General features: G+C 71.1%; 48 protein-coding genes and 1 riboswitch (2 of these 49 cut by a window edge). Of the genes, 22 read left to right on the top strand and 26 right to left on the bottom strand.

Annotated features, from left to right (window positions below):
* Together ACIQV3_RS10960 and ACIQV3_RS10965 are read left to right on the top strand one after the other, a co-directional pair.
* On the top strand, nt 1–484 hold the 3' portion of the coding sequence (locus ACIQV3_RS10960) for an IclR family transcriptional regulator (protein WP_403712301.1). The gene continues 254 nt to the left of window position 1, outside the view; 484 of the gene's 738 nt are visible here — the last part of the coding sequence; the start codon falls outside the window, past its left edge; the stop codon is at nt 482–484.
* Nucleotides 485–581: 97 nt separating this feature from the next.
* Nucleotides 582–1,031 (top strand): SsgA family sporulation/cell division regulator, encoded by a 450-nt coding sequence (locus tag ACIQV3_RS10965; protein ID WP_243331178.1) that lies wholly within the window; start codon nt 582–584, stop codon nt 1,029–1,031.
* Between the two features lie 226 nt (nt 1,032–1,257).
* On the opposite strand, the gene ACIQV3_RS10970 is transcribed toward ACIQV3_RS10965, so the two are convergent.
* The gene (locus ACIQV3_RS10970; protein WP_403711908.1) at nt 1,258–2,673 is read right to left on the bottom strand and encodes a YibE/F family protein; all 1,416 of its coding nucleotides are present in this window, start codon (nt 2,671–2,673) and stop codon (nt 1,258–1,260) included.
* Between the two features lie 72 nt (nt 2,674–2,745).
* Nucleotides 2,746–2,890: riboswitch (TPP riboswitch) on the top strand.
* Between ACIQV3_RS10970 and thiC the strand changes: the two genes are divergently transcribed.
* Nucleotides 2,885–4,672: a phosphomethylpyrimidine synthase ThiC gene (gene thiC, locus ACIQV3_RS10975; RefSeq protein WP_403711910.1), complete on the top strand. Its 1,788-nt coding sequence runs from the start codon at nt 2,885–2,887 to the stop codon at nt 4,670–4,672. It overlaps the preceding riboswitch by 6 nt.
* Before the next feature lie 112 nt (nt 4,673–4,784).
* Here thiC and ACIQV3_RS10980 read toward each other — a convergent pair whose 3' ends face one another.
* Nucleotides 4,785–5,897: a glycosyltransferase gene (locus tag ACIQV3_RS10980; protein WP_403711912.1), complete on the bottom strand. Its 1,113-nt coding sequence runs from the start codon at nt 5,895–5,897 to the stop codon at nt 4,785–4,787.
* Nucleotides 5,898–7,057: 1,160 nt separating this feature from the next.
* Here ACIQV3_RS10980 and ACIQV3_RS10985 point away from each other — a divergent pair.
* The 3 genes from ACIQV3_RS10985 (at nt 7,058) to ACIQV3_RS10995 (ending at nt 9,648) form a co-directional block, all read left to right on the top strand.
* Nucleotides 7,058–7,384 carry a hypothetical protein gene (locus tag ACIQV3_RS10985; protein WP_403711914.1) on the top strand — a complete coding sequence of 109 codons (327 nt, stop codon included), beginning with the start codon at nt 7,058–7,060 and terminating at the stop codon, nt 7,382–7,384.
* Nucleotides 7,385–7,539: 155 nt separating this feature from the next.
* Nucleotides 7,540–8,589, top strand: coding sequence for an aldo/keto reductase (locus ACIQV3_RS10990; protein ID WP_403712303.1), 1,050 nt, complete (start codon nt 7,540–7,542; stop codon nt 8,587–8,589).
* Between the two features lie 246 nt (nt 8,590–8,835).
* Nucleotides 8,836–9,648, top strand: coding sequence for a hypothetical protein (locus ACIQV3_RS10995; RefSeq protein WP_403711916.1), 813 nt, complete (start codon nt 8,836–8,838; stop codon nt 9,646–9,648).
* A 3-nt stretch (nt 9,649–9,651) separates the two neighbouring features.
* On the opposite strand, the gene ACIQV3_RS11000 is transcribed toward ACIQV3_RS10995, so the two are convergent.
* The 3 genes from ACIQV3_RS11000 to ACIQV3_RS11010 all read right to left on the bottom strand — a co-directional run bounded on the left by ACIQV3_RS11000 (nt 9,652) and on the right by ACIQV3_RS11010 (nt 13,200).
* Nucleotides 9,652–10,461: a hypothetical protein gene (locus ACIQV3_RS11000; RefSeq protein ID WP_403711918.1), complete on the bottom strand. Its 810-nt coding sequence runs from the start codon at nt 10,459–10,461 to the stop codon at nt 9,652–9,654.
* Nucleotides 10,462–10,609: 148 nt separating this feature from the next.
* Complete coding sequence (locus ACIQV3_RS11005; protein ID WP_403712305.1) at nt 10,610–11,869, bottom strand: metallophosphoesterase; 1,260 nt, start codon at nt 11,867–11,869, stop codon at nt 10,610–10,612.
* Between the two features lie 215 nt (nt 11,870–12,084).
* The gene (locus ACIQV3_RS11010) at nt 12,085–13,200 is read right to left on the bottom strand and encodes a LacI family DNA-binding transcriptional regulator (RefSeq protein ID WP_403711920.1); all 1,116 of its coding nucleotides are present in this window, start codon (nt 13,198–13,200) and stop codon (nt 12,085–12,087) included.
* A 362-nt stretch (nt 13,201–13,562) separates the two neighbouring features.
* Between ACIQV3_RS11010 and hisC the strand changes: the two genes are divergently transcribed.
* Nucleotides 13,563–14,645 carry a histidinol-phosphate transaminase gene (gene hisC, locus ACIQV3_RS11015; protein ID WP_403711922.1) on the top strand — a complete coding sequence of 361 codons (1,083 nt, stop codon included), beginning with the start codon at nt 13,563–13,565 and terminating at the stop codon, nt 14,643–14,645.
* A 31-nt stretch (nt 14,646–14,676) separates the two neighbouring features.
* Here the strand turns inward: hisC and ACIQV3_RS11020 are convergent, their stop codons facing one another.
* Nucleotides 14,677–15,045 (bottom strand): cyclophilin-like fold protein, encoded by a 369-nt coding sequence (locus ACIQV3_RS11020; RefSeq protein WP_403711924.1) that lies wholly within the window; start codon nt 15,043–15,045, stop codon nt 14,677–14,679.
* 188 nt (nt 15,046–15,233) lie between these two features.
* Here ACIQV3_RS11020 and ACIQV3_RS11025 point away from each other — a divergent pair, with 188 nt between their 5' ends.
* The 4 genes from ACIQV3_RS11025 to ACIQV3_RS11040 all read left to right on the top strand — a co-directional run bounded on the left by ACIQV3_RS11025 (nt 15,234) and on the right by ACIQV3_RS11040 (nt 23,154).
* Nucleotides 15,234–16,739, top strand: coding sequence for a cytochrome ubiquinol oxidase subunit I (locus ACIQV3_RS11025; RefSeq protein ID WP_403711926.1), 1,506 nt, complete (start codon nt 15,234–15,236; stop codon nt 16,737–16,739).
* 18 nt (nt 16,740–16,757) lie between these two features.
* A complete protein-coding gene (gene cydB / locus ACIQV3_RS11030; protein WP_403711928.1) occupies nt 16,758–17,759 on the top strand; it encodes a cytochrome d ubiquinol oxidase subunit II in 1,002 nt (333 codons plus the stop codon).
* A gap of 69 nt (nt 17,760–17,828) precedes the next feature.
* A complete protein-coding gene (gene cydD, locus ACIQV3_RS11035) occupies nt 17,829–21,395 on the top strand; it encodes a thiol reductant ABC exporter subunit CydD (RefSeq protein WP_403711930.1) in 3,567 nt (1,188 codons plus the stop codon).
* A 10-nt stretch (nt 21,396–21,405) separates the two neighbouring features.
* On the top strand, nt 21,406–23,154 hold the full coding sequence (locus tag ACIQV3_RS11040; RefSeq protein WP_403711932.1) for a GAF domain-containing sensor histidine kinase: 1,749 nt from the start codon (nt 21,406–21,408) through the stop codon (nt 23,152–23,154).
* 13 nt (nt 23,155–23,167) lie between these two features.
* Here ACIQV3_RS11040 and ACIQV3_RS11045 read toward each other — a convergent pair whose 3' ends face one another.
* The gene (locus ACIQV3_RS11045) at nt 23,168–24,118 is read right to left on the bottom strand and encodes an HAD hydrolase family protein (protein ID WP_403711934.1); all 951 of its coding nucleotides are present in this window, start codon (nt 24,116–24,118) and stop codon (nt 23,168–23,170) included.
* Between the two features lie 137 nt (nt 24,119–24,255).
* On the opposite strand from ACIQV3_RS11045, the gene ACIQV3_RS11050 reads away from it, so the two are divergent.
* Together ACIQV3_RS11050 and lepB are read left to right on the top strand one after the other, a co-directional pair.
* Nucleotides 24,256–24,435, top strand: a complete 180-nt coding sequence (locus ACIQV3_RS11050; RefSeq protein WP_403711936.1) for a hypothetical protein — start codon at nt 24,256–24,258, stop codon at nt 24,433–24,435.
* Nucleotides 24,436–24,496: 61 nt separating this feature from the next.
* Nucleotides 24,497–25,264 (top strand): signal peptidase I, encoded by a 768-nt coding sequence (gene lepB / locus ACIQV3_RS11055; protein WP_403711938.1) that lies wholly within the window; start codon nt 24,497–24,499, stop codon nt 25,262–25,264.
* A gap of 54 nt (nt 25,265–25,318) precedes the next feature.
* On the opposite strand, the gene ACIQV3_RS11060 is transcribed toward lepB, so the two are convergent.
* The 4 genes from ACIQV3_RS11060 to ACIQV3_RS11075 all read right to left on the bottom strand — a co-directional run bounded on the left by ACIQV3_RS11060 (nt 25,319) and on the right by ACIQV3_RS11075 (nt 31,997).
* A complete protein-coding gene (locus tag ACIQV3_RS11060; RefSeq protein ID WP_403711940.1) occupies nt 25,319–26,221 on the bottom strand; it encodes an LLM class flavin-dependent oxidoreductase in 903 nt (300 codons plus the stop codon).
* Nucleotides 26,222–26,327: 106 nt separating this feature from the next.
* On the bottom strand, nt 26,328–29,420 hold the full coding sequence (locus ACIQV3_RS11065; RefSeq protein ID WP_403711942.1) for a tetratricopeptide repeat protein: 3,093 nt from the start codon (nt 29,418–29,420) through the stop codon (nt 26,328–26,330).
* Complete coding sequence (locus ACIQV3_RS11070) at nt 29,417–31,285, bottom strand: HSP90 family protein (protein ID WP_403711944.1); 1,869 nt, start codon at nt 31,283–31,285, stop codon at nt 29,417–29,419. The genes ACIQV3_RS11065 and ACIQV3_RS11070 overlap by 4 nt, the downstream gene beginning before the upstream one ends.
* A gap of 172 nt (nt 31,286–31,457) precedes the next feature.
* Nucleotides 31,458–31,997: an RNA 2'-phosphotransferase gene (locus ACIQV3_RS11075; RefSeq protein ID WP_403711946.1), complete on the bottom strand. Its 540-nt coding sequence runs from the start codon at nt 31,995–31,997 to the stop codon at nt 31,458–31,460.
* 135 nt (nt 31,998–32,132) lie between these two features.
* Here ACIQV3_RS11075 and ACIQV3_RS11080 point away from each other — a divergent pair, with 135 nt between their 5' ends.
* The gene (locus ACIQV3_RS11080; protein WP_403711948.1) at nt 32,133–32,978 is read left to right on the top strand and encodes an aquaporin; all 846 of its coding nucleotides are present in this window, start codon (nt 32,133–32,135) and stop codon (nt 32,976–32,978) included.
* A gap of 105 nt (nt 32,979–33,083) precedes the next feature.
* Here the strand turns inward: ACIQV3_RS11080 and ACIQV3_RS11085 are convergent, their stop codons facing one another.
* From ACIQV3_RS11085 to ACIQV3_RS11100, 4 genes are read right to left on the bottom strand one after another with little or no spacing between them, the layout of a single operon-like run.
* Complete coding sequence (locus ACIQV3_RS11085) at nt 33,084–33,998, bottom strand: MerR family transcriptional regulator (protein WP_243331221.1); 915 nt, start codon at nt 33,996–33,998, stop codon at nt 33,084–33,086.
* Between the two features lie 10 nt (nt 33,999–34,008).
* Nucleotides 34,009–34,932: a metal-dependent hydrolase gene (locus ACIQV3_RS11090; protein WP_403711951.1), complete on the bottom strand. Its 924-nt coding sequence runs from the start codon at nt 34,930–34,932 to the stop codon at nt 34,009–34,011.
* Nucleotides 34,929–36,701, bottom strand: coding sequence for an SDR family oxidoreductase (locus ACIQV3_RS11095; protein WP_403712307.1), 1,773 nt, complete (start codon nt 36,699–36,701; stop codon nt 34,929–34,931). The genes ACIQV3_RS11090 and ACIQV3_RS11095 overlap by 4 nt, the downstream gene beginning before the upstream one ends.
* A gap of 5 nt (nt 36,702–36,706) precedes the next feature.
* Nucleotides 36,707–37,576, bottom strand: a complete 870-nt coding sequence (locus ACIQV3_RS11100) for a M24 family metallopeptidase (protein WP_327305797.1) — start codon at nt 37,574–37,576, stop codon at nt 36,707–36,709.
* A gap of 227 nt (nt 37,577–37,803) precedes the next feature.
* On the opposite strand from ACIQV3_RS11100, the gene ACIQV3_RS11105 reads away from it, so the two are divergent.
* From ACIQV3_RS11105 to ACIQV3_RS11125, 5 genes are all read left to right on the top strand, one after another.
* Nucleotides 37,804–38,841 carry an ABC transporter ATP-binding protein gene (locus ACIQV3_RS11105; RefSeq protein ID WP_403711953.1) on the top strand — a complete coding sequence of 346 codons (1,038 nt, stop codon included), beginning with the start codon at nt 37,804–37,806 and terminating at the stop codon, nt 38,839–38,841.
* Nucleotides 38,831–39,718, top strand: coding sequence for an ABC transporter permease subunit (locus ACIQV3_RS11110; protein ID WP_403711955.1), 888 nt, complete (start codon nt 38,831–38,833; stop codon nt 39,716–39,718). The genes ACIQV3_RS11105 and ACIQV3_RS11110 overlap by 11 nt, the downstream gene beginning before the upstream one ends.
* Nucleotides 39,715–40,626, top strand: coding sequence for an ABC transporter ATP-binding protein (locus tag ACIQV3_RS11115; RefSeq protein WP_403711957.1), 912 nt, complete (start codon nt 39,715–39,717; stop codon nt 40,624–40,626). The genes ACIQV3_RS11110 and ACIQV3_RS11115 overlap by 4 nt, the downstream gene beginning before the upstream one ends.
* Nucleotides 40,627–40,639: 13 nt before the next feature.
* A complete protein-coding gene (locus tag ACIQV3_RS11120) occupies nt 40,640–41,359 on the top strand; it encodes an ABC transporter permease (RefSeq protein ID WP_403711959.1) in 720 nt (239 codons plus the stop codon).
* A 112-nt stretch (nt 41,360–41,471) separates the two neighbouring features.
* Complete coding sequence (locus ACIQV3_RS11125) at nt 41,472–42,113, top strand: rhomboid-like protein (protein ID WP_403711961.1); 642 nt, start codon at nt 41,472–41,474, stop codon at nt 42,111–42,113.
* 141 nt (nt 42,114–42,254) lie between these two features.
* Here the strand turns inward: ACIQV3_RS11125 and ACIQV3_RS11130 are convergent, their stop codons facing one another.
* The 9 genes from ACIQV3_RS11130 to ACIQV3_RS11170 form a co-directional block, all read right to left on the bottom strand.
* On the bottom strand, nt 42,255–43,067 hold the full coding sequence (locus ACIQV3_RS11130) for an HAD family hydrolase (RefSeq protein ID WP_403711963.1): 813 nt from the start codon (nt 43,065–43,067) through the stop codon (nt 42,255–42,257).
* Entirely contained in the window at nt 43,064–44,341 is a 1,278-nt protein-coding gene (gene serS / locus ACIQV3_RS11135; RefSeq protein WP_243331242.1) for a serine--tRNA ligase, read from the bottom strand. Before serS ends, ACIQV3_RS11130 begins: the two co-directional genes overlap by 4 nt.
* Before the next feature lie 526 nt (nt 44,342–44,867).
* The gene (gene pheA, locus ACIQV3_RS11140) at nt 44,868–45,803 is read right to left on the bottom strand and encodes a prephenate dehydratase (RefSeq protein WP_403711965.1); all 936 of its coding nucleotides are present in this window, start codon (nt 45,801–45,803) and stop codon (nt 44,868–44,870) included.
* A 42-nt stretch (nt 45,804–45,845) separates the two neighbouring features.
* A complete protein-coding gene (efeB, locus tag ACIQV3_RS11145; RefSeq protein WP_403711967.1) occupies nt 45,846–47,162 on the bottom strand; it encodes an iron uptake transporter deferrochelatase/peroxidase subunit in 1,317 nt (438 codons plus the stop codon).
* 5 nt (nt 47,163–47,167) lie between these two features.
* Nucleotides 47,168–49,228: a copper resistance CopC/CopD family protein gene (locus tag ACIQV3_RS11150; RefSeq protein ID WP_403711969.1), complete on the bottom strand. Its 2,061-nt coding sequence runs from the start codon at nt 49,226–49,228 to the stop codon at nt 47,168–47,170.
* A 22-nt stretch (nt 49,229–49,250) separates the two neighbouring features.
* Entirely contained in the window at nt 49,251–49,742 is a 492-nt protein-coding gene (locus tag ACIQV3_RS11155) for a copper chaperone PCu(A)C (RefSeq protein ID WP_403711971.1), read from the bottom strand.
* Nucleotides 49,739–50,392, bottom strand: coding sequence for an SCO family protein (locus ACIQV3_RS11160; protein ID WP_403711973.1), 654 nt, complete (start codon nt 50,390–50,392; stop codon nt 49,739–49,741). Before ACIQV3_RS11160 ends, ACIQV3_RS11155 begins: the two co-directional genes overlap by 4 nt.
* Before the next feature lie 122 nt (nt 50,393–50,514).
* The gene (locus ACIQV3_RS11165) at nt 50,515–51,240 is read right to left on the bottom strand and encodes a YcnI family protein (protein WP_403711975.1); all 726 of its coding nucleotides are present in this window, start codon (nt 51,238–51,240) and stop codon (nt 50,515–50,517) included.
* A 109-nt stretch (nt 51,241–51,349) separates the two neighbouring features.
* Complete coding sequence (locus ACIQV3_RS11170; RefSeq protein ID WP_403711977.1) at nt 51,350–52,165, bottom strand: hypothetical protein; 816 nt, start codon at nt 52,163–52,165, stop codon at nt 51,350–51,352.
* A 190-nt stretch (nt 52,166–52,355) separates the two neighbouring features.
* Here ACIQV3_RS11170 and ACIQV3_RS11175 point away from each other — a divergent pair, with 190 nt between their 5' ends.
* Nucleotides 52,356–52,844 carry an ATP-binding protein gene (locus tag ACIQV3_RS11175; RefSeq protein WP_403711979.1) on the top strand — a complete coding sequence of 163 codons (489 nt, stop codon included), beginning with the start codon at nt 52,356–52,358 and terminating at the stop codon, nt 52,842–52,844.
* A 112-nt stretch (nt 52,845–52,956) separates the two neighbouring features.
* Here the strand turns inward: ACIQV3_RS11175 and ACIQV3_RS11180 are convergent, their stop codons facing one another.
* Both ACIQV3_RS11180 and ACIQV3_RS11185 read right to left on the bottom strand, forming a co-directional pair.
* Entirely contained in the window at nt 52,957–54,423 is a 1,467-nt protein-coding gene (locus tag ACIQV3_RS11180) for an aminopeptidase P family protein (RefSeq protein WP_403711981.1), read from the bottom strand.
* A 178-nt stretch (nt 54,424–54,601) separates the two neighbouring features.
* Nucleotides 54,602–56,209 (bottom strand): PP2C family protein-serine/threonine phosphatase, encoded by a 1,608-nt coding sequence (locus ACIQV3_RS11185; protein ID WP_403711983.1) that lies wholly within the window; start codon nt 56,207–56,209, stop codon nt 54,602–54,604.
* Between the two features lie 407 nt (nt 56,210–56,616).
* Here ACIQV3_RS11185 and ACIQV3_RS11190 point away from each other — a divergent pair, with 407 nt between their 5' ends.
* Nucleotides 56,617–57,315 carry a bifunctional DNA primase/polymerase gene (locus tag ACIQV3_RS11190; RefSeq protein ID WP_403711985.1) on the top strand — a complete coding sequence of 233 codons (699 nt, stop codon included), beginning with the start codon at nt 56,617–56,619 and terminating at the stop codon, nt 57,313–57,315.
* 107 nt (nt 57,316–57,422) lie between these two features.
* On the top strand, nt 57,423–57,671 hold the 5' end (the start) of the coding sequence (locus ACIQV3_RS11195) for a hypothetical protein (protein WP_403711987.1). 384 nt of this gene lie beyond the right edge of the window; only the first 249 of its 633 coding nucleotides appear in the window; the start codon lies at nt 57,423–57,425; its stop codon lies off the right edge, out of view.

Raw genomic sequence — 57,671 nt, forward strand, 5'->3', positions numbered from 1 at the left:
GCACTTCCGCGACGCGGTCGGGGCCCCCGTCTACTTCGCGGTCTACCGCGAGGGTGAAGTCGAGGTCGTGGGTGTCTCGGACACCCCGGCGCACCCTGCCTGCGAGGAATGGGCCGATTTCCGCGAGACCGGCCACGCGCACGCCATCGGGCAGTGCCTGCTGGGCCAGCTCGACGAGAAGACGCGCAAGGACTACTACGACCGGCATCCGGTCGAGGCCATCACCCAGTACACCGTGCGGGATCTACAGGCTCTGGAGCAGCGGATCGGCTCCATGGAGCGGATGCAGCCGGTGACCGAGCGGCAGGAGTACGCCCTGGGTACGGTGTGCGCGGCCATCCCGATCACGGCCGGCGACACCGCCGCGACCATGGCGATTTCTCTCCCTCTCCACCAGGAAAACCGATTGCTGTATGCGGTCGATCGGCTACGGAGTGAAGTAGGCGCGCTGTTGAGCACCCTCTCGTTCTCTATCAGTATCTGAAAACTCACTCCTTGTGATCTGCAAGCGCTTCCACCACTCTTGTCAAGAGGGCCTTGGGGGATCATTCCTGGCCACTTCCACTACAGCGGGGTAGGCAATGCGCGAGTCGGTACAGGCAGAGGTCATGATGAGCTTCCTCGTTTCCGAGGAGCTCTCGTTCCGGATTCCGGTGGAACTCCGGTACGACGCTCGTGACCCCTACGCGGTCCGCCTGACCTTCCACCTTCCCGGAGATGCGCCCGTCACCTGGGCGTTCGGCCGGGAGCTCCTTCTGGACGGCATCAACAAGCCGTGCGGTGACGGCGATGTCCACATCGCCCCGACCGATCCGGAGGAACTGTCCGATGTCCACATCCGGCTGCAGGTAGGCGCAGACCGGGCTCTCTTCCGTGCGAGCGCGGCGCCACTCGTGGCGTTCCTCGACCGCACCGACCGGATCGTCCCGCTCGGCCAGGAGCGCAACCTCGGGGACTTCGAGGAGAACCTCGACGAGGCGCTCGACAAGATCCTGGCGGAGTCGCAGCAGAACGAGCAGAACGCGGGCTGACCGCAGCCCGGCCGGACGCCTGCTGACCAGGGCGCGTCGGCACGCAGCGCGGCACGATCCGCATCAGCGAACCGCCTGCACCACCTGCACCACCTGTATCACCTGCATCACTACTCACCCATACGCACCACGGCTCAGCGTGCCGACGCGCTGAGCGCTCCACCCTGCCGTTCCTCACGACCGGCCGTGTGCGCGAACTGACCAGCCGCGCCCGCCGGTCCGCCATTCAGCGCTTGCGTCGCCGGCCCCGGCCGCCGCGGAGCGGCCCCGAGGCTGCTGCGGCCGCCGGGGATTCCGCGCGGTCGGCGGACACCACCAGCGCGGCCAGCGCCGTGGTCACGGGTACCGAGGCGACCAGTCCGATCGAGCCCACGAGGGTGCGTACGATCTCCTCCGCCACCAGCTCGCTGTTGGCCACCGCACCCATGCTGCTGTTCGCGATCGAGAACAGTAGGAGCAGGGGCAACGCCGCGCCCGCGTAAGCCAGTACCAGGGTGTTCACCACCGAGGCGATGTGGTCGCGTCCGATGCGGATGCCCGCCCGGTAGAGCCCGCGCGGGCCCATCGACGGGTCTGCCTGGTGGAGTTCCCAGACCGCCGAGGTCTGAGTGACGGTCACGTCGTCGAGTACGCCGAGCGATCCGATGATGACACCCGCAAGCAGCAAACCGCTCATGTCGATGTTCGGGTAGAGCCCGTGGATCAGCCCGGTGTTGTCGTCCGTGTTGCCGCTGAGGAACGCCCAGTCGATGAACAGGGAACCCAACAGGCCGATCAGCAGCAGCGAGATGATGGTGCCGAGGACCGCGACCGAGGTGCGGGCCGTCAACCCGTGGCACATGTAGAGGGCGATCAGCATGATCGCGCTGGCTCCGACCACGGCCACGACCAGCGGATTCGATCCCTGCAGGATCGCCGGGAGGATGAACAGGGTCAGCACCGCGAAGCTGACGACGAGGGCGATGAGCGCGAACAGCCCGCGCATCCGCCCGACGAGGACGACCGCGAGGGCGAAGATGCCGGCGAGCAGGGCCATCGGCAGCTTGCGGTTCACGTCGATCACGGAGTACTGGAGATCCCGGGGCGCGTCCGGGGCGTAGGCGACCACCACGTCCTGGCCGTCCGTCAACTGTCGTGGCGCGCCGGGCTGGAGGATCTCGAAGAACTCGCGGCCCTTGTCGGGGCCGCTGCCGACCCTGATGGTGGCCTTCTTGCAGTCGCCGGTCTGCGAGGCGAGGGCCTCGCGCCCCTCGGGGGTGGAGGTGTCGCCGGTGGCGGGCACCTGGGCGGCGTTCACGGATTTGCAGTCGACCTGCTGGAGCGCGACGACCGTTCCCTGCTGGGTCTGCCGGTCGAAGCCCACTCCGGTGCGCGCGTGGTCCGGCGCGCCACCGGGCCAGAGCACCACCATGCCGATCACGACGGCGGCGGCGAAGGGGATAAGGACGGCCGCGATCACCTTGCGCAGGTGCTTCGAGACGGGGGCCGCCGGGCCGTGGCTGTGCGTGTGGCCGTGGGAGTGTCCGGGAGCGCGGTCGGGCGAGTGGCCGGGGTCGGCGTGCGCGTGGCCCGCGTGGCCGGTGTGGTCGGCGTGACCGGCGGGATCCGTGGGGTCAGTGGGGGGCTGCGGCGAGGACGTCACTGGCTGATCATCGCAACAGATGAGGGGGCCCACTGTTCAGCACGCCACACATGACGCTAGCGTGGGGGCTACTTTGCACAACGCGGGAGCTCGGAGCACCGGGCTGAGAGGGCGCTGATCACCGTTCGCATTCGAATATGCGTACGGGAGGAGGCTGCGTCGACCGCCGAACCTGTTACCGGGTAATGCCGGCGTAGGGAGATTAGGTCTCATGACCATTCAGGACGCACGCACGCCTGCCGTCAGCCAGGACGCCGACGGCCAGACCGAGCGCCAGCCCGGCTGGCACAAGGGGTACGTGGCGGGCTCCCGCCCCGACCTCCGGGTGCCGGTTCGTCAGGTCCACCTCACCAACGGCAAGGACGTGACGCTCTACGACACGTCCGGTCCGTACACCGACCCGCAGATCGAGACCGACGTGCGCCGGGGCCTGCCGCCGCTGCGCGAGAACTGGATCATCAGTCGCGGTGACACCGAGGAGTACGCGGGCCGCCCCGTGCGCCCCGAGGACGACGGCATCAAGCACACCTCTCCGCGCGGTGGCCTCAAGAACCTCGACGCGGTCTTCCCTGGCCGTCCGCGCCAGCCCCGCCGCGGCCGTGGCGGCGCCGCGGTCACGCAGCTCGCGTACGCCCGCCGGGGCGAGATCACCCCGGAGATGGAGTACGTCGCGATCCGCGAGAACGTCTCCCCCGAGGTCGTCCGCGAGGAGATCGCCGCAGGTCGCGCGGTCATGCCGGTCAACGTGAACCACCCCGAGATCGAGCCGATGATCATCGGCAAGCGGTTCCTGGTGAAGGTCAACGCCAACATCGGCAACTCCGCGGTCACCTCCTCGATCGAGGAGGAGGTGGACAAGATGACCTGGGCGACCAAGTGGGGCGCCGACACGGTCATGGACCTCTCCACCGGCCGCAACATCCACACCACCCGCGAATGGGTGCTGCGCAACTCCCCCGTGCCGATCGGCACCGTGCCGCTGTACCAGGCGCTGGAGAAGGTCGACGGCCGCGCCGAGGACCTGACCTGGGAGATCTACAAGGACACGATCATCGAGCAGGCCGAGCAGGGCGTCGACTACATGACGGTCCACGCCGGCGTGCTGCTGTCGTACGTGCCGCTGACCGCCCGCCGCAAGACCGGCATCGTCTCGCGCGGTGGCTCGATCATGGCCGCCTGGTGCCTGGCGCACCACAAGGAGAACTTCCTCTACACGAACTTCGAGGAGCTCTGCGAGATCCTCGCCGCGTACGACGTGACGTACTCGCTGGGTGACGGCCTGCGCCCCGGTTCGATCGCGGACGCGAACGACGCCGCGCAGTTCGCGGAGCTGAAGACGCTGGGCGAGCTGAACACGATCGCCAAGCGCCACAACGTGCAGACGATGATCGAGGGCCCCGGGCACGTCCCGATGCACAAGATCAAGGAGAACATCGACCTCCAGCAGGAGATCTGTGAGGAGGCGCCGTTCTACACGCTCGGCCCGCTGACCACCGACGTCGCGCCCGCGTACGACCACATCACCTCGGGCATCGGTGCCGCGATGATCGCCTGGTGGGGCACCGCGATGCTCTGCTACGTCACCCCCAAGGAGCACCTGGGCCTGCCGAACCGCGACGACGTGAAGACCGGTGTCATCACGTACAAGATCGCGGCCCACGCGGCGGACCTGGCCAAGGGCCACCCGGGTGCCCAGGAGTGGGACGACGCCCTGTCGGACGCGCGCTTCGAGTTCCGCTGGGAGGACCAGTTCAACCTGGCCCTCGACCCGGACACGGCCCGTGAGTTCCACGACGAGACCCTCCCGGCCGAGCCGGCCAAGACCGCGCACTTCTGCTCCATGTGCGGTCCGAAGTTCTGCTCGATGAAGATCTCCCAGGACATCCGCCGCCAGCACGGTGGCGACCTGGGTGCCGAGGAGATCGAGGCGGGCATGGCGGAGAAGTCCGCCGAGTTCGCCGCCGCGGGCAACCGCGTGTACCTGCCGCTGGCGGACTGACCCCCCGCCCAGGCACACGACGGCGGCCCGCGACACCGAGGGGGGAGTCGCGGGCCGCCGTCGCCTACGTCGTTTCAGCCCGGGGCGGGCAGGTACCGGTCCGGGCGGACGGTCAGGCGAAGGTCCGGGAGCCCACGCCCAGCTTGCGCCGCGCGAATTCGAGGTTCGCGAGGACCCGGTCCTGCTGGTCGTCGGGCAGCCTGCCGTCCTGGAGCAGCAGTTCGCAGCAGTCCAGGGACTCCCGGTACTCGCCGGCCCAGTAGGCGGCCACCGCGAGTTCGTCGAGTGCGCGCCAGTCGTGCCACGCGAACTCGACGAAGAGGATGTCGTCCGGGCGCGGCACCCTCACGGCCTGCCGGGCGAACAGGTAGGCGAGGGGCCAGCGGCTTTCGAGGCGGCAGAGCCGGGCGAGGTCCCCGAGCGCCTCGACGCGTGAGGGGCGGCTCTCGTGCGCGCGGAGGTAGCGGTCCAGCACCTCGGCCGACGGCCTGTCCAGGGCGACCGCGAGCCGTGCGGCGTAGAGCCGGGCGCAGTAGGTCTCCTCGGCCCAGCCGCCCATGGCGACCCGGCGGTCGTAGGCGTCGAGGGCCTTCTCGGGCTCGCCCGCGTCGCGCCAGCTCTGGGCCAGGTAGAACGCGTAACGGGTGTTGTCGGGTTCCTTCGCGAGGCCTTCGGTGAGGACTCCCGCATCGCGCAGGTACTTCGCCCGCTGCCCTTCTTCGCGGAGGCGGGCCCCACCGCCGATGGAGAGGATGTTGAAGCCCTCGATCACGTCGCGGCTGTACTCGGTGTCGCATTCGATGTACTCGTGGAGCACGCCCACGTACCGCCAGGGCAGTCGGGTGGAGACCAGGGCCGGCCGCCAGTGGACGATCGGACCGTCGTGCAGCGCCACCTGGTACGCGTCGAGCGTGAGGTCCGGCATGCGGAACCCGGGCTGGATCTGCATCTCGTCGTCGCCGTCGATGAACAGCAGGTAGTCCGCGCTGGAGCGCGCGAGTTCGACGGCCTCGCTGCGGCTGCCGTCGAAACCCTTCCACGGCCGCTCGTGGAGCGTGCCGGGCAGGTCGGCGAAGCAGTCCCGGATGACGTCCTGGGTGCCGTCGGTGGAGCCCGTGTCCACGATCACCCAGGTGTCGATCAGGGGGCGCACCGTCTCCAAGCACTTCCGGATCGTCGGCGCCTCGTTCTTGACGATCATGTTCAGACAGATGGTCGGCCTCACCGCAGCACCCTCTCGTCGGACGGATCGCGGGCGACGTTAGGGAGTGCGGCCGCCGATGGGTCGGCGGCACGCCGGTGGCGCTACCACCCGGTGGGCTGTGGCGCAGCCGTTCGGGGGCGTCCGATAAGCCGTTCTGCTGATAAAAATCCCGGCTGACTCAAGATTCGGGCGGCTCCGTCCGTAAGTCCCAAGGACGTTCTAACTCGGAGCCGGGGCGGCACCCGTTCCGGCTCGCGTTCCGTTCCGAAGGAGCCCCGCAGATGAGTCGTGAGCACCAGACCAAGCTCCAGCTTGGTCCTGTCCCCCGCAACCGTGCCTGGATCGCGGGAGGTGCCCTGGCCTCGCTGTCCCTCGTACTCGTGGGCATGGCCACCCCCGTCGTCGCGATGGTTCAGCCGACGGTCACGGCGGTGAGAGCCGCGACTCCGTCGGGCGGCGGCGGAGGCGAGGACTGCGAGCCGCACGGCGGTCCGCCGGAGGACAGGTACCGGGGCGGCGGCGGGGACGACGGCAGGGACGAGCAGTGGGGAGACGACGAGGGGCGTGACCACCACGACGGGCACGACCACGGGTGCCCGCCCGTAGGCCCGACGGGGCCGACGGGTCCCACCGGCGCGACGGGTGCGACGGGAGCTACGGGCGCCACCGGTGCTGATGGTGTGACGGGTGCCACAGGCCCGACGGGTCCGACGGGGCCGGCCGGCGCTGACGGGGCAACGGGCGCCACCGGTGCTGATGGTGCCACGGGTCCGACGGGTCCGACGGGTGCTGACGGTGCGACGGGTCCGACGGGTCCGACGGGTGCTGACGGTGCGACCGGCCCGACGGGTGCTGACGGTGCGACGGGCGCTACTGGTTTGCCTGGTGCTGATGGTGCGACGGGTGCGACGGGTGCGACGGGTGCGACGGGTGCCACGGGTGCCACGGGTCCGACGGGTCCCACGGGTGCTGATGGTGCGACCGGTGCCACAGGTGCTGATGGTGCGACGGGTGCGACTGGTCCGACCGGCCCCACAGGTGCCCTCGGTCCCACCGGCCTCACGGGTGCCACGGGTGCGACCGGTGCCACGGGAGCCACCGGCCCGTGTACTGACATCGACGCCTACGCGCCTTCGGGCACCGAGGACTTCCAAGCCGTCCTCACGGGTGGAAAGACCTACGTGGGCAAGGCCGCCACCGTGGGCGGGACGATCGTCTGGCAAGACCTCACCAACACGGTCGCGACCATGACTGACCCCGCGAACCCCAACTACCCGGCCAACGTCTGCGGCGTCGCGATCTTGGCCCAGGGAAACAACGCGTACGTCAAGGTGGTGACCTCGACCGGGACCGTGTGGCAGACGCATGGTGACATCAACAACAACACCTTCGTCTGGGACGAAGGATGGGTCCAGCGAGCGACGCCTACACCGGCCGTGCTCGTCAGAGGCGCGTTCAAGGGTGACCTCATGGCCGAGCCTGCTCACCGGGCCAAGCCGCGCAAGTGATCAGGTGCGCCTGACCTGACGGAGGACTCACGCAGTACCGACGCGGCCCGGGCCGCCCCCGGACACCGGTCCGGGAGGCGGTCCGGGCCGTCGAAGTCTGGCCTGGGGGCTTGTGCTGGAGCGCGCTCCAACTCCTACAGTGCGGCCCCATGAGCATGCGATACCGAATTCTGGGTGGGACCGGCATCGAGGTCAGCACGCACTGCCTGGGCACGATGATGTTCGGCGCGGTCGGCAATCCGGATCACGAGGAGTGCGCGCGGATCGTCCATGCCGCGCTCGATCACGGGATCAACTTCGTGGACACCGCCGACATGTACTCGGCAGGGGAGTCCGAGAGGATCGTGGGCAAGGCCCTCAAGGGCCGGCGGGACGACGTCGTGCTCGCGACCAAGGTGCACTTCCAGATGGGCGAGGGCCGCAACCGCAGCGGAAACTCCCGGCGCTGGATCGTGCGTGCCGTCGAGGACAGCCTGCGCAGGCTGGACACGGAATGGATCGACCTCTACCAGGTGCACCGCCCCGACCACGGCACGGACGTCGAGGAGACCCTGTCCGTCCTCGGTGATCTGGTCCGGGCCGGCAAGATCCGGGCCTTCGGCTGCTCCACCTTCCCGGCCGAGGAGATCGTCGAGGCGCACCACGTCGCCGAACGGCGGGCTCTGCCGAGGTTCCGGACCGAGCAGCCGCCGTACTCGATCCTCGCGCGCGGGATCGAGACCAGTGTGTTGCCGGTGGCCCGGAGGTACGGGATGGGCGTCCTGACCTGGAGCCCGCTCGCGTCGGGATTCCTGAGCGGGAAATACCGGCTCGGCGGCGCCATCGACATGACCTCGGGGCGTGCGGCGCTGACTCCGGCCCGCTTCGACCCCGCGCTTCCGGGCAACGCCGCGAAGCTGGAGGCCGTGGAGCAGCTGGTGGAGCTCGCCGACTCCATCGGCTGCACGCTCCCCGAGCTGGCGGTGGCCTTCCCGCTGGCGCATTCCGCCGTCACCTCCGTCATCACCGGGCCGCGGACCATGGAGCAGCTGGAAGCCCTGGTGAGGGGCGCCGGACTGGTCCTCGACGACGCGACCCTTGACCGGATCGACGAGATCGTGGAGCCGGGCCGGAATCTGTACCACCCGGACGGCGCTTGGCGCTCCCCCGCGCTGGCGGACGTCACACAGCGAAGGCGGCTGCTGGGAGACCGGTCCGCCGGTTGATCGGGGAACCCTCCGATGTTTCACGTGAAACAGCGACGGGTGTTTCACGTGAAACATGGTGCAGGCGCAGACCCATGTGGCCGTGTGGCAGGCCGCCAAGTGGCCGTGTGCGCTGCGCCGTTCCGCTGACGGATGGGCGCGCCGGTCGGACTCGCGGCGTCGGGGTCCTCAGGATGGCCCGCGGAGACCGGTCCTATGTCCGGGCTTCGTAGGTCGATTCGATCCGGTGTGTGCGAGGAGCGGTACATGAGTTCTGAGAACAAGGCCCGTGTCTACCTGGGGCCGCTGCCCCGACGAGCCGGCTGGCTGACGGGAGGCACGCTCGCCACGGTGGCGCTGGTGCTGGCGGGCCTCGCGACCCCGGCGGTCGCGCTGGCCGAGGCGCCGGCGGGAGGGGACCACTGCAAGGCCCAGCGCCACAGAGCGGGCGTGCCGGCCCAGGCGCCGATGGCCGGGGGCGGTCACGGCGACGACTGCAAGGTGGGCCCGCGCGGCCCGCGCGGACCCAAGGGTGCGACGGGTCCCACCGGCCCCCGAGGTGCGACCGGAGCGACGGGCCCGACCGGGCCGCGCGGCTACCCGGGAGCGACGGGCGCGACGGGTGCCACCGGTCCGACGGGAGCCACCGGCCCCACCGGTCCGACGGGAGCCACGGGCGCCACCGGTCCCTGCAGTGACATCGACAGCTACTCGCCCTCGAACACCGAGGACTTCCACGCCGCCCTCACGGGCGGCATCGCGTACGCCGGACGGGCGACCGTGCCGGGCGGCGTGCCGGTCTGGCAGAACATCAGCGACGCCGACGACAACCCGGGCTTCCCGGTCGGCATTGCCTGCGGCATCTCCATCGCGGCCCAGGGCATGGACGCGTACATCAAGGTGCTGACCACGACCGGCCAGGTGTTCCAGACACACGGCGACGTGAACGGCGCGGACTTCATCTGGGACGAGGCCTGGACCCAGCTCCTGCCGGCTCCGAATCCGGCGCTCGGACTCCGCAGCAAGGGCATCGAGTGGAAGGGCGACCTGGCCTACTCCGGCTCGCCGAACGCCCAGTAGCGCTCACTTCGGGTCGGACTCCGGGCCGCCGAAGTCAGGACTGGTGAAGTCCGGAGACGAATAGCCGGGACGGGGCCCCTCCGCCGGGGCTCCGGGACTGGTGAAATCGGGCCGGGTGTATCCCAGGTTGGGGATGCGCCCGGCTCCTGGCTTTCGGGGGGCCGGGAAGCCGGCCCCGGCGCTGGGATCGGCCAGCGCGTCCCGGAGGAACGGCACGATGCCCCGCTCCAGCAGGGCGTTGCGCCAGGCTTCCCGGGCTCGTGCCACTTCGTCGGGGACCGCCTCGGTCTCGTCCGCCACCACCTCGGTGGAACTGTTGCGGACGGCCGTGAGGAGCAGTCCGATCACGGCGAAGAGCAGTGCGGCCGCGGTGAGCCCGCCGAACAGCCAGCCCGCCGTCAGCATCGTGTCGGCGAAGGCCGGCTCGGGTTCGATCATCTTCAGGATGTAGCCCACCAGCAGGAAGATCAGCATGGCGGTGCCGGCCAGGACCGGCGCGAGGACCGCGACCACGGCGCTGACGCCCGCGCCGCCCTGCTCATCGTCCTCCTCCCCCGTGGTTCCGGGGGTGGAGAGGATCTCGTCCTGCCGTTCTTTGCGGACCTTCACGTAATGGTCGTACTCGGCCGCGGCCGCGGCTGTCAGCAGCCCGGTGGCCCCCATGGCCATGGTGCGCAGCTGTTCGGCGTTCAGCCGTTCGCCGAGGGCGGCGAGCTCGGGCCTGGCGTTCGCCGTGCGCAGCGCCTCTTCGAGGAGCCGATCGAACTCCGGTCGGTCTTCGGTGAGCAGGTGCGGAGCGCTGGTCATGTGCATCCCCCGATGCTCCGTGGGAGCCGGTATGTCCGTGTTGAACGGGGCGCCGGCACAAACGGAGGAGAGCCTGCTACGGATAGAGCGATGGTAGAGCGCCCACGCCGTACGTCGACAGGGGCTTTCCGGAAATACCCAGCTCGGGGAAGCCTCAGTCGTTCAGCGGGAGTTGCACGACGAGCAGTTTGCCCGCCATCGTCACGCCACCGTCCATCGCGATGGCCAGGCCTTCCGCGTAGACGTGCGGGCCGACGACGGCCTCGGGGCCGTGCGCGCCGTCACCGTCCTCGGTGCCGACCTCGCCCAGCAGGTACGGGATGGGGCTGTGGCCGTGCACGACGCGGCTGCCGCCGTAGGTGCCGATGAGCTCGCGTACGGCCTGGGGACCGGTCTCCTCGTCGCGGAAGGCGAAGCGCTTGGTGAACTTGCGGAACAGGTCCCAGGTGATGTCGGCGTCGTTGCGGTTGAGCAGCTCGTGGATGGTGTCGTTGACGTCCTCGACCGAGTCGCCGTAGTCGAGGTAGGCGGTGGTGTCGGAGTGGAGGAGCAGGTGGTCCTCCACCAGGACCGCCGCGTCCAGCCGGGACATCCACTGGATGTGGACGTCCTGCAGCCGGTCCATGTCGGTGCGCTGGCCGCCGTTGAGGAGCCAGGCGGCCTGGAAGGTGGCGGTGCCGGCGCCGGAGACGACGGGGGTGTCCCCGAACCGCTTGGCGCCGATGAGCAGCAGCTCGTGGTTGCCCATGAGGGCCTTGCAGTAGCCGCCCGCGGCGGCGGCTTCGGCGGAGAGCCGCATGACGAGGTCGATGACCCCGATGCCGTCGGGGCCGCGGTCGGTGAAGTCGCCGAGGAACCAGAGCCGGGCGTTGCCGGCGGACCAGTTGCGTTCGGCGTCGATGAGCCCCTGGAACTGCAGTTCGGCGACGAGTTCGTCGATGTAGCCGTGCACGTCGCCGACGACGTAGAGCGGGCCGGGGCCTTCGCCGGGCGTCTCCTGGGGGACGTACTGGATCTGGACGGTGTCGCCGGGGCCGCCGAGGGCGCCGCGCCCGATGACGGGGAGGTCGCGCTGGGTCGGCGTGTACCCCTCGGGGTCGCTCTCCTCGGGGAGGTGGCCCATCGGGCGGCCGACGGGCTCGCCGTGGGCGCCGGCGGCGCCGTACGGGGCTTCGTGGCCGTACCCGTGCTGCGCGGGGACGGGAACCGGGACCGCGTCGTAGTACGCGGGGTACTCACCGTAGACGGGGGCGTCCGCCCCGAGCCCCGCGGAGCCCGCCGCTGCGGCTGCTGCGGATCCCGGGAGAGCGGTATGCGAGGCGGGTTCGGCGACCGGCAACCGGAAGTCCCGCTCGGTGTCCGTCCGCACCGCGGGTCCCTGACCGGCCCCCTGAGTCATCGACCCCTCCACCACCGTCGCGCTGCCGTACACCTGCGGACCCTCCCGCCTCTTGGGCGGAGGATCCGTGATGTCGTGCGCCCATCATAGGAATGCAGCTCGCGCTCTGTGACGCACCAGGGGTGGTGAATCCTGGCGGGCGCCGGCCCTTCCTGCTGGTTTCTCCCGATATGGGTGTTGCTGAAATCCTCGGCGGGGCCGGTGGCCCCGCCGTCGGGCCGGCGCGGGGGTCAGTCCTGAGCCGGGGATCGGGGCGGGCTGACGGTCGTACGGGGCTGCCTGCGCTGGGACGAGGTACGGATGATCAGCTCGGTCGGGATGACCTGTTCGACGGGTCCGCCCGTGTCGACGCCCTCGATGGCGTCGATGAGCAGCTGGACGACGGCGGTGCCGATGCGGCGCGGTTTGAGGGACAGGGTGGTGATGGGCGGCTCGGTGTTGGCGTACACGGTGGATTCGCTGCAGCACACGATCAGCAGATCCTCGGGAACGCGCAGGCCGTAGCGCCGGGCGGCGGCGAGCAGGTCGGTGCCGTTGGGGTCGAACAGGCCGTAGACGGCGTCGGGCCGGTCGGGCCGGGCGAGCAGCCGGTCGGCGGCGACGGCACCGGCGCACGGATCGTGGGCGGGGTAGGACTCGTAGACGGGGTCCTGGCCCACGCGCTCGCACCAGCGCAGGTAGGCCGTCGTGGAGAGGCGGGTGTACGTGTCGGTGGTGGTGCCTGTCAGGAGCCCGATGCGGCGGGCTCCGGCGGCGGCGAGGTGGTCGAGGAGCCCGAGGACGGCGGCCTCGTGGTCGTTGTCGACCCAGGCGGTGACGGGGAGTGAGCCGGCGGGGCGTCCGTCGGAGACGACGGGCAGGCCCTGGCGGACCAGTTCGGTGACGACGGGATCATGGTCGGAAGGGTCGATGACGACGGTGCCGTCGAGGGCCACGTTGGACCAGACGTCGTGTCGGGAGGTGGCGGGGAGGATGACGAGGGCGTAGCCGCGAGCGAGCGCGGCGGAGGTGGCGGCCCTGGCCATCTCGGCGAAGTACGCGAATTCGGTGAAGGTGAAAGGTTCATCCCCGTACGTCGTCACGGTCAGGCCGATGAGGCCCGACTTGCCGGTACGGAGGGTGCGGGCCGCCGCGGAGGGGCGGTAGCCCAGTCGGTCCGCGACCTCGCGGACGTGGCGGCGGGTGGCGTCCGGCAGCCGTCCCTTCCCGTTGAGGGCGTCGGAGACGGTCGTGATCGAGACGCCCGCCGCGGCGGCCACGTCCCTGATGCCCGCCCGGCCTCGTCGGCCGGCGGCCCGCCGGGTGGTCTCGGTCCGGCTCACCTGATGCTTCCCTGCTGCTGTCATGGCGAGCCGATAGTAGGGCTCGGTGGGCAGGGCGGTCCGGATGCATATGCACGCGTTGACAGGCACGATTCTGCACGGTTCGCCACCCCCAATGACCTTGGAAATGAAGGTGTTTGGTCGTGAAGGGTGTCTGGTGCCCTTGCCGACGGGACCGTGCATGCCAAAACGGAGCGCTCTCGTGCTCGGCTCAACTCACCTGTACGAGGGACGCGCGCCACGGCGCAGGCCACCGGCGCACGCATATATGCGTGCGCTCTCCCGCATTCCAGGCGCCCGCCGTTCTCGGATGGGCGGAATCCTCATAAGGTGAGGAGCATTGAGTCGACGGCGACGTCGTACGGGACGGTCGAGGAGGACCTGCGGTGAGCGAGAAGAGCCCGAAGCTGCGCGCCGAGCTGGACGGCATCCCCACCTACAAGCCCGGGAAGCCCGCGGCAGCGGGCGGCCCGGTCGCGTTCAAGCTGTCCTCGAACGAGAACCCGTACCCGCCCCTGCCCGGGGTGCTGGAGAGCGCGGTCGCCGCGGCCGGCCACTTCAACCGGTACCCGGACATGGCGTGCACCGGTCTGGTGAACGAGCTCGCCGAGCGGTTCGGGGTCCCGGTCGAGCACATCGCCACCGGCACCGGCTCGGTCGGGGTGGCCCAGTCGCTGATCCAGTCGACGGCGGGTCCGGGCGACGAGGTCATCTACGCCTGGCGGTCTTTCGAGGCTTATCCGATCATCGTTCAGATCTCGGGTGCGACGTCGGTCCAGGTCCCGCTGGCCGAGGGGGACGTGCACGACCTGGACGCGATGTTCGAGGCGATCACGGAGCGGACCCGCCTGATCTTCGTCTGCAACCCCAACAACCCCACCGGCACCGCGGTGCGCCGTGCCGAGCTGGAGCGTTTCCTGGACCGGGTGCCCTCCGACATCCTCGTCGTCCTCGACGAGGCCTACAGGGAGTTCGTCCGCGACGTCGAGGTCCCGGACGGCATCGAGCTCTACCGCGGCCGCCCCAACGTCGCCGTGCTGCGTACGTTCTCCAAGGCGTACGGCCTGGCCGGCCTGCGCGTCGGCTTCGCGGTGGCGCACAAGCCGGTGGCCGCGGCGCTGCGCAAGACCGCGGTGCCCTTCGGCGTCAGCCAGCTCGCCCAGGACGCGGCGGTCGCCTCGCTGCGGGCCGAGGACGAGCTGATGGGCCGGGTCGGGTCGCTGGTGAGCGAGCGCGCCCGGGTGTACGGGACGCTGCTGGCCCAGGGCTGGACCGTGGTGCCCGAGACGCAGGCCAACTTCGTGTGGATGCGGCTCGCGGAGCGCACCGCCGACTTCGCGGCCGCCTGCGAGAAGGCCGGCGTGGTGGTCCGGCCCTTCGCGGGCGAGGGCCTGCGGGTCACGATCGGCGAGCCCGAGGCGAACGACCTCTTCCTGCACACGGCGGAGGCGTTCTTCAAGGAGCTCTAGGGCTCCCGGGAACCGCTCGGGCCGCGTGCGGTCAGGCCAGTTCCACGCGGATGGGGTCGCCGTCGCGGACGGTGGCCAGCAGGCGGGGGTCGCCGTCGAACGAGCCGAGGACGTTGCACGGGCTCGCCAGGCGGCTCTCGCCCCCGCGGGAGATCGGGGTGGGGCCGTAGGGCAGCGCGAGCGCGTCGCCCTCGGTCCAGAACGCGACCGTGCCGGGCTCGACGACCTGCTGGGCGTCGTGCTCCAGGGCCACGGAGACGCGGGTGTCGAAGTACACCTCCTCGCCCCAGGTGTTGGCGGAGGCGGAAATGGGGAGCGCGTCGGCGAGGGCCTTGGCAGTCGGGGTCTCGTCGAGCGTTGCGGTGAGCTGGCCGGCGGGCCAGAGGAATCGAATCTTCATGCGTCGCATTCAACAATCTGTTGAATTTATTCGCTAGGGGGACCCCCCTGAAAGATGTCGACAGCGGTACGACATAATGCTTGTGAATGTGAACGCGTTCACAAGCGTGTCCTGCTTGCTCCCGGATTGAGTGGGATACGAGGGGCAAACTGCGGCTGTGACCACGGCGAAACGAAGGAGACGACGACGTGGACCTAGCTTTGGCGCCAGAGACCCTGGCGCGATGGCAGTTCGGTATTACCACCGTCTATCACTTCCTCTTCGTTCCCTTGACGATCTCGCTGGCCGCGCTCGTCGCGATCTTGCAGACCGCCTGGGTGCGTTCGGAAAAGGAGAAGTACCTCAAGGCCACCAAGTTCTGGGGCAAGCTCTTCCTGATCAACATCGCGATGGGTGTCGTCACGGGCATCGTCCAGGAGTTCCAGTTCGGCATGAACTGGTCCGACTACTCGCGGTTCGTCGGTGACATCTTCGGAGCCCCGCTGGCCTTCGAGGCGCTCATCGCCTTCTTCTTCGAGTCGACCTTCATCGGCCTGTGGATCTTCGGCTGGGACAAGCTGCCGAAGAAGATCCACCTGGCCTGCATCTGGATGGTCTCGATCGGCACCATCCTGTCCGCGTACTTCATCCTCGCGGCGAACTCCTGGATGCAGCACCCGGTCGGCTACCGGATGAACCCCGAGCGCGGCCGGGCCGAGCTCACGGACTTCTGGCTGGTGCTCACGCAGAACACCGCGCTGACCCAGTTCTTCCACACCATGACGGCGGCCTTCCTGGTCGGCGGCGCGTTCATGGTCGGCATCGCGGCCTTCCACCTCGCCCGCAAGAGGCACATCCCCGTCATGCGGACCTCGCTGCGACTCGGCCTGGTCGTCATGATCATCGCCGGTCTGGGCACCGCCATCAGCGGAGACCTGCTCGGCAAGGTCATGTTCAAGCAGCAGCCGATGAAGATGGCCGCCGCCGAGGCGCTCTGGGACGGCGAGGCGCCGGCGCCCTTCTCCCTCTTCGCCTACGGCGACGTGGAAAAGGGCCACAACACGGTCGCCATAGAGATCCCGGGCCTGCTGTCCTTCCTGGCCAACGACGACTTCAGCTCGTTCGTCCCGGGCATCAACGACGTCAACAAGGCCGAGCAGGAGAAGTTCGGGCCCGGCGACTACCGGCCCAACATCCCCGTCGCCTACTGGGGCTTCCGCTGGATGATCGGCTTCGGGATGGCCTCGCTCGGCGTCGGCATGCTGGGGCTCTGGCTGACCCGCAAGAAGTTCATGCTGCCGCCGGGGCTGCGCACCGGTGAGGAAGAGGTCCCCCACCTGGTCCTCTTCAAGAAGGCGCTGAGCCCGAAGTTCACGAACTGGTACTGGATCATCGCGCTCTGGACCATGGGCTTCCCGCTGATCGCCAACTCCTGGGGCTGGATCTTCACCGAGATGGGCCGTCAGCCCTGGGTGGTCTACGGGGTCCTGCGCACCCGGGACGCGGTCTCGCCGAACGTCTCCCAGGGCGAGGTGCTCACCTCGATGATCGGCTTCACGCTGCTCTACGCCGTGCTCGCCGTGATCGAGGTCAAGCTCCTCGTGAAGTACGTCAAGGCCGGCCCGCCCGAGCTCACCGAGGCCGACCTCAACCCGCCGACCAAGATCGGCGGGGACGACAAGAACCCCGACCGGCCGATGGCCTTCTCGTACTGAGGCTGAGGAGACCACACCATGCAACTCCACGACGTCTGGTTCGTGCTCATCGCCGTTCTGTGGATCGGCTACTTCTTCCTGGAGGGCTTCGACTTCGGAGTCGGCGTCCTGACCAAGCTGCTGGCCCGCGACCGCACGGAGAAGCGGGTCCTGATCAACACGATCGGGCCCGTGTGGGACGGCAACGAGGTCTGGCTGCTCACGGCCGGCGGTGCGACGTTCGCCGCCTTCCCCGAGTGGTACGCCACCCTCTTCTCCGGCTTCTACCTGCCGCTCCTGCTCATCCTGATCTGCCTCATCATCCGCGGTGTCGCCTTCGAGTACCGGCACAAGCGGCCCGAGGACAAGTGGCAGACCAACTGGGAACACGCGATCTTCTGGACCTCGCTGATCCCCGCGTTCCTGTGGGGCGTGGCCTTCGCCAACATCGTGCGCGGAGTGAAGATCGACCAGGACATGGAGTACGTCGGCACCTTCTTCGACCTGCTCAACGTCTATTCGATCCTCGGCGGCCTGGTCACCCTGACCCTGTTCACCTTCCACGGCGCGGTGTTCACCTCGCTCAAGACGGTCGGTGACATCCGGGACCGCTCGCGCAAGCTGGCCACCCGGCTCGGGGCGGTGACCGCCGTCCTGGCGCTCGCCTTCCTGATCTGGACCCAGGTCTCGCGCGGTGACGGCTGGAGCCTGATCGCCATGATCGTGGCGGTACTGGCCCTGGTCGGTGCCCTCGGCTTCAACCTCGCGGGCCGGGAGGGCTGGTCCTTCGGACTGTCGGGAGTGACCATCGCGGCGGCCGTCGCGATGCTCTTCCTGACGCTGTTCCCGAACGTCATGCCGTCCTCGCTGAACGACGCCTGGAACCTCACGGTCACCAACGCCTCGTCCAGCGCGTACACCCTGAAGATCATGACCTGGTGCGCCGCGGTGGCGACCCCGCTCGTCCTGCTCTACCAGGGGTGGACGTACTGGGTGTTCCGCAAGCGCATCGGCACGCAGCACATCGTCGACGTGCACTGAGCCGGATCCGTCGGCCCGCTCCGTCCGCTCCGCCCTGTCCCGCCCGCTCCTGCCTGGGGGATGTTTCACGTGAAACCGATCGACCCGCGCCTGCTTCGGTACGCCCGGTCCACCCGACTCTTCCTGGGAGCAGTGGTGGCCCTCGGGCTCGCCGGGGCGGGGCTGGTCGTCGGCCAGGCCATGCTGATCGCCGAGATCGTCGTCGGTGCCTTCGAGGACGGACTGGACGGCGGAGCCCTGCGGACGCCCCTGCTGCTGCTCGCGGCGGTGGCGCTCGGCCGGGGCCTGGTCGCCTGGCTGACCGAGCTGGCCGCGCACCGGGCGAGCGCAGCGGTCAAGTCGGAACTGCGGGGCCGGCTGCTGGAGCGGGCCGCCGATCTCGGGCCCGGCTGGCTGAGCGGCCAGCGGACGGGCTCCCTGGTGGCCCTGGCCACCCGGGGAGTGGACGCGCTCGACGACTACTTCTCCCGGTACCTGCCCCAGTTGGGGCTCGCGATCGTCGTCCCCGTGGCGGTGCTCGCGCGGATCGTCACCGAGGACTGGGTGTCGGCGGCGATCATCGTGGTCACGCTCCCGCTGATCCCCCTGTTCATGATCCTGATCGGCATGGCCACCCAGTCGCGGATGGACCGCCAGTGGCGGCTGCTGTCCCGGCTCTCGGGACACTTCCTGGACGTGGTGGCGGGCCTGCCGACCCTGAAGGTCTTCGGCCGCGCGAAGGCCCAGGCGGAGTCCATCCGCAAGATCACCGAGGACTACCGGCAGGCCACGATGCGCACGCTGCGCATCGCGTTCCTGTCCTCGTTCGCCCTCGAACTGCTGGCGACCCTGTCGGTGGCCCTGGTCGCGGTGACCATCGGCATGCGGCTCGTCCACGGGGAGCTGGACCTCTACACCGGGCTGGTCATCCTGGTCCTGGCGCCCGAGGCGTACCTGCCCTTGCGTCAGGTCGGGGCGCAGTACCACGCGGCGGCCGAGGGACTGGCCGCCGCGGAAGAGATCTTCGAGGTGCTGGAGACCCCGGTCGCCGCATCACCGGGGACGGCGGCCGTCGCGGCATCGGAGCTGCGGATCGAGCTCGACGGAGTGGCCGTCCGGTACGCGGGCCGGGGCGAGGACTCCCCCGGACCCGTCTCGCTGACCGTGGAACCGGGCGAATGCGTGGCCCTCACCGGGCCGAGCGGCGCGGGCAAGTCCACCCTGCTGCAGGTGCTGCTGGGCTTCGTGACGCCGAGCGAGGGCAGGGTCCGGGTCGGGGGCGCCGACCTGGCCGCCCTGTCGCCCGAGCAGTGGCGGGAGCGGATCGCGTGGGTGCCGCAGCGGCCGCACCTGTTCGCGGGGACGATCGCGGAGAACGTACGGCTGGCGCGGCCCGGCGCCGACGATGCCGAGGTGAGTGCCGCGCTGGTGGACGCCGGGGCCTGGGAGTTCGTACGGGCCCTGCCGCGGGGGGCGGACACCCTGCTCGGTGAGGGCGGGGTCGGACTGTCCGCCGGGCAGCGCCAGCGCCTCGCGCTGGCACGGGCGTTCCTGGCGGACCGGCCCGTGCTCCTGCTCGACGAGCCGACGGCGGCACTGGACGGCGAGACCGAGGCGGCCGTGGTCGAGGCGGTACGCCGCCTCGCGGTCGGGCGGACCGTCCTGCTCGTGGTGCACCGGCCGGCCCTGCTGGCGCTGGCCGACCGGGTCGTACGGGTCGGGGTCGGCCCCGCCGGGCCCTCCCCCGCCGCGCCCCTTCCCGCCGCACGTGCGGGGCAGTCGGCGGCGGGACCGGCGCCGCGCGACCCCGGCGAATGGATCCTCGGAGACGCCCCGGAGCGGGCGGGCGATGCCGGCAGCGGCGATGCCGGCAGCGGCGATCCGCTCAAGCGGGTCCGGGGCGTGGCCAAGGCCTGGCAGGGACGGTTCCGGCTCGGGCTGTTCCTCGGGGCGCTGGCCGTCGGGTGCAGCGTGGGGCTGATGGCCGTCTCCGGATGGCTGATCTCGCGCGCCTCCGAACAGCCGCCCGTGCTGTACCTGATGGTGGCCGTCACCGCGACGCGGGCCTTCGGCATGGGCCGGGCCGTCTTCCGCTACGCGGAGCGCCTCGTGTCCCACGACGCGGTTCTGCGGATGCTCGCCGACCTGCGCGTTTCGGTGTTCCAGCGGCTGGAGCGCATCGCGCCCGGCGGGCTGCGCACCCACCGGCGCGGGGACCTGCTGACCCGGCTGGTGGCCGACGCCGATGCCCTCCAGGACTACTGGCTGCGCTGGCTGCTGCCCGTCGGCACCGCGGTGCTCGTGGGCACCGGCTCGGTGGCCTTCACCGCCTGGCTGCTGCCCGGGGCCGGCGCGGTGCTCGCCGTCGGGCTGCTGGCCGCCGGTGTCGGAGTACCGCTGGTCAGCGCGGTCTGCGCACGCCGCACGGAACGCCGGCTCGCGCCCGCCCGGGGAGAGCTCGCCACCCGTGTGGCGGATCTGCTCACCGGAACCGCGGAGCTCACCGTCGCCGGAGCGCTCGGCGGGCGCCGGGCCGCCGCGAAGGAGAGCGACCGCACACTGACCGGGATCGCGGCCCGCGCGGCCGCCGTCACCGGGCTGGGAAGCGGGCTGTCGGCCCTGGTGACCGGAGTGACCGTGGTGTGCGCGGCCGCCGTCGGGGCCGACGCCGTAGCCGGGGGCCGGCTGTCCGGGGTGGCCATGGCCGTGGTCGTGCTGACCCCGCTCGCCGCCTTCGAGGCCGTCAGCGGACTCCCACAGGCCGTCCAGTACCGCCAGCGGGTCCGGCGCAGCGCCGAGCGGGTCTACGAAGTCATCGACGCACCCGTCCCGGTCACCGAGCCGGAGCGGCCCGAAGCCCTGCCCGCCTCCCCCTTCCCGCTGCGGCTGACGGGGCTCGCCGCCCGCCACCCCGGGCAGGAGAAGGACGCGCTGAGCGGGCTCGACCTGACCCTGGAGGCGGGCCGCCGGATCGCGGTCGTCGGGCCCTCGGGGGCCGGCAAGACCACGCTGGCACAGGTCCTGCTGCGCTTCCTGGACCAGCACGAAGGCTCGTACACCCTGGGCGGGACCGACGCGCGCGCCCTCGACGGGGACGACGTGCGCCGGGTCGTGGGCCTGTGTGCCCAGGACGCGCACATCTTCGACAGCTCCGTACGGGAGAACCTGCGCCTGGCCGTCCCGGGGGCGAGCGAGGCGCGGCTGCGGGAGGCCCTCGCCGCGGCCCGGCTGCTGGAGTGGGCCGACGGGCTCCCGGACGGGCTGGACACGCTGGTCGGCGAGCACGGCGAGCGGATCTCCGGGGGACAGCGCCAGCGCCTCGCCCTGGCGCGGGCGTTGCTCGCGGACTTCCCGGTCCTCGTCCTGGACGAGCCCGCCGAGCACCTGGACCTGGCCACCGCCGACGCGCTGACCGCGGACCTGCTGGCCGCGACCGAGGGCCGGACCACGGTGCTGATCACGCACCGGCTGGCCGGTCTGGACGAGGTCGACGAGGTGCTCGTCCTGGACGCCGGCGCGGTGATCCAGCGCGGTACGTACGCGGAGCTGGCGGCGACCCCCGGCCCGCTGCGCGCGCTGCTGGAGCGGGAGCGGGAAGCGGACGAGACGGGCGGCTCCGTGCAGGCTCGACTTTCCTCGCTAAAGGGGACTAACTAGGCTCAAGGGCATGTCAGCGCAGGAGTCCCAGGAATCGCCCGAGCACCCGCCGGAGTCCTCACCGGAACCGCCCGACCCGTTGGAGGCCGCGACGGCGGCCACCCGGAGTCTCCAGGGGCTGTCCACCGAGCTCACGGCCCGGGTGCCGCAGCTGCTGGAGGCCATGCGGTCGGTCGGTACCGGCCTCGAACTGCACTCCACGCTGGACCGGATCTGCGAGACGGCCGCCGAGCTCGCGGACGCCCGCTACGCGGCCATCGGCGTGGTCGACACCGAGGGCCGGGGGCTCTCGGACTTCGTCACCTTCGGGATCAGCGACGCGCTGGCCAAGAAGATCGGGCACCGGCCGGACGGGAAGCGTGGCCTGCTGGGCGCGCTGATCTCGAACCCGGACCCCGTGCACCTCGCCGACCTGACCAAGGACCCGCGCTCGTCGGGCTTCCCCGCCCATCACCCGCCGATGAAGACCTTCCTCGGAGTGCCGATCCGGGTCCAGGGCGAGATCTTCGGGAACCTCTACCTCGCGGAGAAGAACGGCGGCGGCGAGTTCAACGACTACGACGTCCACATGGTCCGGGTGCTGGCCACCGAGGCGGGCATCGCCATCGGCAATGCCCGGCTCTACGAGGCGGCCACCCAGCGGGAGCGCTGGATCGACGGTTCGGTCGCCGTCACCACGGCCCTGCTGTCGGGCGGGGACGCGGACGACGCGCTCGCGGTCGTCGCCGAACAGGCCCGCAGGCTCGCCGATTCGGCCGCCGGGATCGTGATGCTGCCGGCCGAGGAGGGCGGGATGGAGATCGTCGCGGTCTCCGCCGAGAACCCGGCGACCTCGCTCGGCATCGTCATCCCGGCCGAGAGCCCGGTGGTGGCCAGGCTGCTGGAGGGCGAGCCGGTCTTCGTGGACGATGCCGCCTCCGACCCCCGCATGATCAGCCGCCTGACCAGCCAGTACGGGGCCTGCATGATGCTTCCGCTGCAGAGCGGGGGCCGGGTGCTGGGGGCCCTCGTCACGCCGCGGGCGCGCGGAAAGCGGCCCTTCACCGAGGCGGAGCGGACCCTGGCCACCCAGTTCGCCTCGCAGGCGGCCCTGGCGCTGATGATGGCGGAGGCGCAGCGGGACCGGGAGCGCCTCGCGGTCTTCGAGGACCGTGACCGGATCGCCCGTGACCTCCACGACCTGGTCATCCAGCGGCTCTTCGCGACCGGGATGATGCTGGAGGGCGCCCAGCGCCGTTCCATCGTCCCGGAGGTCCGCGACGGCGTCGGCAAGGCCGTGGACGAGCTCGACGTGACGATCCAGGAGATCCGCACCGCGATCTTCGCGCTCCAGCAGGGACCGGCGGAGGCCCCCTCGGGCCTGCGCACCCGGGTGCTGCGGGAGATCAACATGGCCGCCGTGCCGCTGGGATTCAAGCCCGCGCACCGCTTCCTCGGGCCGATCGACGCGGTCGTCGGCGAACTCGTCGGCAAGAACCTGATCGCCGCCCTGCGCGAGGCCCTGTCGAACGCGTTCCGGCACTCGGAGGCCTCCCGGATCGAGGTGGTGCTCGACTCCACCGTCAGCCTGGCCGACGGGCGGCCCGGGGTCCGGCTGGAGGTGGCCGACGACGGGGTGGGCATCCCGGAGGGCGGCCGGCGCAGCGGGCTGCGGAACCTGCGCCGGCGGGCCGAATCGCTCGGCGGCTCCAGCTCGTACGGCCCCGGCCTCGGCGAGGAGGGCGGCGGGACCACCCTGGTGTGGGAGGCCCCGCTGTAACCACGCCCGTTGGCTAAGGCTCGGCGCGGGACGTCCGGTCGGCCAGGATGCGCTCGATGACCAGGGCGACGCCGTCCTCGTTGTTGGCGACCGTACGGCCCGACGCGGCCGCGATCACATCGGGATGGGCGTTGCCCATCGCGTACGAGGTGCCGGCCCAGCCGAGCATCTCCACGTCGTTCGGCATGTCGCCGAAGGCGACCACCTCGGCGGGCGAGATGCCGCGCTCCTCGCAGCACAGTGCCAGGGTGCTCGCCTTGGAGACGCCCGGGCCGCTGATCTCCAGCAGGGAGGTCGGGCTGGAGCGGGTGATCGAGGCGTACGCGCCGGCGACGGAGCGAGCCAGTGTCAGGAACTCGTCCGGAGCCAGCTCGGAGTGGTGCGCGAGCACCTTGAGGACGGGCGCCGCATCGTCGTCCGTGGCCTCGTCGAGCAGCTCCTCGGCGGTGGCGACATTGGCGCCCGGGTCCTGGAAGAACGGCGGGTACTGGGGCTCGTAGTTGATGCCGGTGGTCAGCTCCACGGCGAAGGAGGTGCCGGGGGCGGCGGCCCGCAGGGCCTCCACCACCTTGAGCGCGGTGATCCGGGGCAGTGGCCTGACCTGGACGAACTCCCGGCCCGCAGGTTGCCGGTCGGAGGTGTGCCGGTCGGCGGTGTGCCCGGCGCCGGCGTGCCGGTCCATGGCGTGCAGGTCGACGACGGCGGCGCCGTTCGCGCAGATGGCCAGGCCGTGGCCCTGAACGTGGTCGCTGACCACACCCATCCACCGGGCCGGGCGTCCGGTCACGAAGAACACCGCGATGCCGGCCTCCTCGGCGGCGGCGAGTGCGGCGACGGTGCGCTCCGAGACGGATTTGTCGTCGCGCAGCAGGGTGCCGTCGAGGTCGGTGGCGATGAGCCGGGTCGCGGGGGTTGGCCCGTCCGGGCGCTGGGGAGCCGAGGTCACGGCTCCATCTTCGCCCATGCCGGCGGTCGGCGATGTTTCACGTGAAACATCGCCACATGGATGTCAGTGGGCGGTGGAAGGATCTCCTCGCCGGTTCCGCTGCCGTTCGCGCCGCCGGCTCGGTGCCGGTTCCGACGACATCACCCGGGGGCGACGTGCTCATCCCTTCAGCCCGTGCGCGGGACTGCGACGCCTGCGGCGGCCCGCACGCCAAAAGGGTCGCGACCCTGGCGATGCTCCTGTGCACGGTGTGCGAACGAGAGGGCACCCACCATCCGGAGCGGGAACCGGTCCTGGTGGGCGAGGTCCTGCGCGCGCTCCTCTTCACGCCGTAGAGACAGCATCGGGCGTAGGGTCCCTGCACACCGCGGGAACGCGGCGAAGCCGGTGGTTGGCATGGGAGATTTGGTGACCGATACACGATCCGACCGGGAGGCTCCGGAGGGCGAGTCCCCTCAGGAGGCCGCACCTGTAGCCGGTCGCGGGCAGAAACGGCGCCGCCCCTTCTGGATGGAGCTGCCCCTCCTCGTGGGTGTCGCGCTGGTGCTGGCCTTCCTGATCAAGACGTTCCTGCTCCAGGCGTTCCTGATCCCCTCGGGCTCCATGCAGAACACCCTGCAGAAGGACGACCGCGTCCTGGTCGACAAACTCACCCCGTGGTTCGGCTCGAAGGCGGCCAGGGGCGAGGTCGTGGTCTTCCGGGACCCCGGCGATTGGCTGGAGGGGCATCCGGTGGAGAAGCCCAATACGGCTCAGAAGCTCCTGAGCTCTGTCGGGCTGATGCCCGCGGCCGGAGAGAAGCACTTGATCAAGCGTGTCATCGGCGTCGCCGGCGACACGGTCGAATGCGAGGGCACGGGACCACTGAAGGTGAACGCCAAGCCGCTCACCGAGCCGTACGTCTTCGCCGGGAACACGGCCTGCAGCCCGGACGCGGGCGGCCAGTTCAAGGTCACGGTACCCAGCGGTCACATCTGGGTCATGGGCGACCACCGGCAGAGTTCGCAGGACTCCCGCTATCACCAGAGTGACCCCCGCGGCGGCATGGTGCCCCTGACGGACGTGGTGGGTCGTGCCGTGGTGCTCGCCTGGCCGGTCGACCGCTGGGCGACCCTGCCCGTGCCGAGCACCTTCGAGCAGCCGGGTCTCGCTCCCACACCGTGATGCCCGGACGCGCCGGGGCCGGGGACCGCTGCCGCGTCCCCGGCCTGCTCGTGGTCAGCCCAGCTGTGCGAGCGCCTCAGTGGCGATCTTCTCGAAGACGCTGTGGTCGGTGGCGAAGTCCGAGTCGGGGATCGGCCAGTGGACGACGATCTCGGTGATGCCCAGGTCCCGGTGGATCCCCGCGAAGTCCACGAAGGCGTCGAGGGATCCCAGGGGGCGGCCCGGCTGCGGCGTGAAGCCGGTGAGCAGGATCTTGTCCAGCTCGTCCACGTCCCGGCCGATCTCCGCGCAGGCCGTGCCCAGCCTCTGGATCTGGCCGCGGATGGCCTCCGCCGACTGCTCCTGAGTGCCCGCCTCGAACAGCTTCGGATCACCGGTGGTCACCCACGCCTGGCCGTGCCGGGCGGCGAGCTTCATGCCGCGGGGGCCGGTGGCGGCCACCGCGAAGGGCAGCCGGGGGCGCTGGACGCAGCCGGGGATGTTGCGGGCCTCGTCGGCGGAGTAGTGCGTGCCCCGGTGCGTCACGGCGTCCTCGGTGAGGAGGCGGTCCAGCAGGGGCACGAACTCTCCGAAGCGGTCGGCGCGCTCGCGCGGGGTCCACGCCTCCTGGCCGAGGGCGGTGGCGTCGAAGCCGTTGCCGCCGGCCCCGATGCCGAGTGTGATCCGGCCGCCCGAGATGTCGTCCAGGGACATCAGCTCCTTGGAGAGCGTCACCGGGTGCCGGAAGTTCGGCGAGGTGACGAGCGTGCCCAGGCGCAGGCGCTCCGTGGCCGTCGCGGCAGCCGTGAGCGTGGGCAGCGCGCCGAACCACGGACCGTCCCGGAAGGTTCGCCAGGACAGGTGGTCATAGGTGTACGCGGTGTGGAAGCCCAGCTGCTCGGCCCGCTGCCAGCGGTCACGGCCGCCCTCGTGCCAGCGGCTGACGGGAAGGATCACGGTGCTCAAGCGCAGAGTCATACCCGCGAGCCTACGACTGTCTGGCAGGGTCTTCGCTTGGCCACGGGCCCGCGTCGCCCGCTGCCGCCGTCGCCCCGGACCTCGGGGCGACGGCGGCAGCGCCGCCTCAGGAAGAGGTGCGCAGCAGGTGTTCCGTGGTGCGTTCGGCGCTTTCCAGGAGCCACTCCGGAGCCACGCCCTCGGGGAGCGCGCGGACCTCGGCCGCCAGGGCCGAGACCCGGGCGGCGCCGGCCTCGGGCCGGCCGAGCTCGTGCTCGGTCCAGGCGGCGTTGTTCACGCACTGGAACCGGGCCTGCAGGTGCTCCGGGCCGAGCTCCGCATGGAGGGCGGCGGCCCGCTCCCAGAGCAGGATCTCCTCCAGCCGCAGCGCCTCCAGCTCCGCCGCGCCCAGCGGTTCGGCGGCCCCCGAGCCGCGGTTCTGCGCCTCCCCGTCCTCCTCCCGAGCCTCCCCGTCCTCCTCCCGCGCCTCCTCGTCGGCGCGGACCCGGCGGTCGAGCACCTGGGCGAGCTGGTTCCAGGTCTCGGCGAGTTCGGCCCGTGCCTCGGGGGCCCCGGGGGCGTCCGGGGCCTGCGCCAGCGCGGCGGTCAGCACCCCGGCCGCCTCGTCCATCCGGGCCCGGGCCCCGGCGACCGCCGCGTCGGTGATCTCCTCACGCAGCCCCAGCCAGGCCAGCGACCGCAGGATCCGTACCTCGGCGACCGGCGCGTCCTTCGACCGCCGGCGCAGCTCCAGGGCCCGCTCGTACGCGGCGACGGCCTCCGGCACCAGCCGTGCCTCGGAGAGCTGGTCGGCGGCGGCCTGGGCGAAGTTCGCCTGCGGACGCGGGTCCTCCCAGTCCTCGGAGAGCTCCGCAGCCAGCAGGTACTGCTCGGCCGAGCCCCGGGAGTCGTGCAGATCGCGCAGCAGGTCGCCCAGGAACTCCCGTACTGAGACGGCCTGGCCCGCGCCGTGCTCCAGCAGGTCCGGCAGCGTCGACTGCAGTACCTCGGCCGCTTCGGCGGTACGGCCCTCCCGGGCGTGGCACCGGGCGAGCAGTAGCCGCGCCTGGGCGCCGCCGTCGGCGGTGAGCCCGGCCTGGTCGAACCAGTGCGCCGCCTCCAGAGCGTGCCGCGCGGCCTCCGCGTCGGCCTCGTCGCGCCCCAGCAGGATGTCGGCGAGGGTGAGCCGTACGACGCCCTGCGCCTCGGGGTCGGTCACCTCGGCGGCGTGCGCCAGCCCGGCGCGGGCCGACTCCTCGGCCTCCGCCGAACGGTCCAGCGACATCAGCACGCCGGCCCGCAGTACGAGCGGGTCCACGGCGAGCCACGGCCGGGCCGAGGCCACCGACCGCTCGGCGGATGCGGCGAGCAGCGCCACGGCACGTTCCGGGTCGCCCTGCGAGAGGGCGAGCCGGCCCAGCATCTCCTCGGCCTCCGCCGCCAGGTCGGGCAGGGCCGTGGCGTAGGCCTCGGCGAAGGCGGCCAGTTCGGCGGCCAGCTCGCCGTGGCCGTGCCCGGGGTCGTGGGCGTTCCCGTGGGCGTGCCCGTGCCCATCCCCATCCCCGTGGCCGTCGCCGTGCCCGTGTTCGGGGTCCTCGGTGGCCTCGACCGAGCGCAGGTACGACTCCACCCGGATCCCGGTCAGCTCCGCGAGGGCGATCCGCCGGGTCCGCAGCGGCTCGTCCGCGTCCAGCGCCTCGGCGTGGCGCAGGGCGACGGCCAGCAACTCGCGCAGCTCCCCCGCCCCGGTGCCCGACTGCGCGGCCACGGTCGCCAGCCGCAGCTCGGCCAGAGTGGCGCGCTCCGCGAGCCCCAGCTCCCGGTAGCGCTCGCGTACGCCGGCCAGCAGTTCCGGCGCGTTCGCGGCGCCGGCCCGAGCGGCCGCCAGGGCCCGGTGGTCCGCGACATCGGCGGTGGCCAGCGGATCCGACCCGGCCGTCGCCTCGGGGCGCAGGGCCACCTTCTCCCAGAGGGCGTCCGCGCCGGGGTGCCCGATGTCGCGTGCGGCCCTGGCCCGTTCCACGAGTTCCGCGAAGCCCTCGGCCGGGGCCGCCTCGGGAGCCGCTTCGGAGGCCGGGACGGGGCCCGGCTGCGGGAGCGCCGCGAGCGCGGAGCTCCGTACGCCCAGCGGCAGGACCGCGGTCACCGGGGCCGCGCCGATCCGCGCGAGGAACCGGTCGGAGACCCGGGTGGAGCCGTTGCGCGCGTCGAACCGCCCGGCGATGTCGAGCGAGCCCGCGCGCAGCACCTCGTACAGCTCGGACACGCTGCGCGGGCTGCCCTCGTAGGAGACGGCGGGGCTCTGCCCGTGGCCCAGCTCCGTCAGCCGGCGCAGCAGGACGAGGATCCCGCCGTGGAAGGCCAGCTGGTCGGAGAGGTTGGCGAGCGGGGCCACGTGCGCCGCGTGCTCGGCCAGGATCTCCAGCCCCCGGGACTCGTTCCCGGTGAGCGCGCAGAACTCGATGTGCCGTCCCACCGAGGGCAGCAGGCTCTCCTTGTCCCGGGCCAGGCGGTATCCGCGCAGATGGGCCGATCGGGCCTCGTCGAACCGGCCGAGCCGTACCAGCGGGAGCAGCGAGGTCGCGAGGACCCGGTGGGGTTCCTCGGCGCAGGTCTGCTCGCCGGACAGCACCGGCTGCCAGACCTCCAGGGCCTCGGAGTCGTCGCCGCGCAGTACGGCGTACTGGCCCTGGCCGTTGAGTTCGCAGGCGTGGCAGTCGCTCATGTCGTCGCGGTCGGCGGCCTGCCAGCGGGCGTACGCGCGTCCGGCCCGGGCGTCGTCGCCGGTGGCGTCGGCGAGCCACAGCTCGGCCTCGCGCACGGGACGCTCGCTGTAGCCGGCGATCCGGTAGCGGCGCTCCATCTCGTCCAGCCAGCCGGCGGCCGACTCCAGCGGGATCTCCGGTGAGTTGCCGATGGCGCCGGCGATCCACTTGAACTGCCAGAACAGCGAGTGGGCGTCCCACTCGTCGAAGGCGCCGGGGTCCTTGTCGTACTCCTGGAGCAGCCGGGCGAAGGGGACGAGCATCTTCGGCGACTCGGAGCTGTACAGGTAGGCGTTGATCAGGTTGTCCAGAGCCGCACGGAACAGCGGACGGTCCCCGGTCGCCTCGGCGGCGGTGGACAGGGTCTCGGCGTGCGCGTTGCGCGCCGTCCCGCCCGGTGCCCGGCGGTTCTCGGCCAGTCCGCGCTCGATCTCCTCGCGGGTCATCGTGCTCACTTCTGATCCTCCTGGGTGCCGGTGGTGTCCGGGCCGTCCGTGCTGCTGACGGGGTGGGTCGCCCATTCCAGGAGTCCGAGGAAGGCCCGGTTGAGCAGGGCGGTGTCGGCCGCGCGCAGGGGTCGCTGCGACCTCAGCAGGGCCTGGCCGTAGAGCGATTCGACGGCGGTGGCGGTCAGGGCCTCGTCGGGGAGGGCGGCGATCCGGCGGATGAGCGGGTTGTTGTGGTTGAGCACGAGGCGGGCGCGCGGGGCGGAGCCGCGCAGCGAACCGAGGATGCCGCTCCACAGCGAGTCCGCGGTCTCCAGGGCAGCCGTGCGGTCGCGCTCCTGACGGGCCTGGCGGTCGTCGAGGTAGAGCGCGGGGACGGCGGCGGGCTGGAAGGCGCGCAGGACGACGTCGCAGCTCAGCGGTTCCAGGCGGGTCCGGGCGGTGGCCAGGAAGGGGGCCAGGGCCAGCTCGGCGGAGGTCGGTACCGGATCGAGCCGTTCGGTGACGGCCCCCGCGTCGAGCTCGGTGACCTTGAGTTCCGGCCGGACGGCGGGCAGCAGCGCCAGCAGGTCGGCATCGTAGGTGTAGCCGGCGTTGATGACTCCGAGACCGTGGGCCGCCGCGATCGGGGCGATCTGGCGGAACTCCTCCACGGTCCGGGTGAAGTGGATCTCGGTGTGCGCGGAGGTGAACTCCTCCAGGTTCATGGAACCGTCGCTGGTCTCGAACGGCAGCCAGGGCAGCATCAGGCCGAGCAGCTCGGCGTCGTGCCGGGCCAGCGACTTCACCCCGAGGTGGTGGACACCGAGGAAGGCGGCCAGCCGCTCGGGTTCGCTCGTGGCGAGCTCGGCGAGCCAGGCGCGGACGCGGGCCCCGAGGGCCTCGCGGACGGCGGCCAGGGTTTCGTCGTCGTACAGGTTCTCGCGGGAGGCGGTGGGCCGCAGGGTGTCGGTGTCGAGGACGGCACGGACGAAGAACGCCCAGTCGGGCAGCAGGTTGTCGGCCTTGTCGGTCAGCAGCATGCCCTTGAGGTGGACGCGGTGTCCGGACCGGTGGGCGGGGCTGGTCGGCTCGGGCAGGACGTACGCGACTCCGCGCACTCCCGCCACGGGAAGGTCGAGGTCGATGCTGTCGAGGGGGGTGAAACCGAAGAGCTGCGCGCAGTGCCCGGCGAGCGCGACGCGGCGGGCCGCGGGGGTGGGGAAGGACCGGTCCCATACGGCGGGCCGGTCGGTGACGGGGCGGGGTCCGGCGGCGGAGCCGTCGTCGAAGGTGATGTCGTAGGGCAGGAGCGAGCCGTAGTCGCGGGCCAGCTGTTCGACCTTGGCCGGGACGGTCCACTCCTCGGCGCCGGGGCGGGCCTCCAGGACGACGGTGGTGCCGGGCTCCGTGCGGGCTTCGGAGGGCAGCTCGCGGACGGTGTAGGAGCCGTCGTCCGTGGCCAGCCACTCGACGGGCGCGGCCAGCGGATCGCGGGCGGAGCGGGTGACCACGCGGATCTCGCGGGCGACGACGAAACAGGCGAGCAGGCCGATGCCGAACTGGCCGAGGAACTCCTGGCGGGTGGTCTCCAGGCCGTGCGGGCCTCCGCGCTTGGAGCTGCGTCCGATGGTGGCGAGGAGGGAGTGGGCCTCGTCGGCGGTCAGGCCGATGCCGCTGTCCTCGATGGTCACGCGGTTCCCGGTCGCCGACAGCCGGATGCGGATCTCGGCCCCGGGGTCCAGGGCGTGGCGGGCGGTGACGGCGTCGACGGCGTTCTGGAGGAGCTCGCGGACGTACACGCGGGGGCTGGAGTAGAGGTGGTGGGAGAGCAGGTCGACCAGACCGCGCAGGTCGACCTGGAAGGTGTTCGGGTGGGGTTCTTCGGACGTCATGGGGTGTCACCTCGCGTGCTGGTACGGGTTGTTCGGCGACCGCGAGGTACCCCCCTCACAGATCCCGGAGTGAGGAACAGAGTAGGGGGATGATCTGACAATCCCTCCGTGAATTCCGGGGCCTCCGGGGCTTCTCCCAAGCCCTCCGGAGCTTCTCCCGAGAACCGTCCGCTTATTGGAACCGAAGGAATTGCGGCGGCACGGAGTCCACCAGCCACACTCCATTGGCGCTGATCCGAAAGACGTGCCCCGCGGCGCGCATCGCTCCCGCGTCCACGGCGAGGACGACCGGCCGACCGCGCCGGGCGCCGACGCGGGTCGCCGTCTCCCGGTCCGGGGAGAGGTGGACGTGGTGGCGGGCCATCGGGCGCAGTCCCTCGGCGCGGATCGCGTCCAGGGCGGCGGCGACGGTGCCGTGGTAGAGGTACGCGGGCGGTTCGGCCTCGGGCAGGCCCAGGTCCACGGGGACGGTGTGGCCCTGGCTGGCGCGGATCCGGCTGCCGTCGACGGCGAGGCGCTGCTTGTCGTTGGAGGCGACCACGTGGTCGAGCTCGGCCCGGCTGATGCGGAAGCCGTGGGCGGCGGTGGCGCTCAGGAGATCGTCGATCTCCACCCAGCCCTGTGGGTCGAGCACCAGTCCGATGCGTTCCGGCTGATGGCGGAGGTGTTTCGAGACGTATTTGGACACCTTGACGGTGCGCTTGTCATCCATTCGCCCAGCGTGACGGCTCGGTCGGGTCCGGCGCAGCGATTTTTCGTCCTTCTCCCGAACCTGGACTCCCTCTATCGCGTTTCCAAGATACGGAATACATTTTCCGCTGAACTGCCACTCAAGAGGAAGAAAAGTATGACAAACAGCGCGTCTCTGTCTCTGTCTCGGCGGGCCACCGCCGAGCTCGTCGGCACCGCCGCCCTCCTCGTGGTCGTCATCGGATCGGGAATCCAGGCCGCGGCGCTCACCTCCGATACGGGCGTCGCCCTGGTCGCCAACTCACTCGCCTCGGCCATCGGGCTCGGGCTGATCATCACGCTCTTCGGGCCGCTCTCGGGCGCCCACCTCAACCCGGTGGTCACCCTCACGGCCTGGTGGGGGCGGCGCAACGGCGGCGAAGGAGTCGAAGGCCGGGAAGCCCTGGTCTACGTGGCGGCCCAGACCGCCGGGGCCATAGCCGGCGCGGTCCTCGCGGAAGCGATGTTCGGCCGCGCCCCCGGAGCCTTCTCCACCCAGGTCCGCGACGGCGGGCACCTGCTCGTCGGGGAGGTCGTGGCCACCGCCGGGCTGGTCCTGGTGATCCAGGGCCTGGGCCGCATCGGCCGGCCGAAGCTGATCCCGGCCGCGGTCGCCGCCTACATCGCCGCCGCGATCTGGTTCACCTCCTCCGGGTCCTTCGCGAACCCGGCCGGCACCATCGGGCGCAGCTTCAGCGATTCCTTCACCGGCATCGCCCCGCAGTCGCTGCCGGGGTTCGTCGCCGCCCAGCTCGTCGGAGGGGTCCTGGGTCTGGTCCTCGCGGCCGTGCTCTACGGGACCACCCGCCGGGAAGCCGCCGACGCGGCCGACACCGCGGGCACTGCCAACACCGTCAGCACCAGCAGCACTGCCAACACCAGCAGCACTGCCAACACCGTCAGCACCAGCATCCCGGTGGCCGAAACCAGCCCGCCCGGACCGGCGTTCCAGGCCGTCGTCTGACCCTCCGGGACGGGTTCCCCACAGGCCGGGCGGACTTGTCCACAGCCCTTTGCGCCGGTTTCGCCGACAAAAGCGTGATCCGGCCTGTGGACTACTGAGCGAGCACTACCGGCCGCCTCGGCTGGCCAGATCGTTCATCGTCCGGGCCTGCAACTCCCGCTCCGTGGCGGCCCGGACGAACTCCGCCACGTGGTCGGGGCCCACCAGCTCCTGCACCGCCCGCACGGTCTCCGCGGGCAGCGCCACCGGGGCCGGCCCGGACGGCTGCGGGGTTCCGACGGCCCCGAGGTGGCGCTGCAGGTGCCGGGTCGCGAAGAGGCGCATCGCCCGCGCCAGTTCCGCGTCCACCGTCTGCTGGGCCAGCGGCCGCAGTCTGCGTACCATCGTCGCCGCCTCGGCCGCGTCGGAGTCCGTGGGGGGTACGGCCCCCAGGTACCGGGCGAAGACGTGCTCCGTGGTGAACTCCAGGAAGCGCGAGGCGATGAGCTCCACCTGGCCGCGGAGCTCCCGCAGATGACCCGTGATCGCGGGCAGTGGGACCCCCGCGGCGTACAGCTCGGCCGCCACGGACAGCTCCTGAGGAGACGGTACGAGGAACTGGTCCGGGCGACCCGGGATCCGCTCCAGCACGCCCAGTTCGCACGCCTCGCCGACGGCTTCGTCGTCGGGCTTGCCGCCGAACCGTTCGTTCAGCTCGTCCCGGCTTATCCGGGCCGCCTCCTCGTCCGTCCACGGCCCGTGCACCTCGGCCACCAGCCCGAGGACCCCGCCGAGCCCGCGGCCCGCGTCCCAGGCCTCCAGCAGTTCCTTGATCGAGGCCAGGGTGTACCCGCGGTCCAGCAGGTCGGCGATCTGGCGCAGCCGCGCCAGATGCGTGTCCCGGTAGACGTTGGAACGGCCTCGACGCTCCGGCTTCGGCAGCAGACCGCGGTCCTGGTACGCCCGGATCGTGCGGACGGTCGCACCGCTGTGGTGCGCCAGATCCTCGATCCGGTACTCGGCTACTGCCTGCTCGGACAATCCCGGCTCCCTACGACATGGCGGCTCGGCCGACCGCGCCCGCAGCTGACCGGGCGGCAGGTGAAGCCGCGAGGTACTCGACCGCCCTGCGCAGCGAGCCCTCCTGCGAGGGATGGTACGACCGCCGCAGGTAGCGGGGTATGGCCATGCCGAGCTCTCTCCAAGTGGGCAACAGACCCCTGGCCACGGACCGGTTGTGCTCGCGCAGCGAATAGCGGGTCCGTCCGCGCAGTTCGGGGTCGTTGCGCAGGAGGTACGAGGCCCCCGCGATCCAGAGCCAGCCCATGACCGGCGCGACCACGGCCATGCCCCCGACACGGCGGGCGTAGCGGGGCAGGCCCGCTCCGCCGCAGTGCTGGTACATGTCGAAGGCGACCGAGCGGTGCTCCACCTCCTCCGCGCCGTGCCAGCGCAGCAGGTCGAGCATGACCTCGTCCGCTGCGGCCGCGTCCAGCCCCTCGGCGCCGAGCACCCAGTCCCCGAGGACCGCCGTGAACTGCTCGATCGCGGCGACCAGCGCGAGCCGGAAGCGCAGCCATTCCTGCGCCGTGATCGGGGCACCGAACGGCGGGGTCTCCCCCAGCAGCTTCTCGAAGAGGAAGTCCACGTACTTCGTGTACGCCTCGGTGGGCAGCCGCTGTTCGGCGAGGTGGTCCAGGACGTAGGAGTGCTGCACGCTGTGCGTGGCCTCCTGGCCCATGAACCCCTTCACGTCGCCGCGCAGCTTCGGGTCCGTGACCAGGGGCAGGCCCTCTTTGAAGACCTTCACGAACCACCGCTCACCGGCCGGCAGCAGCAGGTGCAGCACGTTGATGACGTGGGTGGCGGTGGGCTCGTCCGGTATCCAGTGCAGCGGGGTGGTCTTCCAGTCGAAGGCCACCCGGCGCGGTGCGATCGCGTACCGGGCAGCCCTGCCCGGGGCCGCCCCGCTCACAGCTTGGGCTCCAGTTTCGCGAACCGCCGCAGGGTCCCCGGCGCGAACCGGGACATCCACAGGGCGCCCTTGGACTCGGGGGTCACCGGGACCACGGCCTGGTTCTTCACGACCGCGAGCAGGATCGCGTCCGCGACCTTCTCCGGCGGGAAGTTGCGCAGCCCGTAGAGGCGCGAGGACTTCTGCTGGCGCCGCTTCTCCTCGGCCTCGTCCACTCCGGCGAAGCGGGAGGTGGCGGTGATGTTGGTGTTGACGATGCCGGGGCAGATCGCCGACACCCCGATCGACTTCGAGGCCAGCTCGGCCCGCAGGCACTCGCTCAGCATCAGCACCGCCGCCTTGGAGGTGCTGTACGCGGGCAGCGTCTTGGACGGCAGGTAGGCGGCGGCGGAGGCGGTGTTGACGATGTGCCCGCCCTGTCCGCGCTCGGCCATCTGCTTGCCGAAGAGCCGGCAGCCGTGGATGACGCCCCACAGGTTGACGTCGAGGACCTTCTTCCAGTCCTCGGCGGTCGTGTCCAGGAACGGTCCCGACAGGCCGACCCCGGCGTTGTTGACCAGGACGTCCACGATCCCGTACTCGGAGGCGACCTTCTCGGCGAGCTTCTCCATGGCCTGCTCGTCGCTGACGTCGACGCACTCGCCCCAGGCCTGCGGGGAGCCGACCAGGCGCGCCATGTCGGCGGTCCGGGCGGCGCCGTCGGCGTCCCGGTCCACGCACACCACACGGGCGCCGGCCTCGGCGAACGCGAAGGCGGTGGCCCGGCCGATGCCGCTGGCGGCTCCGGTGACCAGGACCAGCTGGCCGCCGAAGCGGTCCGCGTACCTGCCCGGGGCCTTCTGCTCCGGCGCCCGCGTGGCGGGCTCCTCCCGGGAGGAGACGAACTCGGTGATCCACGCGGCCAGCTGGTCGGGCCGGGTCCGCGGCACCCAGTGCTTGGCCGGCAGGGTGCGCCGCACCAGGTCCGGGGCCCACAGCTCCAGCTCGTCGTAGAGCCGCTCGGAGAGGAAGGCGTCCCCGGTGGGAGTGATCAGCTGCACCGGTACGTGGGCGTACGCGTCGGCGCGCGGCCGGCGCAGCCGGGCCCGGACGTTGTCCCGGTAGAGCCAGGCACCGTGCGCGGCGTCGGAGGACAGGGAGGCCGTGGGGTAGTCCCCGGCCGGGACCCCCTCCACCCGCTGGAGGATCTTCGGCCACTGCTTGCCGAGGGGCCCGCGCCAGGCGAGCTCCGGCAGCACGGGGGTGTGCAGCATGTACACGTACCAGGACTTGGCGCCCTGGTTCAGCAGCTGGGCAGCCCGGCGCGGGGTGGGCCGGGCCATCCGCTTCTTGATCCAGTGTCCGAAGTGGTCCAGGGAGGGCCCCGACATCGAGGTGAAGGAGGCGATGCGTCCCTCGGTCCGGGCGACCGTCGCGAACTCCCAGCCCTGTACGGATCCCCAGTCGTGGCCGACCAGGTGCACCGGGCGGTCCGGGCTGACCGCGTCCACGACCGCGAGGAAGTCGTCGGTCAGCTTCTCCAGGGTGAACCCGCCGCGCAGCGGCTGCGGCGCGGTGGAGCGCCCGTGGCCCCGTACGTCGTACAGCACGACGTGGAACCGGGAGGCAAGCCGCTCAGCGACCTGCGACCAGACCTCCTTGCTGTCCGGGTACCCGTGCACCAGGACCACGGTCGGCCGGTCCACGTCGCCGAGTTCGACGACGCACAGCTCGACCCCGCCGGTGCTCACCCAGCGCTCGCGCGCACCCGCCAGGCCCGCGTCCGTCATTGCGCTCATGCCGCCTTCTCCTCAGCCCAGCGCCGCACGTGCGGCAGATCGTCGTCCAGCCAGTACGCGCTCTCCTCGGGGTCCCGGGAGTCGGTGACGACCAGGATCTCCTCGAACTTCGCGCCGGTGCCCCGGAAGCCCAGGTGTGGCTCCACCGCCCACAGGCCGGGTTGCGGCGGGTGGTCGGAGAAGCGGTACGGGCTCCAGAGCGGGGACCAGCCCTCGCGGTGGCCGCGCAGGGCGTCGGAGGCCAGCCCCTTCAGGGCCTGGGTGCCGAACCCGAACGCGGTCGGGGCCCAGCTCCGCTCCTTGACCCGGTCTATCTTGTGCGCGATGACGCCGAAGGGGTAGGCCCGGTGCCGGTTCGTGTACCCCTGGGCGATCATCAGCCGCTCCACCTCCTCGTAGATGTCGCGCAGGGAGCGGCGCTCGCGGACCTGGTCGAGGATCAGCACCCGGTGCGCCTGCAGATCGGACATGAGCCGGTCCTGCACCGGGTTGAGGCCGAGGCTGCCCGAATACCCGATGTCCGCGGTGTGGCCCTTGTAGACCGGGGCCATGTCGAGGATGAACGGCATCCCCGGCTCCAGGGCCCGGTTCGTCGGGAAGAACTGCAGGGGGATCTTGAAGCCGGTGAAGGCGGTCCGGTCCCCGAACCACGCGAACGGCATGTGGAACCAGTCCCGCACCCCGCGCTCGCGCAGCCAGTCGCGCTGCATCCGCGCGGCCTCGCGCTCCGTCACACCGGGGCGCAGCTGCGCCGCGACGGCCTCCGCGCACTCGTAGGAGAGGCGCTGCACCTCCTTGAACCCGCGCAGCTCGGCGGAGAGTTCCGTGGTGCGTCGCTTCGTGCGTTGCCTGGTGTCCCCAGCCATGCCAGCCGTCCGTCCATGTAGCCGTACGCGCCCGTAACTTGACACTGATGAATGTGACAATGACCGGAGATCACGTCAAGGCCCGTGCACGGACCTGTGGACAAACTTGTCCGGTACGCATCAGCCCTACGTCAGTCTTATGTCGGGGTCCGTAGTCCTGAAGGCGGAGAAGGGATCGAGCTCCAGGTCTGACGATCCGGGCCCGGTGCGCCACTAACGTCGTTCACGTGACTGTCATCGCGACCGAAAGCCTGAGCAAGCGGTACCCCCGAGTGACCGCCCTCGACCGGCTCTCCTTGGACATCGGACCCGGAGTTACCGGGCTCGTGGGCGCCAACGGAGCCGGCAAGTCCACGCTGATCAAGATTCTGCTGGGACTGTCCCCCGCCACCGAGGGCACCGCCGCCGTGCTCGGACTCGACGTAGCCACCCATGGCAGCGCGATCCGCGAGCGCGTCGGCTACATGCCCGAACACGACTGTCTGCCCCCCGACGTCTCGGCCACCGAGTTCGTCGTGCACATGGCGCGCATGTCCGGGCTCCCGCCGACCGCCGCCCGCGAGCGCACCGCGGACACCCTGCGCCACGTGGGGCTGTACGAGGAGCGCTACCGCCCCATCGGCGGCTACTCCACCGGCATGAAGCAGCGCGTCAAGCTCGCCCAGGCGCTGGTCCACGACCCGCAACTGGTCCTCCTTGACGAGCCCACCAACGGCCTCGACCCGGTCGGCCGCGACGAGATGCTGGGCCTGATCCGCCGCGTCTACACCGACTTCGGCATCTCGGTCCTGGTCACCTCCCACCTGCTCGGCGAGCTGGAGCGGACCTGCGACCACGTCGTGGTCGTCGACGGCGGCAAGCTGCTGCGCTCCAGCTCCACCAGCGACTTCACCCAGACCACCACGACCCTCGCGGTCGAGGTCACCGACTCCGACACCCACCCGGACGGCACCGCCGCCCTGCGCAAGGCGCTCACCGAAGCGGGATTGACGCTGCACGCGGGCGAGGAGGAGGGCCTGCCCGGAGCCGGCCACATCCTCCTCGTCGAGGCCACCGGCGAGGCCACGTACGACGTCGTCCGCGACACGGTCGCCGATCTCGGCATCGGCCTGGTCCGCATGGAACAGCGCCGCCACCACATCGCGGAGGTCTTCCGCGACAGCGACGCGGCGGCCGCCCGGGCCGAACAGTTCGCAGCCCAGTCCGCCCAGGCCGCCGCCTGGGCCACCACCCAGCAGAAGGGAGCCGGTTCCGATGGCGCCTGACACCTCGACCCAGATCCACAACATCGGCTACCGGTCCTACGACGGCCCCCGGCTCGGCCGCTCCTACGCCCGCAAGTCGCTCTTCGCGCAGTCCCTGCGCGGCGCCTACGGACTCGGCCGCTCGGCCAAGTCCAAGGTGCTGCCGATGCTGCTCTTCGCGGTGATGTGCGTGCCCGCGCTGATCCTCGTCGCGGTCGCCATCACGGTGCCCGGCTCCACCGCGCTGCCGATCAAGTACACGACGTACGCGATGACCACCCAGGTGATCGTCTACCTCTACCTGGCCTCCCAGGCACCGCAGTCCGTCTCTCGGGACCTGCGCTTCAAGACGGTGCCGCTCTACTTCTCGCGGCCCATCGAACGCGTCGACTACGTCGTGGCCAAGTTCGCGGCCATGGCCTCGGCCCTGTTCATCCTCACCGCCACTCCGCTGCTGATCATGTGGATCGGCGCGCTCCTGGCGAAGTTCGACTTCGGCGACCAGACCAAGGGATTCGGGCAGGCACTGGTGTCGGTACTGCTGCTGTCACTGCTCTTCTCCGGCCTCGGCCTGGTCATGGCCGCGCTCACCCCGCGCCGCGGCTTCGGCGTCGCCGCCATCATCGCCGTGCTCCTGATCCCGTACGGCGCCGTGTCGGTCGTCCAGGCCGTCGCCGACGAGACGGGCTCGACCGGGGTCATCGAGTGGCTCGGCCTGTTCTCCCCGATGAGCCTCATCGACGGCCTGCAGACCGCCTTCCTCGGCGCCGACTCCGGCTTCCCCGGCGGCGCGGGTCCCTCCGGCGGCGTCGGCTTCGTCTACCTGCTCGTCATCCTCGGCCTCATCGCCGGCTCCTACGCCGCGCTGATGGCCCGCTACCGGAAGGCCGGGCTGTGAGCATCATCGACATCGACCACACCTCCCGCTGGTTCGGGAACGTCGTCGCCGTCAACGACGTGACCATGCGCATCGGTCCCGGAGTCACCGGCCTGCTCGGCCCCAACGGCGCAGGCAAGTCCACCCTCATCAACATGATGGGCGGCTTCCTCGCCCCCTCCACGGGCACCGTCACTCTCGACGGCACCCCGATCTGGCAGAACGAGCAGGTCTACAAGCAGATCGGCGTCGTGCCCGAGCGCGAGGCCATGTACGACTTCCTCACCGGCAAGGAGTTCGTCGTCGCCAACGCCGAACTGCACGGTCTCGAAGAGGCGGCCGCCCAGCGGGCCCTGGCCACGGTCGAGATGGAGTACGCCCAGGACCGCAAGATCTCCACGTACTCCAAGGGCATGCGCCAGCGCGTGAAGATGGCATCCGCCCTGGTCCACGACCCCTCGGTGCTCCTGCTCGACGAGCCGTTCAACGGCATGGACCCGCGCCAGCGCATGCAGCTCATGGAGCTGCTGCGGCGGATGGGCGACGACGGCCGCACCGTGCTCTTCTCCTCGCACATCCTGGAGGAGGTCGAACAGCTCGCCTCCCACATCGAGGTGGTCGTCGCCGGCCGACACGCCGCCTCCGGCGACTTCCGCAAGATCCGCCGCCTGATGACGGACCGCCCGCACCGCTACCTCGTCCGCTCCTCCGACGACCGGGCCCTCGCCGCGGCCCTGATCGCCGACCCCTCCACCGCCGGGATCGAGGTGGACCTCAAGGAAGGCGCCCTGCGCATCCAGGCCGTCGACTTCGGGCGCTTCACCGAGCTGCTGCCGCGGGTCGCCCGCGAGCACGGCATCCGGCTGCTGACGGTCTCGCCTTCCGACGAGTCCCTCGAGTCGGTCTTCTCCTACCTCGTCGCGGCCTGAAGGAGCTGGCACCATGTACAACCCCACCGTTGCCCGGCTCACCTACCGGGCTCTGCTCGGCCGCCGCCGCGCACTGATCCTCTGTGCGCTGCCCGTCCTGCTCATCGCCATCTCCATCGCGGTGCGCGCCTTCACGGGCCCCGACGACAAGGTCGCCGCCGACCTCCTCGGCGGCTTCGCCCTGGCCACGATGGTCCCGCTGATCGGCGTCATCGCCGGCACCGGAGCCATCGGTCCGGAGATCGACGACGGCTCGATCGTCTACCTGCTCTCGAAGCCGGTGAAGCGCCCGACGATCATCATGACGAAGCTGACCGTCGCGATCGCCGTCACCATGGTCTTCTCCGCGATCCCCACGCTGATCGCCGGCTTCATCCTCAACGGCAACGGCCAGCAGATCGCCGTCGCCTACACCGTCGCCGCCCTTGTCGCCTCGGTGGCCTACAGCGCACTGTTCCTGCTGCTGGGCACCGTCAGCCGGCACGCGGTCGTCTTCGGCCTGGTCTACGCCCTGATCTGGGAGTCGCTCTTCGGCAGCCTGGTCGACGGCGCCAAGACCCTCAGCGTCCAGCAGTGGTCGCTGGCCCTCGCGCAGAAGGTCGCGGGTGAGGGGTACGTGGACGCCACCGTCGGGCTGCCCACCGCGGCGATCCTGCTCGTGGCGGTCACGGTCGGCGCCACCATCTACGCCGGACAGAAGCTCCGCCGCCTGACCCTGGCGGGCGAGGAGTAGGACGTCCGCACCGGCGTCCCGTGGGCTCCGGCCCCGGATGTTTCACGTGAAACAGTGCCCCGCCCGGCCCACCGGCCAGGCGGGGCACAGCTTTGCGCGGGATCATCGGTGCATGATCGAGTACACCGAGCCCGAAGCGTCCAGGCCGGTACGGTCCTGGATGCGTTCCGCGCCCGGTACCCACATATGGCTGCTGATCATCGCGGTCACCAGCATCGTGGTCGTCATCGTGCCCGACCATCTCGAACACGTCCTGCTGCACCGCAACAGCAGCAATATCCACGAGCTCGCCCGGCACCCCGTAAGGGCCCTGCTCAGCAGCGCGTTCTGGATCGAGGACCCGGCCTCGCTCCCGCTCTATTTCGTTCTCTTCGAGGCCTTCCAGGCCAACGTCGAGCGCTGGCTCGGCACCCTGCGCTGGCTCTTCATCATCGCGACCGGGCACATCACGGCCACGCTGATCAGCCAGAAGCTGGTCCTGATGGCCATCCAGGACCACCGCGCCCCGCGCAGCATGGTCCACGTCGTCGACATCGGCGTCAGCTACGGACTCGCGACCGCCGTCGGAGTGCTCACGTACCGCCTGTCCGGCCCCTGGCGCTGGCTCTACCTGGCCGGGGCCGTGGCCTTCTTCGGGCTCCCGCTCGTCAGCGACGGCACCTTCACCGACTTCGGCCACGCCATCGCGCTCGCCGTCGGCCTCCTCGCCTGGCCGCTGACCCGCCACCCGAACCCGCACCGCAACCCCCGCTGACGCACGGAAATTCACTGGTACGAGGCGTGCGGCGGAGGCAGAGTGAGCCGTGCGGGGAGAAATAAGAAGGTCCGGAACAGCCACTTCGAGCGCGCCTCGCGGCGCGGGCCGTTCCGGACCTTCCGTTCGTCTTCCGCCCGGTTACGCGGCGCCCAGCAGACGCTCCAGGACCACGGCGATGCCGTCCTCCTCGTTGGAGGTGGTGACCTCGTCCGCCACGGCCTTGAGCTCCGTGTGCGCGTTGGCCATCGCCACTCCGTGTGCGGCCCAGCCGAACATCGGTATGTCGTTGGGCATGTCGCCGAAGGCGATCGTCTCCGCCGCCTTCACGCCCAGCCGGCGCGCGGCCAGCGAGAGGCCGGTGGCCTTGCTCAGTCCCAGCGGCAGGATCTCCACGACACCCGGACCGGCCATGACGATGCCGACCAGGCTGCCCACGGTCTCCCGGGCCACCTGAACGAGGGCGTCCTCGTCCAGCTCGGGGTGCTGGATGTACAGCTTGTTCAGCGGGGCCGACCAGACCTCGGCGGTGTCTTCCAGGTAGATCGCGGGAAGGCCCTCCTGGACCTGGTAGCCGGGGCCGAAGAGCACCTCGCCCTCGACTCCGTCCCGGCTGGCGGCGAGCGCCAGCGGACCCACCTCGGCCTCGATCTTCTCCAGAGCCAGCGCGGCAAGCTTCCGGTCGAGCGTCACCGAGGTCAGCAGCCGGTGCGCGCCCGCGTCGTAGACCTGCGCGCCCTGGCCGCAGACGGCGACGCCCTTGTAGCCGAGGTCGTCGAGGACGTGCCGGGTCCACGGCACGGCCCGGCCGGTGACGATGATGTGCGCTGCGCCCGCCGCGGTGGCCGCGAGGAGGGCCTCACGGGTGCGCTCCGAGACGGTGTCGTCGCCGCGCAGCAGCGTCCCGTCGAGGTCGGTCGCGACGAGCTTGTACGGGAACGGGGCCGTGCTCACTTGGCGATCGGCTCCAGGATCTCCCGACCGCCGAGGTAGGGCCGGAGCACCGGGGGAACGCGGACCGTGCCGTCGGCCTGCTGGTGGTTCTCCAGGATCGCGACGATCGTGCGCGGGACCGCGCACAGCGTTCCGTTCAGCGTGGACAGCGGAGCGGTCTTCTTGCCGTCGCGGTAGCGGATTGACAGGCGGCGCGCCTGGAAGCCGTCACAGTTCGAGGCGGAGGTCAGCTCGCGGTACTTGCCCTGGGTGGGGATCCACGCCTCGCAGTCGAACTTGCGGGAGGCGGAGGAACCCAGGTCGCCGGTGGCGACGTCGATCACCTGGAACGGCAGCTCCAGGCTGGTCAGCCACTGCTTCTCCCAGTCCAGGAGCCGCTGGTGCTCGGCCTCGGCCTCCTCCGGCGCGACGTACGAGAACATCTCGACCTTGTCGAACTGGTGGACGCGGAAGATGCCGCGGGTGTCCTTGCCGTAGGTGCCGGCCTCGCGGCGGAAGCACGGGGAGAAGCCGGCGTAGCGCAGCGGCAGCTTGTCCGCGTCGATGATCTCGTCCATGTGGTACGCGGCGAGCGGGACCTCGGAGGTGCCGACCAGGTAGAGGTCGTCGTTCTCCAGGTGGTACACGTTCTCCGCGGCCTGGCCGAGGAAGCCGGTGCCCTCCATGGCGCGCGGGCGGACCAGCGCCGGGGTGAGCATCGGGGTGAAGCCGGCCTCGGTGGCCTGTGCGATGGCCGCGTTGACGAGCGCGAGCTCCAGCAGGGCGCCGATGCCCGTGAGGTAGTAGAAGCGCGAGCCGGAGACCTTGGCGCCGCGCTCGACGTCGATGGCGCCCAGGGACTCGCCGAGTTCGAGGTGGTCCTTGGGCTCGAAGCCCTCGGCGCCGAAGTCGCGGATGGTGCCGTGCGTCTCGAGGACGACGAAGTCCTCCTCGCCGCCGACGGGCACGTCCGTGTGGACGATGTTGCCGAGTCGCAGGAGCAGCTGCTTGGCGGCTTCGTCCGCCTCGTTCTGCTCGGCCTCGGCGGCCTTGACGTCCTGCTTCAGCTGATCGGCCTTCTTCAGCAGCTCGGCCCGCTCCTCCGGAGAGGCCTTGGGGATGAGCTTGCCGAGCGACTTCTGTTCGTTGCGGAGTTCGTCGAATCGCATGCCGGAGGACCTGCGGCGCTCGTCGGCGGAGAGCAGTGCGTCGACGAGGGCGACGTCCTCTCCACGGGCGCGCTGCGAGGCGCGGACACGGTCAGGGTCTTCACGGAGCAGCCGGAGGTCAATCACCCCTCCAGGCTACCGGGCCGGGCTTCGGGGGATCGCACCGATATCACGCTGCGTGTCGCTTTGTCCTAATTGCCGCGAATGGAAAACTTCGGGCGGGAGACTGGAACCATCCCTTCCGCGGATCCCGATAAAACCGGCCCCATTCTCCGAAAAGGGGCACCCCGGCAGCGATCGGGCAGCCCTTGAGCAGGTGGAAGGGGCTTCTTTGTCCACAGGAATTCCCCAGGTGACCGGCTTATCCACAGGCTGTGTGCGGGATCTGTGGACACAGGAATAGATCAATCTCGACCGTGGAGCGGGCAGGCCCAATCAGGGTTCAAACCACCCTCACACACTCATTCGGGTGGGAATGACTCGCCCCAAAGAGTTGATCGGTGATACAGGGGTGACGCCGTTCACCTCCCGCTCGTCAGCGCGAAACCTGTGCCGCCCGACCGATTTGTCGACCTTGTCGTGTTGCTCTGTCGACTTGTCCCCAGGTCCGCACCGATACCTGTGGATAACTCTGTGGACAGTGGACAGAGCGTTAGGGGCGCCCGTCGAGGCAACGCGTCAGCCAGTCCGAGGCCGCGGTGAAGTCACTGTCGGAGGTGCCGGCCCGGGCGGCCTGGACGTCACCCTGAGCGACACCGGCGCGCGGGTAGGAGCCGAGGAACCGGATCTGGGGGCAGGTGCGCTTGAGGCCCATGAGCGCCTCGCCGACCCGGCGGTCGGAGATGTGCCCCTCGGCGTCGACGGCGAAGCAGTAGTTGCCGATCCCCGCACCCGTCGGACGGGACTGGATCAGCATCAGGTTGACCCCGCGGACGGCGAACTCCTGGAGCAGCTCCAGCAGCGCGCCGGGCCGGTCGTCGCCCATCCACAGCACGACGGAGGTCTTGTCGGCGCCGGTCGGCGCGGCCGGACGGGCAGGACGCCCGACGAGCACGAAGCGGGTCTCGGCGTTCTGCGCGTCGTGGATCTCGGTGACCAGCGGGACCAGCCCGTAGGTGGCGGCCGCGAACTCGCCCGCGAAGGCGGCGTCGAAGCGGCCCTCCTGGACCAGCCGGGCACCGTCGGCATTGGACGCCGCCGACTCCCACAGGGCGTCGGGCAGGTTCGACCGCAGCCAGTTGCGCACCTGAGGCTGGGCGACCGGGTGCCCCGTGACGGTCTTGACGTCCGACAGTTTGGTCCCGGGCCGCACCAGGAGCGCGAACGCGATGGGGAGCAGCACCTCGCGGTAGATCATCAGCGGCACGCCGGCGGCCAGCTCGTCCAGGGTCGAGGTGACCCCGCCCTCCACAGAGTTCTCGATCGGGACGAGGGCCGCAGCGGCCTCGCCGTTGCGCACGGCGTCCAGAGCGGCCGGGACCGAAACCATCGGGACGAGCTCCCGGGTCGCGGCTTCGGGGAGGGTGCGAAGGGCGGCTTCGGTGAACGTGCCTTCGGGACCGAGATAGGTGAAGCGGGTGGCCGACATGCGATCAGCCTAATGCCGGGGCCCGGACGCCACCCGGGCTGTTCACCCTTCGAGCAGCCGCTGACCCACGTACTCCCCGGCGCGTGCGCCGGGCGGCACCGCGTACAGGCCGCTCGACTCGTGCCGGATGAATTCCGACAGGGCGTCGCCGCGGTCGAGCTTGCGCTGGACGGGGACGAAACCGCGGGACGGGTCGGCCTGCCAGCAGATGAAGAGCAGCCCCGCGTCGGGGGTTCCGTCGGCGGAGATCCCGTCGTGGAAGGAGAAGGGACGCCGGAGCATGGCCGCTCCGCCGTTCTGCGCGGGAGCGGAGATCCGGGCATGCGCGTTGGAGGGGATCACCGGCTTTCCGTCGGCGCCGATCTTGTCGAGGGCCGGGGCGGTGGTCTCCTCACCTCCGGTCAGCGGGGCGCCGGTGGCCTTCGTACGGCCGATGACCTGTTCCTGCTGGGCGAGCGACTGCTGGTCCCAGTGGTCGAGGAGCATGCGGATACGGCGTACGACGGCGTACGAGCCCCCGACCATCCAGGCGTGCTCCGGGGGCACGGTGCCCTGGACGAAGATCCGCCGGTCGAAGTCGGCTTCGGTGGGCTTCGGATTGTTGGTGCCGTCGACCTGACCCATGAGGTTGCGGGCGGTCATCGGTGAGGCGGTGGCACCGGGAGAACGGTTGAAGCCGTTCATCTGCCAGCGCGGCCGGGCGGCCTCTCCGGCGTCCTTCTGCAGCGCGCGCAGTGCGTGGAAGGCGACCAGCGCGTCGTCTGAGCCGATCTGGACCCACAGATCGCCGTTGCTGCGCTGGGGGTCGAGCCGGTCGGCGGAGAAGTCCGGCAGCGGGTCGAGGGCGGCCGGACGGCGCGCGGCGAGGCCGGTGCGCTCGAAGAAGGAGTGCCCGAAGCCGAAGGTCACCGTGAGGGAGGAGGGGCCGGAGCCGAGCGCGATCCCGGTGTCGGCGACCGGCGCCGTCTCGCCCGCCGTCAGCCGCCGCGCGGTATCGGACCAGCGCCGCATCAGCGCGGCGGCCTCGGTGCGCCCGGCACCGGGCGCCAGATCGAAGGCGATCACGTGCCCCTTGGCCTGGAGGGGCGTGGTGATGCCGGCCTGGTGGTCCCCGTGAAAGGCGACCCGGGTCGCGCCGAGGCTGCCGGAAGCACCTCCGGTGCCGGCCGTGCCGGACCCGGTGACCCCGGACCGGACGAGGGCTCCACCGGCGGCGCCGAGTGCGAGCCCGGCGGCGCCCGCGGCGCCGACCGTGCCCAGCAGGCGGCGCCGGGAGATCTCGACGCCGGGAAGTTCCGTGCCGCTCTCGGTGCTCTGGGTGCTCTTGGTGCTCGCGGTCGTCTCGCTGTTCTGGGTCACGCTGGTCAGCCGATCTTCACGTTCTTCTGGACGGTCGTCTGGTCGATGTCGGAGGTGCGGATCGTCACGTCGATCCGCCAGTCGCCGGTCAGCGGCAGCTGGACGCCCGATGCGGTCCAGTGACCGGCAGCGGCGCGCTCGGGGAGGACCGGAAGGGGGCCGATCTCCTTGGCTTCCAAGGTGAACGACACCTTCAGCTCGGGCAGGTCGAGCGGCTTGCCGTCGGGGGTCTCGGCCCACACGTGGAGCGTGTTCGCACCGACGCGGCCCGGGTCGAGCTGGAGCCGGACCGAGCCCTTGCCGTTCTGGCCGCCGGTGTCGAAGGGCAGCGTGACCTTGACCGCGCGGTCGGGAACGGCTGTGGCGGTGGAGCCGCGCCCGGCCTCCAGTTCAGCGGCACGGCCGGGCTCGGTGCTGGTGAGGATGGTGGTGACGGCCAGCAGGACCACGGCGACACCGGCCTCGGCGAGGACGGACCGGCGCAGCCCGGCGCGGTCCGGGTCGGCGTCACGGACCTGCTTCTCCCGCGCGGTGCGCCGGGCGGCGCTCTGCCGCGCGAGCTGCGCGGCGCGCCGGGGGTCGGAAGAGATGCTGTCGGAGACGGCAGTGGTGGCCGGGGTGACGGTCACGGGCGATGTTTCACGTGAAACATCCGAGGCGTGCTCCCCCTTCTCCTCCCCTTCCCCTTCGCCCTCGCCCCGGCCCCCGGCCAGCCGCGCGGTCCACTTCCGTGAGGTGTAGGCGATGGCGACGACGAGGGCGACGAGTCCGATCTTGACGAGCAGCAGCCGGCCGTAATCGGTCCCGGTCAGTGCGGACCAGCTGCCGACCTGCCGCCAGGCCTGGTAGGTGCCGGTGGCGGCCAGGACGACGACGCTGATGAAGGCGACGGTGGAGAAGCGCCGGATGGCCGTGCGCTCGATCCCGGGAACCTTGTGCAGCGCGACGAGCAAAGCGGTGAGTCCACCGAGCCACACGGCGACGGCCAACAGGTGCAGGATGTCGACGGGCATGGCGAGAGCGGGCTGGATACCGGTCGAGGCGTGCTCGGACAACGCCCAGGTGGCGGCGATGCCGCCGGCGACGACGGTCCCACCGATGCCGAGCCCGAAGACGAGGTCGCTCTCCCCCCTGGCGTCCTCTTCGGAGGTCTCGGGGGTCTCGGAATCATCCGTGCCGTCCGTGCCGTCCGTGCCGTCCGTGCCGTCCGCACTCGCGTCGCCGTCTGTGCCCGCCGACGGGTGACGCCGGGCGTAGGAGCCGAACAGGACGGTGATGAACAGTGCGGCGGCGCCGAGCAGCAGCAGCCGCGAGACGAGCGAGGCTCCGGACTTCGTCTCCAGGACGGCCTTCAGCCCGGCCAGGTCGAAGGCGTCGGCGAAGTTCCCCGACCCGGTGTAGGGGTTGCGGAGCAGCAGCATCACCAGGGTGGCCACGGTGAGCGCGACCCAGGCACGTACGACCAGCCTCTGCATCGGCCGCTGTGCGGCGCCCCGGCGCCAGCACAGGAGGATGAAGGCGGCGGCGCCGACGAGTACGGCGAACCCGGCGTAGGCCACGTAGCGCGCGATGCCGTAGGCGATGGCGACGGGCCCGTCGCCCGCCGTCCGCGAGGGCAGCGAGACGTCGGTCTCGGAGGGGGCTCCGATGGAGAAGGTGAAGGCGCCGGAGATCGGGTGGCTGTCCGCGGATATGGCCTGCCAGGCGACGGTGTAGGTGCCGTCCGGCTGTCCGGGGCGCAGGGCGGTGCCGTAGCGGATGAGGCTCCCGCTGCAGAGGTCGCGCAGTTCACCGGTGTCGACGCGCTTGCCCCGGGGATCCAGGACGCGGATGGAGTCGCCGTTCATGGCGACCCCCTCCGAGAAGGAGAGGGTGATCTGGGCGGGCGCCGTGGCGACCACCGCCCCGTCCGTGGGGTCGCTCGCGGTCAGCGCGGCGTGTGCCGAGGCCGGCGCGGCAGCGGCGAAGAAGGCTGCCAGCAGTGCGGCGAGGACCAGCGTGAGCCGGGGCAGGAGTGCCGTGGCACGGACGCGGGCCGTGGATGGGGTCGGGGCGGTGGCCGTCATGGCGAGTCAGTCCCTCGGTCCGTCAGTGGGCGGTGCCATCGGTGGATGTCGGAGCCTTGTACGTCCGCTCCTTGACGTCCAGCTCGACCTTGACCGGACCGGACTTCTCGAAGCGCAGTTCGACGGTGACCTTGTCGCCGACCTTGGGGGTGTTCTTGAGCCCCATGAACATGATGTGGTTCCCGCCGCGCGCCAGCTTCAGCTCGCCGTTCGCGGGCACGTCCATGGACTGCACCTGCTGCATCTTCTGGTCCTTGGTCTCGTGGACCTGGAGATCGTCGGAGAGCGGGCTCGCGGCCCCGGTCAGCTTGTCGGCCGTCTTGGAGTCGTTCTTGATGACCATGAACGCGCCGGCCATCTGGTCGTTCACGGGCTCCGGCATGTAGCCCCCGCTGACCGTCAGCTTCGGCGCGTCACCCGATGCGGTCCCGGAGTCCGAGGAGCAGCCGGATATGGCGAGCGCGGCCGTCAGGGAGAGGGCGGCGGCGAGGGTGCGGGTGGTGCGGGCGTTCACGGGTTCTCTCCCTTGACGACCTTCGGCAGGTCCTTGGTGTAGTCATCGACGGTGGTGCTCTCGCCGTAGAGGAGGTATCCCTCGTCGGTCCTGGGCGAGAAGGCGATGACCTGGGCGCCGTGCATGGACACGACGTTGCCGGAGGCGTCCTTCTTGGCGGCCTCGATACCGATGCCGAGCGTGCGTGCGGCGGCCTGGATGGTGGCGAAGTCCCCGGTCAGCCCGGTGAATGCCGGGTCCAGGCCCTGGAGCCACGAGCCGAGGGACGCGGGAGTGTCCCGTTCAGGGTCGGTGGTGATGAAGACGACCTGGAGCTTGTCCTGGTCGGCCTTGGGGAGTGCCTTCTTGGCGACGGCGATGTTGCTCATCGTCAGGGGGCACACATCGGGGCAGTGGGTGTAGCCGAAGTAGATGAGCGTCGGCTTGCCCTTGGTCTGCTCGCGCAGGTTCCACGGCTTGCCGGTGGTGTCCGTGAGGACGACGTCCGGCTTGTCGAAGGGGCGGTCGAGCACGGTGGCGGACCCGGCTTTCGCCTGGTTCTCGCTGATCTGGGTGACCTGGCCGTTCTTGGCCGGTTCACCACCGCAAGCGGTGAGGGTGAGGGCGGCCGCCGCCACGAGGGCGGCGAGCGTCACACGTGTGGTGCGCATGGGAAAGTCCCTGAGATCGGGGGTGGTACGGGAGGATCCGCGAGCCCGGCCGGCCCGGTTGGCCGACCGGCTGCGCGGGATCAACGGTTCAGGAGGTCGGGCGGTTCAGGAGGTCGGGCGGTTCAGGAGGTGCGGCGGCGCGAGGCGACGCCGAAGGCCACGCCGCCGAGCCCGATGACGATGCCGGCGACGCCGAGGGCCCGCGCGGTCGTGTCGGATCCGCTCTTGGCGGCGGCCTCGTGGCCGTCCTTGTGGTCGGCGTCGGAGTTCTTCGCCTCGTCCGCCGGCTTCTTGGCGGCGGCGTCGTGGTGGTCGGCGCCGGCGGCGGTCAGCTTCAGGACGGGCGCCGGGGTCTGCGGTTCGGCGGCGCCCTCTTTGGGCTCCTCGATCCAGCGGACGACCTCGCCGTTGTCGTAGGTCTGGATCGCCTTGAAGACCATCTGGTCGGCGTTCTCGGGCAGCTTGCCGACGGAGACCGGGAACTGCTGGAACTTGCCGGCCTCGATCTTGCCGCCGGACCAGGTCACCTTGGTGACGACCTCGTTGACCTGCTTGCCGTGCACGGTGAGCGGCTTGTCGAGCTTGGTCTTCTCGACGTTGGACGTCCAGCCGGGGATGTCCTGCGGCATGACGGACGTGAGCGGCTGGTCCACGGGGAAGTTGACCTCGAGCTGCGTGGTCGCGGCGTTGTCGCGCTCGTTGGGGACCTTGAAGTTGAGCGTGGCGTACCCGCCCTTGGCGGCTTCTCCCACGGGCTGCACGCCGACGTGGGCGAAGGCGGTACCGGAGAGGAGGAGGACGGAACCGGCGGCGAGGGCGGCGGCGAAGGAGACGCGAGAGGTCTTCACGGCAGAAACACTCCACGGAAGCTGTGGTGACGGTGGCTCCGCGCGCGGCGCGCACGGAGTTCGCGGCACCGGTGCTCCCGTCGTGAGTCCCGGGGAGGAGGGTGCCGCTTCAGGCTGCGAGGGCGAACGCCGCCGGCGGCCCGCGCCTGATCACCGTGTGCTGGAGTGCGTCCCGGCCCGTGGACAGCTCGGGTCCGGTCCCGGCGCCCGCTGCCCGGGGGGTACGGGCGGGCCGGTCCTGAAGGCCCGCGCCGAGGGCTCGTACGTAGGCCAGCGCGGCACGCAGCGGGCGCACCGGCCCGGCTCCGGCGGAGAGCCTGGACAGTTCGAGGAGGCGGAACAGCGCGGCGTCGCCGCGTCCGAGCAGCCAGCCCGCGGCGAGTGCGGCCAGCAGGTGCCCGATCAGCATGGCCGGGCTGAGCAGCCCCACCAGTCCGCCGGCCGGTTCCACCAGGCCCGGCCCCATGTGGGCGTGGGCCATGTGTCCCTGCGCCCCGGCCTGCGCGGCCAAGGCATCCGGGTCCAGCCCGGCGCTCTCCACGATCCGCCGGGCATCCGACGGGTGGATCGGTACGGAGTTGCCCCCGCACACCAGTTGGGCGGCCAGCGCCGCGAGCGAGGTCTCCGAGGAGGTGCCGCCGCCCGCCGAGGCGTTGTGCTGGCCGAGGCTGAACACCGTGTGCAGCGCGAGCTGTCCACCCGCCAGCGCGGCGGCGATGCCGGGCAGCGAGCGGCGCCGTCCGGCGAGCGCGGCCGCGCCCGCGAATACGGCGAGGAAGCCGGCGCAGAGGGACCACCAGGGCACCGTCGCGCAGGAGGCCAGTGCGTGCCCGGCCGCGGACAGCACGACACAGACCGCGGTGAACACCGCGGCCCGGATCAGCCTGAGGCCGGGTCCGGCCTGCGTCGCGTGGGGGGCAGTCATGGCCGGGCCATCATCGCACTGGCCTTAGGCGCCGCATACGGCAGGTGCGACAGCCGGTTTGCGTTCCCGCGCACGGGTGTCCGGCGCGCGTCCGCATACACCGTCGCCCGGGAGCGCCGCATCGGCCGAACGAGGGCTCTGTCGGCCTTCGGGGGCTTAGCCCCCGCCCCTGGCGGCAATAGGTAACCGTATGAGCATCTGGTGGTCTCTCCACTTGAGGCGCGAAGCAGCGAGTGTGCCCCTGGCGAGGCGACTCCTGTTGGGGACGATGGAGACGGCGGGGGTCGACCCGGACATCTCCTTCGACCTGTCGGTGGCGCTGAGCGAGGCGTGCGCGAACGCCGTGGAGCACGGCGGCCGCGAAGCCGTCCCGCGCTCGGGCAGCACGGACGACGCGCCCTCGGGCGGCGGATCCCCGGACGGGACCGGGGCGTACCACGTCACGGCCTATCTGGACGGGGACCGCTGCCGCATCGAGGTGAGCGACTCGGGGCCGGGATTCCCGGCCGCGACGGTGGCCCGCCGCAGACCGGCCCTGGCCGAGCACGGCCGGGGCCTGCACCTGATCGAGGAACTGGCCGACCACGTCCGCTTCCGCAACCGGCCGGGCCGGGGCGCCGTGGTCAGCTTCGACAAGATGCTGAAGTGGCGGGACGACTCCCTGCTGAAGGTGTCGTAGAAGGTGTCGTGGAAGGTCGTGGAAGGTCGCAGAAGGCCGTCGAAGGCCGTGGACGTGCCGATGGGCGGAACCCGTGGAGGGTCCCGCCCATCGGCGCGTACGAACGGTGGCGTCAGCCCTTGAGCCGCGCCATCCAGGCCTCGACCTCGTCCGAGGTGCGGGGCAGCCCGGCCGACAGGTTCCGGTTGCCGTCCTCGGTGACGAGGATGTCGTCCTCGATCCGGACGCCGATGCCGCGGTACTCCTCGGGCACGGTCAGGTCGTCGGCCTGGAAGTACAGACCGGGCTCGACCGTCAGGCACATGCCGGGCTCCAGCGTGCCGTCCACGTACGCCTCGGTGCGCGCCGCGGCGCAGTCGTGGACGTCCATGCCGAGCATGTGACCGGTGCCGTGCAGGGTCCAGCGGCGCTGCAGACCGAGCTCCAGGACGCGCTCGACCGGGCCCTCCAGCAGGCCCCACTCGACGAGCTTCTCGGCGAGCACGTGCTGCGAGGCGTCGTGGAAGTCACGGAACTTCGCACCCGGCTTCACGGCGGCGATGCCGGCTTCCTGGGAGGCGTACACCGCGTCGTAGATCTTGCGCTGGATGTCGGTGTACGTGCCGCTGATCGGCAGCGTGCGCGTGACGTCGGCGGTGTAGAGGGAGTGGGTCTCCACGCCGGCGTCGAGCAGCAGCAGGTCTCCGGAGCGGACGTCGCCGTCGTTGCGGACCCAGTGCAGGGTGCAGGCGTGCGGGCCGGCGGCGCAGATGGAGCCGTAGCCGACGTCGTTGCCCTCGACGCGGGCGCGCAGGAAGAAGGTGCCCTCGATGTAGCGCTCGGAGGTGGCCTCGGCCTTGTCGAGCACCTTCACGACGTCCTCGAAGCCGCGGACGGTGGAGTCGACGGCCTTCTGCAGTTCGCCGATCTCGAAGGCGTCCTTCACGGCGCGGGCCTCGGAGAGGTAGACGCGCAGCTCCTCGTCGTGCTCCTTGGTGACCTTGTCGGTCAGGGCGGTCTCGATGACGGAGTCGTGACCGCGCACGCTGCGGACCGGGCCCTCGGCCTCGGCCAGCTCCTCGGCGAGCTTGCGCACGTCCTTCGCCGGGATGCCCAGGAGCTGCTCGGCCTCGGTGAGGGAGTGGCGGCGGCCGACCCACAGCTCGCCGCTGCCGGAGAGCCAGAACTCGCCGTTCTCGCGGTCGGAGCGGGGCAGCAGGTAGATGGTGGCGTGGTGGCCGGTGTCCCCCGCGGGCTCCAGGACCAGGACGCCGTTCTCGGTCTGGTCGCCGGTGAGGTACGCGTACTCGGTCGAGGCGCGGAAGGGGTACTCGGTGTCGTTCGAGCGGGTCTTCAGCCGCCCGGCGGGGACGACGAGGCGCTCGCCGGGGAAGCGCCGGGACAGCGCGGAGCGGCGGGCGGCGGTGTGCGCGGCCTGAGCGATCGGCTCCAGCCCGCGCAGCTCGGTGTCGGCCCAGCCCGTGCGCATGCTCGCGGCGAGCTCCTCGCTGACACCCGGGTACAGCCCGTTCTTGCGCTGCTTGTGCTTCTTCTTGGGCTGCTCTTCTTCCGGGGTCTCCGGGGTGAGCTCGTCAGCCACGTCTTCTCCTCAGTACGACGGACACGGACCGGGTATGGACCTCATCCATCGTATGTGTGAGCGGACGCCCCCCGACGGGTCGTGTGACAAATCCGCCAAACCCGGCCACACCGTCGCACGCCCCGTCCCCCATTGCCCGCCCCCCATCGCCTCATCGCCTCATCGCCTCATCGCCTCGTCACTCGAACCGTGCCGCGAGCAGCACGATGTCCTCGGAGGCGTCCGCCGGGGCGGCGGGGCCGTCCCCTTCGCCGTCCGGCAGCACCGTGCGCAGGATGTGGTCGCAGATGGCGCCCGGGTCCTCACGCGCGCTACGGGGGATCCCCGCGGCGGCGGCGTGCAGCCGCGCGTACGCCCGGTCCATCGGGTCCCCGGTGCGCCGCAGCAGTCCGTCCGTGTACAGCAGCACCGTTTCTCCGGGCGCGGGCTCGATCTCCACGCTCGGCGCCTCCCAGCAGGACAGCATTCCGAGCGGCGCGGAGAGGGTGGTCTCCACGTACTCGGTGCGCCGCTCGCCGATCAGCAGCGGCGGGGTGTGCCCGGCCCCGGCCAGGATGAGCTTCCTGCCCCGGCCGTTCGCGTTCGGGCCCCCGGCGGGCTCGCAGTAGGCGAAGAGCGCGGTCGCCGAGCGCGCGGGCTCGGTCAGGCGCAGCAGCAGTTCCAGATCGGAGAGTACGGCGACGGGGTCCTCGCCCTCCATGACGGCGTACGCACGCAGCGAGGCGCGCAGCCGGCCCATCGCGGCGACGGCGCTCGGTCCCGAGCCGGTGACGGAGCCCACGGCCAGGCCGAGGGCGCCCTCCGGCAGCGGCAGCGCGTCGTACCAGTCGCCTCCGCCGTGCGGGCCGGTGTGGTGCCGGGCGGCGAGCTGGACCCCGGAGATCCGGGGGAGCCTGCTGGGCAGCAGTTCCTCGGCGACGGTGGCCAGGCCGGCGCGGGCGCGCTCCACCTCCAGCATCCGGGCCAGGTGCTCGGCGGCGTGCCGGACGTACAGCCCGGCCAGGTCGCGCTGGCGGTCGTTGGGCTCGGCCTGTTCGTCGTAGAGCCAGACGGCCGCGCCGAGCCGGCCGGTGGCTTCGGCGGTCAGCGGCAGCGCGTAGCTGGCGGCGTAGCCGAGGCGGGCGGCGACCTCGCGGTGGCGGGGGTCGACGGGCGTGCCGTACCCGCCGGCGCCGGGGCCGGGAAGCCTGCCGGGCTCGGGCAGCACCTCCGAGCCTCCGTGGGCGTCGGGCAGGCCGTCGAGGATGCGGCCGTAGGAGGTGGCGCTGCGCGGCACGGTCTCGATGTGGCCGAGGTCGGCGTGGCCGAGGCCGAGGCCGATCGTGCTGGTGGGGCCGAGTCCGTCGGAGGGCTCCAGGACGATCAGGCCGCGCCGGGCGCCGACGAGGGCCGCGCCCGCCCGCAGGAACTCCTGGAGGGAAGAGGTGAGGTCACTGGCGCGGGCGAGCCGCTCGGTGAGTTCGTGGAGGGTGGTGAGGTCGGAGACCATCCCGGCGAGGCGGTCTTGAATGACCGAGCTCGCGGCGGGGTTCTGCGTCGGCGTGTGGGCCGATCGCGGGCTCGTCGAGGTGGGCACGGCCGTAGGAGCCGGTGTGGGCGCCACAGTGTGCGGGGACGCTGTGACAGCTGGATCGATTCCAGCCACTTTCGGCAGATGCGGGGCGCTCATGGCGTCCGCCTTTCCAGCTGGTGCGATTCGCCATATAGCATCGCAAACCCCCAGATCATGCTGCGCCGCTATCAATGAATCCACATCTACACGCACACGAGGAGCGATGTCCAGCATTGCCCAGGTGGGAATCCTGGTGTCCGTGGGACGGCAACTCACTGTTCGGTCCGGGCTAGAACTTGGCCGGAAAAAGCGGGAAGCGGACGGTTTTTGCGGTCGACTGGGCGAGTCCGTCGGCCGGTCCGGGTACGTAATCCGTTGCACCCGGGGAGAGTTGGCGCATCCTGGTGCCCGCCGGGAACCGCCGGGCGCGGCCCGTCGTCCCCATCGACGGCAGCCGTCCCCCGCACGGTCCCGGGTCGCGCACCGCCCCCGACGGACGTTTCATGGACCCGTAAGAGAACTGCACGAACCGTGTGAACCTGCTTCAGGCGGACAGTGACGCGAAACGTGTACGTGTGGTGAACCACCGCTTACATGGTGTGATGTGGCCCTCGGCGTTCAACGGAAAGGAACGAGCGCTCATGCGCGAGATCCTCGGAAGGCGTCTCCAGCGGCTTCGCAATCGCTTGCAATCCCTGCGCCCCGCCCCGCCGCAGGGTGAAGCGCCGGCTCTTCTCGAAGCGGCGCTGACCTGCGCCGACACCTGGAACTGGCCCGTGCTGCCGGGTGTCGGGCGCTCCGGCACCGACAGCACCCGGTGCGCATGCCCCGACCCCGACTGCGTCGTCCCCGGCGCTCACCCCTTCGATCCGGGGCTGCTCGCGGCCACCACCGACCCCCGAATGGTGTCCTGGTGGTGGGCCAACCGGGCGGGTGCCCCGATCCTGCTGGCCACCGGCGGCAGCGCGCCCTGCGCGGTGAGCCTGCCCGCCGCGGCGGCCGCGCGCGCCGTCGTACGACTGGACGCCGAGGGGATGCGGCTCGGGCCGATCGTGGCCACGCCCACGCGGTGGTCGCTGCTCGTGGCGCCGTACTCGCTGGAGCGGCTCGGCGAGATCCTCTACGCCAAGGACCACGTGCCCTCCTCGCTGCGTTTCCACGGCGAGGGCGGCTATTTGCTCCTCCCGCCCTCCCCCGCGGTGGGCGGCGGTCAGGTGCGGTGGGAGCGCGAGCCGGCGGGGTCCGGGGAGATCTGGCTGCCTGAGGTGGAGGCGGTCGTGGACGCGCTGGTGGAGGCGAGCAGTGGGGCGCCGGGCGGCGGGAGCCGGCTCGCGTACTGAGCTCATGCGCTGACGGATCACTCGTACGGGTGTCAGCGAGACGAGTTTGCAAGGGAATTGGGCGCGGGGATCTCCGTGCCCCATTCCCGCATCGCTATCTTCGGCGAATGAATCTCCGCCTGATCGGTATCGGCGCCGGTGTGTTGATCATCTTGTCGCTCCCGTTGGCGGGAGCGATCGCCGGGCCGGATTTCGCCGGTCAGAGCGATGGAAAGGGTGGCGGGTTGCTCTCCACCTTCGGCCTCGGGCACGCGTCCGAGGGTGCCCGAGGAAGATCCGGCTCCGGGGATTTCGCCGATTCGGCCGGCTCGGAGGCGAGTTCCGCCCCGGGCGGGTCCCGTACGCCGGCCCCCGCC

This window comes from Streptomyces sp. NPDC099050 (genome assembly GCF_044759865.1).
Lineage (GTDB): Bacteria > Actinomycetota > Actinomycetes > Streptomycetales > Streptomycetaceae > Streptomyces.

Coding starts and splice junctions, on each gene's coding strand:
- ACIQV3_RS11100 (WP_327305797.1), bottom strand. CDS start 37,576: ATGGCTGGGGACACCAGGCAACGCACGAAGCGACGCACCACGGAACTC.
- ACIQV3_RS11120 (WP_403711959.1), top strand. CDS start 40,640: ATGTACAACCCCACCGTTGCCCGGCTCACCTACCGGGCTCTGCTCGGC.
- ACIQV3_RS10995 (WP_403711916.1), top strand. CDS start 8,836: ATGAGTTCTGAGAACAAGGCCCGTGTCTACCTGGGGCCGCTGCCCCGA.
- ACIQV3_RS11150 (WP_403711969.1), bottom strand. CDS start 49,228: ATGACGGCCACCGCCCCGACCCCATCCACGGCCCGCGTCCGTGCCACG.
- ACIQV3_RS11060 (WP_403711940.1), bottom strand. CDS start 26,221: ATGACTCTGCGCTTGAGCACCGTGATCCTTCCCGTCAGCCGCTGGCAC.
- ACIQV3_RS11070 (WP_403711944.1), bottom strand. CDS start 31,285: ATGACGTCCGAAGAACCCCACCCGAACACCTTCCAGGTCGACCTGCGC.
- pheA (WP_403711965.1), bottom strand. CDS start 45,803: ATGTCGGCCACCCGCTTCACCTATCTCGGTCCCGAAGGCACGTTCACC.
- ACIQV3_RS11010 (WP_403711920.1), bottom strand. CDS start 13,200: ATGACAGCAGCAGGGAAGCATCAGGTGAGCCGGACCGAGACCACCCGG.
- ACIQV3_RS11020 (WP_403711924.1), bottom strand. CDS start 15,045: ATGAAGATTCGATTCCTCTGGCCCGCCGGCCAGCTCACCGCAACGCTC.
- ACIQV3_RS11040 (WP_403711932.1), top strand. CDS start 21,406: ATGTCAGCGCAGGAGTCCCAGGAATCGCCCGAGCACCCGCCGGAGTCC.
- ACIQV3_RS10990 (WP_403712303.1), top strand. CDS start 7,540: ATGCGATACCGAATTCTGGGTGGGACCGGCATCGAGGTCAGCACGCAC.
- ACIQV3_RS11160 (WP_403711973.1), bottom strand. CDS start 50,392: ATGCGCACCACACGTGTGACGCTCGCCGCCCTCGTGGCGGCGGCCGCC.
- ACIQV3_RS10965 (WP_243331178.1), top strand. CDS start 582: ATGCGCGAGTCGGTACAGGCAGAGGTCATGATGAGCTTCCTCGTTTCC.
- ACIQV3_RS11185 (WP_403711983.1), bottom strand. CDS start 56,209: ATGCTGGACATCGCTCCTCGTGTGCGTGTAGATGTGGATTCATTGATA.
- lepB (WP_403711938.1), top strand. CDS start 24,497: ATGGGAGATTTGGTGACCGATACACGATCCGACCGGGAGGCTCCGGAG.
- ACIQV3_RS11110 (WP_403711955.1), top strand. CDS start 38,831: ATGGCGCCTGACACCTCGACCCAGATCCACAACATCGGCTACCGGTCC.
- ACIQV3_RS11175 (WP_403711979.1), top strand. CDS start 52,356: ATGAGCATCTGGTGGTCTCTCCACTTGAGGCGCGAAGCAGCGAGTGTG.
- cydB (WP_403711928.1), top strand. CDS start 16,758: ATGCAACTCCACGACGTCTGGTTCGTGCTCATCGCCGTTCTGTGGATC.
- ACIQV3_RS11080 (WP_403711948.1), top strand. CDS start 32,133: ATGACAAACAGCGCGTCTCTGTCTCTGTCTCGGCGGGCCACCGCCGAG.
- ACIQV3_RS11095 (WP_403712307.1), bottom strand. CDS start 36,701: ATGACGGACGCGGGCCTGGCGGGTGCGCGCGAGCGCTGGGTGAGCACC.
- ACIQV3_RS11000 (WP_403711918.1), bottom strand. CDS start 10,461: ATGCACATGACCAGCGCTCCGCACCTGCTCACCGAAGACCGACCGGAG.
- thiC (WP_403711910.1), top strand. CDS start 2,885: ATGACCATTCAGGACGCACGCACGCCTGCCGTCAGCCAGGACGCCGAC.
- ACIQV3_RS11045 (WP_403711934.1), bottom strand. CDS start 24,118: ATGGGCGAAGATGGAGCCGTGACCTCGGCTCCCCAGCGCCCGGACGGG.
- ACIQV3_RS11170 (WP_403711977.1), bottom strand. CDS start 52,165: ATGACTGCCCCCCACGCGACGCAGGCCGGACCCGGCCTCAGGCTGATC.
- ACIQV3_RS11190 (WP_403711985.1), top strand. CDS start 56,617: ATGCGCGAGATCCTCGGAAGGCGTCTCCAGCGGCTTCGCAATCGCTTG.
- ACIQV3_RS11075 (WP_403711946.1), bottom strand. CDS start 31,997: ATGGATGACAAGCGCACCGTCAAGGTGTCCAAATACGTCTCGAAACAC.
- ACIQV3_RS11125 (WP_403711961.1), top strand. CDS start 41,472: ATGATCGAGTACACCGAGCCCGAAGCGTCCAGGCCGGTACGGTCCTGG.